The 54,927-nt window shown below is 58.7% G+C and carries 60 protein-coding genes; 40 read left to right on the plus strand and 20 right to left on the minus strand.

Annotation, left to right across the window (positions count from 1 at the left end):
- Window positions 1–524: 524 nt before the first annotated feature.
- Complete coding sequence (locus GFB49_RS09585) at window positions 525–713, plus strand: hypothetical protein (protein ID WP_194269304.1); 189 nt, start codon at window positions 525–527, stop codon at window positions 711–713.
- Window positions 714–988: 275 nt separating this feature from the next.
- Here the strand turns inward: GFB49_RS09585 and GFB49_RS09590 are convergent, their stop codons facing one another.
- From GFB49_RS09590 to GFB49_RS09600, 3 genes are all read right to left on the minus strand, one after another.
- A complete protein-coding gene (locus GFB49_RS09590; protein WP_153215652.1) occupies window positions 989–2,614 on the minus strand; it encodes a D-alanyl-D-alanine carboxypeptidase family protein in 1,626 nt (541 codons plus the stop codon).
- Between the two features lie 264 nt (window positions 2,615–2,878).
- A complete protein-coding gene (locus GFB49_RS09595; protein WP_153215653.1) occupies window positions 2,879–3,199 on the minus strand; it encodes a hypothetical protein in 321 nt (106 codons plus the stop codon).
- A 15-nt stretch (window positions 3,200–3,214) separates the two neighbouring features.
- A complete protein-coding gene (locus GFB49_RS09600; RefSeq protein WP_153215654.1) occupies window positions 3,215–3,925 on the minus strand; it encodes an HAD family hydrolase in 711 nt (236 codons plus the stop codon).
- Window positions 3,926–4,015: 90 nt separating this feature from the next.
- On the opposite strand from GFB49_RS09600, the gene clpS reads away from it, so the two are divergent.
- From clpS to GFB49_RS09625, 5 genes are all read left to right on the plus strand, one after another.
- Entirely contained in the window at window positions 4,016–4,357 is a 342-nt protein-coding gene (gene clpS / locus GFB49_RS09605; RefSeq protein WP_153215888.1) for an ATP-dependent Clp protease adapter ClpS, read from the plus strand.
- A 22-nt stretch (window positions 4,358–4,379) separates the two neighbouring features.
- Complete coding sequence (locus GFB49_RS09610; protein ID WP_153215655.1) at window positions 4,380–5,369, plus strand: class I SAM-dependent methyltransferase; 990 nt, start codon at window positions 4,380–4,382, stop codon at window positions 5,367–5,369.
- 78 nt (window positions 5,370–5,447) lie between these two features.
- A complete protein-coding gene (locus GFB49_RS09615; protein WP_153215656.1) occupies window positions 5,448–6,251 on the plus strand; it encodes an SDR family NAD(P)-dependent oxidoreductase in 804 nt (267 codons plus the stop codon).
- A gap of 37 nt (window positions 6,252–6,288) precedes the next feature.
- Window positions 6,289–7,182, plus strand: a complete 894-nt coding sequence (hemF, locus tag GFB49_RS09620) for an oxygen-dependent coproporphyrinogen oxidase (RefSeq protein WP_153215657.1) — start codon at window positions 6,289–6,291, stop codon at window positions 7,180–7,182.
- 101 nt (window positions 7,183–7,283) lie between these two features.
- Window positions 7,284–8,081, plus strand: coding sequence for a glycoside hydrolase family 25 protein (locus tag GFB49_RS09625; protein ID WP_153215658.1), 798 nt, complete (start codon window positions 7,284–7,286; stop codon window positions 8,079–8,081).
- Window positions 8,082–8,263: 182 nt separating this feature from the next.
- Here GFB49_RS09625 and hemC read toward each other — a convergent pair whose 3' ends face one another.
- Window positions 8,264–9,220 carry a hydroxymethylbilane synthase gene (gene hemC / locus GFB49_RS09630; protein WP_153215659.1) on the minus strand — a complete coding sequence of 319 codons (957 nt, stop codon included), beginning with the start codon at window positions 9,218–9,220 and terminating at the stop codon, window positions 8,264–8,266.
- Between the two features lie 112 nt (window positions 9,221–9,332).
- Here hemC and hemE point away from each other — a divergent pair, with 112 nt between their 5' ends.
- From hemE to GFB49_RS09685, 13 genes are all read left to right on the plus strand, one after another.
- Complete coding sequence (hemE, locus tag GFB49_RS09635) at window positions 9,333–10,382, plus strand: uroporphyrinogen decarboxylase (RefSeq protein ID WP_153215660.1); 1,050 nt, start codon at window positions 9,333–9,335, stop codon at window positions 10,380–10,382.
- 5 nt (window positions 10,383–10,387) lie between these two features.
- Window positions 10,388–10,561, plus strand: a complete 174-nt coding sequence (locus tag GFB49_RS21005; protein ID WP_194269305.1) for a hypothetical protein — start codon at window positions 10,388–10,390, stop codon at window positions 10,559–10,561.
- 160 nt (window positions 10,562–10,721) lie between these two features.
- Window positions 10,722–11,687: an ABC transporter ATP-binding protein gene (locus GFB49_RS09640; RefSeq protein WP_153215661.1), complete on the plus strand. Its 966-nt coding sequence runs from the start codon at window positions 10,722–10,724 to the stop codon at window positions 11,685–11,687.
- Window positions 11,684–12,445, plus strand: a complete 762-nt coding sequence (locus GFB49_RS09645) for an ABC transporter permease (RefSeq protein ID WP_153215662.1) — start codon at window positions 11,684–11,686, stop codon at window positions 12,443–12,445. The genes GFB49_RS09640 and GFB49_RS09645 overlap by 4 nt, the downstream gene beginning before the upstream one ends.
- 257 nt (window positions 12,446–12,702) lie before the next feature.
- Complete coding sequence (locus tag GFB49_RS09650) at window positions 12,703–13,500, plus strand: S49 family peptidase (protein WP_153215663.1); 798 nt, start codon at window positions 12,703–12,705, stop codon at window positions 13,498–13,500.
- A 172-nt stretch (window positions 13,501–13,672) separates the two neighbouring features.
- The gene (locus GFB49_RS09655) at window positions 13,673–14,617 is read left to right on the plus strand and encodes a calcium/sodium antiporter (RefSeq protein WP_153215664.1); all 945 of its coding nucleotides are present in this window, start codon (window positions 13,673–13,675) and stop codon (window positions 14,615–14,617) included.
- A gap of 431 nt (window positions 14,618–15,048) precedes the next feature.
- Entirely contained in the window at window positions 15,049–16,941 is a 1,893-nt protein-coding gene (uvrC, locus tag GFB49_RS09660) for an excinuclease ABC subunit UvrC (RefSeq protein ID WP_153215665.1), read from the plus strand.
- A gap of 72 nt (window positions 16,942–17,013) precedes the next feature.
- Window positions 17,014–17,625, plus strand: a complete 612-nt coding sequence (locus tag GFB49_RS09665; RefSeq protein WP_153215666.1) for a DUF922 domain-containing protein — start codon at window positions 17,014–17,016, stop codon at window positions 17,623–17,625.
- A gap of 167 nt (window positions 17,626–17,792) precedes the next feature.
- Complete coding sequence (locus GFB49_RS21380) at window positions 17,793–17,915, plus strand: hypothetical protein (protein ID WP_281347153.1); 123 nt, start codon at window positions 17,793–17,795, stop codon at window positions 17,913–17,915.
- 92 nt (window positions 17,916–18,007) lie between these two features.
- Window positions 18,008–18,679 carry a CDP-diacylglycerol--glycerol-3-phosphate 3-phosphatidyltransferase gene (gene pgsA, locus GFB49_RS09670; protein ID WP_153215667.1) on the plus strand — a complete coding sequence of 224 codons (672 nt, stop codon included), beginning with the start codon at window positions 18,008–18,010 and terminating at the stop codon, window positions 18,677–18,679.
- Window positions 18,679–18,924, plus strand: coding sequence for a molybdopterin converting factor subunit 1 (gene moaD / locus GFB49_RS09675; protein WP_153215668.1), 246 nt, complete (start codon window positions 18,679–18,681; stop codon window positions 18,922–18,924). The genes pgsA and moaD overlap by 1 nt, the downstream gene beginning before the upstream one ends.
- A gap of 3 nt (window positions 18,925–18,927) precedes the next feature.
- A complete protein-coding gene (locus GFB49_RS09680) occupies window positions 18,928–19,374 on the plus strand; it encodes a molybdenum cofactor biosynthesis protein MoaE (protein WP_153215669.1) in 447 nt (148 codons plus the stop codon).
- 129 nt (window positions 19,375–19,503) lie between these two features.
- On the plus strand, window positions 19,504–19,965 hold the full coding sequence (locus GFB49_RS09685; protein WP_153215670.1) for a GAF domain-containing protein: 462 nt from the start codon (window positions 19,504–19,506) through the stop codon (window positions 19,963–19,965).
- Between the two features lie 25 nt (window positions 19,966–19,990).
- On the opposite strand, the gene GFB49_RS09690 is transcribed toward GFB49_RS09685, so the two are convergent.
- From GFB49_RS09690 to ubiA, 3 genes are read right to left on the minus strand one after another with little or no spacing between them, the layout of a single operon-like run.
- Window positions 19,991–20,305 (minus strand): hypothetical protein, encoded by a 315-nt coding sequence (locus GFB49_RS09690; RefSeq protein ID WP_153215671.1) that lies wholly within the window; start codon window positions 20,303–20,305, stop codon window positions 19,991–19,993.
- The gene (locus tag GFB49_RS09695; RefSeq protein WP_153215672.1) at window positions 20,302–22,200 is read right to left on the minus strand and encodes an OmpA family protein; all 1,899 of its coding nucleotides are present in this window, start codon (window positions 22,198–22,200) and stop codon (window positions 20,302–20,304) included. Before GFB49_RS09695 ends, GFB49_RS09690 begins: the two co-directional genes overlap by 4 nt.
- A 60-nt stretch (window positions 22,201–22,260) precedes the next feature.
- On the minus strand, window positions 22,261–23,223 hold the full coding sequence (ubiA, locus tag GFB49_RS09700; RefSeq protein WP_153215673.1) for a 4-hydroxybenzoate octaprenyltransferase: 963 nt from the start codon (window positions 23,221–23,223) through the stop codon (window positions 22,261–22,263).
- Between the two features lie 12 nt (window positions 23,224–23,235).
- Here ubiA and GFB49_RS09705 point away from each other — a divergent pair, with 12 nt between their 5' ends.
- The 4 genes from GFB49_RS09705 to GFB49_RS09720 are packed head-to-tail and all read left to right on the plus strand — an operon-like array spanning window position 23,236 to window position 26,777.
- Window positions 23,236–23,961, plus strand: coding sequence for a 16S rRNA (uracil(1498)-N(3))-methyltransferase (locus GFB49_RS09705; protein WP_153215674.1), 726 nt, complete (start codon window positions 23,236–23,238; stop codon window positions 23,959–23,961).
- 1 nt (window position 23,962) lies between these two features.
- A complete protein-coding gene (locus GFB49_RS09710) occupies window positions 23,963–24,823 on the plus strand; it encodes a GNAT family N-acetyltransferase (RefSeq protein ID WP_153215675.1) in 861 nt (286 codons plus the stop codon).
- A complete protein-coding gene (locus tag GFB49_RS09715) occupies window positions 24,820–25,347 on the plus strand; it encodes a hypothetical protein (RefSeq protein WP_153215676.1) in 528 nt (175 codons plus the stop codon). Before GFB49_RS09710 ends, GFB49_RS09715 begins: the two co-directional genes overlap by 4 nt.
- Window positions 25,348–25,406: 59 nt before the next feature.
- A complete protein-coding gene (locus tag GFB49_RS09720; protein ID WP_153215677.1) occupies window positions 25,407–26,777 on the plus strand; it encodes a glutamate--cysteine ligase in 1,371 nt (456 codons plus the stop codon).
- Between the two features lie 321 nt (window positions 26,778–27,098).
- Here GFB49_RS09720 and GFB49_RS09725 read toward each other — a convergent pair whose 3' ends face one another.
- The 5 genes from GFB49_RS09725 to GFB49_RS09745 form a co-directional block, all read right to left on the minus strand.
- Complete coding sequence (locus tag GFB49_RS09725; RefSeq protein WP_153215678.1) at window positions 27,099–27,575, minus strand: YHS domain-containing (seleno)protein; 477 nt, start codon at window positions 27,573–27,575, stop codon at window positions 27,099–27,101.
- 292 nt (window positions 27,576–27,867) lie between these two features.
- A complete protein-coding gene (gene plsY, locus GFB49_RS09730) occupies window positions 27,868–28,473 on the minus strand; it encodes a glycerol-3-phosphate 1-O-acyltransferase PlsY (protein WP_153215679.1) in 606 nt (201 codons plus the stop codon).
- Window positions 28,474–28,476: 3 nt separating this feature from the next.
- Window positions 28,477–29,754 (minus strand): dihydroorotase, encoded by a 1,278-nt coding sequence (pyrC, locus tag GFB49_RS09735; RefSeq protein WP_153215680.1) that lies wholly within the window; start codon window positions 29,752–29,754, stop codon window positions 28,477–28,479.
- 26 nt (window positions 29,755–29,780) lie between these two features.
- On the minus strand, window positions 29,781–30,344 hold the full coding sequence (locus tag GFB49_RS09740; protein WP_153215681.1) for a hypothetical protein: 564 nt from the start codon (window positions 30,342–30,344) through the stop codon (window positions 29,781–29,783).
- 3 nt (window positions 30,345–30,347) lie between these two features.
- Entirely contained in the window at window positions 30,348–31,313 is a 966-nt protein-coding gene (locus tag GFB49_RS09745; protein ID WP_153215682.1) for an aspartate carbamoyltransferase catalytic subunit, read from the minus strand.
- 206 nt (window positions 31,314–31,519) lie between these two features.
- On the opposite strand from GFB49_RS09745, the gene GFB49_RS09750 reads away from it, so the two are divergent.
- The 5 genes from GFB49_RS09750 (at window position 31,520) to GFB49_RS09770 (ending at window position 38,407) form a co-directional block, all read left to right on the plus strand.
- Window positions 31,520–32,281, plus strand: coding sequence for a uracil-DNA glycosylase (locus tag GFB49_RS09750; protein WP_153215683.1), 762 nt, complete (start codon window positions 31,520–31,522; stop codon window positions 32,279–32,281).
- A 4-nt stretch (window positions 32,282–32,285) separates the two neighbouring features.
- The gene (locus GFB49_RS09755; protein WP_153215684.1) at window positions 32,286–32,915 is read left to right on the plus strand and encodes a LysE family translocator; all 630 of its coding nucleotides are present in this window, start codon (window positions 32,286–32,288) and stop codon (window positions 32,913–32,915) included.
- Window positions 32,916–32,920: 5 nt separating this feature from the next.
- On the plus strand, window positions 32,921–33,463 hold the full coding sequence (gene moaB, locus GFB49_RS09760; protein ID WP_153215685.1) for a molybdenum cofactor biosynthesis protein B: 543 nt from the start codon (window positions 32,921–32,923) through the stop codon (window positions 33,461–33,463).
- Between the two features lie 102 nt (window positions 33,464–33,565).
- The gene (locus GFB49_RS09765) at window positions 33,566–35,020 is read left to right on the plus strand and encodes an efflux RND transporter periplasmic adaptor subunit (protein WP_153215686.1); all 1,455 of its coding nucleotides are present in this window, start codon (window positions 33,566–33,568) and stop codon (window positions 35,018–35,020) included.
- Window positions 35,021–35,023: 3 nt separating this feature from the next.
- On the plus strand, window positions 35,024–38,407 hold the full coding sequence (locus GFB49_RS09770) for an efflux RND transporter permease subunit (protein WP_153215687.1): 3,384 nt from the start codon (window positions 35,024–35,026) through the stop codon (window positions 38,405–38,407).
- Here the strand turns inward: GFB49_RS09770 and GFB49_RS09775 are convergent.
- The gene (locus tag GFB49_RS09775; RefSeq protein ID WP_153215688.1) at window positions 38,380–38,829 is read right to left on the minus strand and encodes an NUDIX hydrolase; all 450 of its coding nucleotides are present in this window, start codon (window positions 38,827–38,829) and stop codon (window positions 38,380–38,382) included. The genes GFB49_RS09770 and GFB49_RS09775 overlap by 28 nt on opposite strands.
- Window positions 38,826–39,650, minus strand: coding sequence for a protein-disulfide reductase DsbD domain-containing protein (locus tag GFB49_RS09780; protein ID WP_153215689.1), 825 nt, complete (start codon window positions 39,648–39,650; stop codon window positions 38,826–38,828). The genes GFB49_RS09775 and GFB49_RS09780 overlap by 4 nt, the downstream gene beginning before the upstream one ends.
- A 77-nt stretch (window positions 39,651–39,727) precedes the next feature.
- Here GFB49_RS09780 and GFB49_RS09785 point away from each other — a divergent pair, with 77 nt between their 5' ends.
- Entirely contained in the window at window positions 39,728–40,366 is a 639-nt protein-coding gene (locus GFB49_RS09785) for a YqgE/AlgH family protein (protein ID WP_425505207.1), read from the plus strand.
- A gap of 5 nt (window positions 40,367–40,371) precedes the next feature.
- On the opposite strand, the gene GFB49_RS09790 is transcribed toward GFB49_RS09785, so the two are convergent.
- Window positions 40,372–41,322, minus strand: coding sequence for an L-threonylcarbamoyladenylate synthase (locus GFB49_RS09790; RefSeq protein ID WP_153215691.1), 951 nt, complete (start codon window positions 41,320–41,322; stop codon window positions 40,372–40,374).
- A gap of 189 nt (window positions 41,323–41,511) precedes the next feature.
- On the opposite strand from GFB49_RS09790, the gene GFB49_RS09795 reads away from it, so the two are divergent.
- The 5 genes from GFB49_RS09795 to GFB49_RS09815 all read left to right on the plus strand — a co-directional run bounded on the left by GFB49_RS09795 (window position 41,512) and on the right by GFB49_RS09815 (window position 45,645).
- Window positions 41,512–43,212: an acyl-CoA dehydrogenase family protein gene (locus tag GFB49_RS09795; protein WP_153215692.1), complete on the plus strand. Its 1,701-nt coding sequence runs from the start codon at window positions 41,512–41,514 to the stop codon at window positions 43,210–43,212.
- Window positions 43,213–43,217: 5 nt separating this feature from the next.
- Window positions 43,218–44,264, plus strand: a complete 1,047-nt coding sequence (locus tag GFB49_RS09800; protein ID WP_153215693.1) for an MBL fold metallo-hydrolase — start codon at window positions 43,218–43,220, stop codon at window positions 44,262–44,264.
- A gap of 29 nt (window positions 44,265–44,293) precedes the next feature.
- Window positions 44,294–44,752: a DUF6173 family protein gene (locus GFB49_RS09805; RefSeq protein ID WP_153215694.1), complete on the plus strand. Its 459-nt coding sequence runs from the start codon at window positions 44,294–44,296 to the stop codon at window positions 44,750–44,752.
- A 128-nt stretch (window positions 44,753–44,880) separates the two neighbouring features.
- Entirely contained in the window at window positions 44,881–45,015 is a 135-nt protein-coding gene (locus tag GFB49_RS09810) for an aa3-type cytochrome c oxidase subunit IV (RefSeq protein ID WP_153215695.1), read from the plus strand.
- 18 nt (window positions 45,016–45,033) lie between these two features.
- Window positions 45,034–45,645: a hypothetical protein gene (locus GFB49_RS09815; RefSeq protein WP_343032535.1), complete on the plus strand. Its 612-nt coding sequence runs from the start codon at window positions 45,034–45,036 to the stop codon at window positions 45,643–45,645.
- A 9-nt stretch (window positions 45,646–45,654) separates the two neighbouring features.
- On the opposite strand, the gene GFB49_RS09820 is transcribed toward GFB49_RS09815, so the two are convergent.
- Both GFB49_RS09820 and GFB49_RS09825 read right to left on the minus strand, forming a co-directional pair.
- The gene (locus tag GFB49_RS09820; RefSeq protein WP_153215696.1) at window positions 45,655–45,987 is read right to left on the minus strand and encodes an AzlD domain-containing protein; all 333 of its coding nucleotides are present in this window, start codon (window positions 45,985–45,987) and stop codon (window positions 45,655–45,657) included.
- Window positions 45,984–46,706, minus strand: a complete 723-nt coding sequence (locus tag GFB49_RS09825; RefSeq protein ID WP_153215697.1) for an AzlC family ABC transporter permease — start codon at window positions 46,704–46,706, stop codon at window positions 45,984–45,986. The genes GFB49_RS09820 and GFB49_RS09825 overlap by 4 nt, the downstream gene beginning before the upstream one ends.
- Window positions 46,707–46,794: 88 nt before the next feature.
- On the opposite strand from GFB49_RS09825, the gene fdhD reads away from it, so the two are divergent.
- The 4 genes from fdhD to GFB49_RS09845 all read left to right on the plus strand — a co-directional run bounded on the left by fdhD (window position 46,795) and on the right by GFB49_RS09845 (window position 50,168).
- A complete protein-coding gene (gene fdhD / locus GFB49_RS09830; RefSeq protein WP_425505208.1) occupies window positions 46,795–47,646 on the plus strand; it encodes a formate dehydrogenase accessory sulfurtransferase FdhD in 852 nt (283 codons plus the stop codon).
- A 92-nt stretch (window positions 47,647–47,738) separates the two neighbouring features.
- Window positions 47,739–48,377 (plus strand): molybdenum cofactor guanylyltransferase MobA, encoded by a 639-nt coding sequence (mobA, locus tag GFB49_RS09835; protein ID WP_153215699.1) that lies wholly within the window; start codon window positions 47,739–47,741, stop codon window positions 48,375–48,377.
- Window positions 48,374–48,868: a molybdopterin-guanine dinucleotide biosynthesis protein B gene (mobB, locus tag GFB49_RS09840; RefSeq protein ID WP_153215700.1), complete on the plus strand. Its 495-nt coding sequence runs from the start codon at window positions 48,374–48,376 to the stop codon at window positions 48,866–48,868. The genes mobA and mobB overlap by 4 nt, the downstream gene beginning before the upstream one ends.
- Window positions 48,869–48,911: 43 nt before the next feature.
- The gene (locus GFB49_RS09845; RefSeq protein WP_153215701.1) at window positions 48,912–50,168 is read left to right on the plus strand and encodes a molybdenum cofactor synthesis domain-containing protein; all 1,257 of its coding nucleotides are present in this window, start codon (window positions 48,912–48,914) and stop codon (window positions 50,166–50,168) included.
- Window positions 50,169–50,410: 242 nt separating this feature from the next.
- Here the strand turns inward: GFB49_RS09845 and GFB49_RS09850 are convergent, their stop codons facing one another.
- The 3 genes from GFB49_RS09850 to GFB49_RS09860 all read right to left on the minus strand — a co-directional run bounded on the left by GFB49_RS09850 (window position 50,411) and on the right by GFB49_RS09860 (window position 52,555).
- Entirely contained in the window at window positions 50,411–51,433 is a 1,023-nt protein-coding gene (locus GFB49_RS09850; protein WP_153215702.1) for a hypothetical protein, read from the minus strand.
- 24 nt (window positions 51,434–51,457) lie between these two features.
- The gene (gene greA / locus GFB49_RS09855) at window positions 51,458–51,928 is read right to left on the minus strand and encodes a transcription elongation factor GreA (protein WP_153215703.1); all 471 of its coding nucleotides are present in this window, start codon (window positions 51,926–51,928) and stop codon (window positions 51,458–51,460) included.
- Window positions 51,929–52,174: 246 nt separating this feature from the next.
- Complete coding sequence (locus GFB49_RS09860) at window positions 52,175–52,555, minus strand: VOC family protein (RefSeq protein WP_153215704.1); 381 nt, start codon at window positions 52,553–52,555, stop codon at window positions 52,175–52,177.
- A 90-nt stretch (window positions 52,556–52,645) separates the two neighbouring features.
- On the opposite strand from GFB49_RS09860, the gene soxR reads away from it, so the two are divergent.
- Together soxR and GFB49_RS09870 are read left to right on the plus strand one after the other, a co-directional pair.
- Window positions 52,646–53,113, plus strand: coding sequence for a redox-sensitive transcriptional activator SoxR (gene soxR, locus GFB49_RS09865; RefSeq protein WP_153215705.1), 468 nt, complete (start codon window positions 52,646–52,648; stop codon window positions 53,111–53,113).
- A 160-nt stretch (window positions 53,114–53,273) separates the two neighbouring features.
- Window positions 53,274–54,923: an electron transfer flavoprotein-ubiquinone oxidoreductase gene (locus tag GFB49_RS09870; protein WP_153215706.1), complete on the plus strand. Its 1,650-nt coding sequence runs from the start codon at window positions 53,274–53,276 to the stop codon at window positions 54,921–54,923.
- Window positions 54,924–54,927 lie beyond the last annotated feature (4 nt).

The raw sequence follows: 54,927 nt of genomic DNA on the forward strand, positions 1-54,927 counted from the left end.
GCGGGATGGAGCAGCCAGGTAGCTCGTCAGGCTCATAACCTGAAGGTCGTAGGTTCAAATCCTACTCCCGCAACCAAAGACTCTTCTGCAAAACAACACATCAAAGCACCTTCGGGGCTTGATTTGTGTGAGATACCCCACTGAAATTCGGACACTGACGTAAGCTACGATTTGCTGTCTGCTGATCTTCGACGAGAAGGAGATCACCCCGTATCTCGAACTCATGGCAGCGCGCGTCGGCGTCCCAGTGAACCGCGCCGATTTTGCCGGAGGCTCCAACTCCTGAGCAGGATGGAGCATTATAACAAAGACAACGAACAAGTTTTAACCAGAAGTGCGCGAGCGTGCTGTGCGGATGGTTTTGGATGGTGCAGGGCAGCATGAGATGTCGAAACGAAAGAACCAAAGCGTTGAATTTAAGGCGAAAATCGCGCTTGAAGCGTTGAGGGGCGAACGGACAGTTGCTGAGCTTGCCAGCCAGTTTTGCGTCCACCCTACCCATGATCCACAGTTAGAAGCGGGCGTTGCTTGAAGGCGCATCTGGCGTGTTTGAGCGTGGCGGCAAGAAAACTCTCGAGATTGGCGAAGAGCAGGTCAAAGAGCTGCACGCCAAGATTGGGGAATGTGCCATGTCGCGCCATTGGTCCGAGCGACAATGGCGAATGCGGTTGCCAACGATTTTTGGGCCAGAAAGCTCAAGCCCTGGGGCGTGAAGTGAGGCGCGGCAAGATCGAGCCGAACAATCCGAGCTTTCTATCGGCAAACAGTGCGAGCTGCTGTCGATCTCGCGGTCGTCGTTCTATTATCAGCCCAAGGGTGAGAGCCGGTGCGAAACTTGAGGACGCTTTGGCAGGATCTCATTGGTTAGTTTGAGCGCGCGCACTTCCAGGGAATATTTGTGCGTTGTCTTATTCGCGATGCTCTATTTAGCGCAAGAGTTGGAACATCCTACAAACCTAGAGCGTTTCAAGGTGACACAGGACTTGTGCTATGATCTTGGGCCGATTGTCTCGCAGGGTGTGTTGCGCGCCTGGAGACGACGACAGGCAAGCTCAGCATTCTCCTGGGTCATGCCCAGGAAGTTCGCATCAAACCCGCGTGGAGATTTCACAACCTTGCGGAGGGATCCGTTCAAAGTCGACATCTCGGTCAGGGCGGTTTTCAACAGCACTTTTTCGGCTTTGAACCGGTTGCCATAGCGGCCCACGTTGATCCCCCAATAGCGCCCGCCGGACGTCGACAGCCGGGTGACAACAATGGGTTCATCGCTTTGGCCATCAACGTCAATGAACCGGGCTGGGCGGGCTTGGGGCCGGACACCGCCGCGATAAGGCTGCACCAGAGATAAACGCTGCTGTTGGGCAGAAGCCACGGCGGCGATAACCTGCGCGTCTTCGGCTTCGCGACCCGTATCCGCTTGCGGAGGGGCGGATACCGAAGCCTCTGTCAGCGCTTCCTGAATGCTGGCTTGAAGCTCAGGGCTTTGGAGCGGCGCGGAAGAATTTGTCGCCAGTAAAGAGAAGGCGCTGCCGGTTGAGGCGGGCGCATTTGTCGCCACCAGAACCTGTTCCGGCTCGGTTGAGGAGGGCCGTGGTTTTGGGCGCAGGCTTGTATTGACCAATCCGGTCACGCGGATGGTTTTGCCGGCGGCACCTTTTTCTTCGCCTGAGGCGACCCGGATCCCCTGATTGCCGCGATAAGGGGGCAGGGTGGGCTTGCGCAATTTGGCGTGTTTTGAGGCGCGTCGAAAGCCCAGGTCCAACAGCTCAGCCACTTTGGCGTTACGTGATGTGGAAGATTTGCCGCCAAACACCGTTGCGATCACCCGTTTGTTGCCGCGTTTGGCTGATGCCACAAGGTTAAAGCCCGCGGCATTGGTGTAGCCCGTTTTGATCCCGTCTGCACCTTTGTAGGCGGCCAGCAAGCGGCGGTTGGTGTTGGCAACCGTGCGCACACCGGCATCTGCCGAGGTGCGGGAAAACAGGTTATAATATTCAGGGTAGTCATACAGAATGTGCCGCCCCAACGTTGTCATGTCCCGCGCCGTGGACAGATGCCCTTTGGCGGTCAGACCATGGGCGTTCTTGAAGGTCGTGCGCGTCATCCCCAAGGCTTTGGCTGTGCGGTTCATACGACGGGCAAATGCGGCTTCGGAGCCGGAAATGGCCTCGCCGATGGCCGTGGCCGCATCATTGCCGGATTTGATCGCAGCCGCCCGGATCAAGTAGCGCAGCGCAATTCGCTGGCCGCTTTTGAGACCCAATTTGGATGGCGGCTCAGCGGCAGCATTGCGGGAAATCTTCACCTTGGTATCCAGCGTGATCTCACCGTTTCGAACCGCTTCAAAGGCAATGTAAAGCGTCATCATCTTGGTCAGCGAGGCCGGGTGCAGGCGCGTGTCGGCATTGCGTGTATGCAGAACCTCGCCCGTGCGGCCATCCATCACCAAAGCTGCATAAGGCGCGGCCTGTGCTGATGACAGGGACCAAACCAACAACAGGAATAGAGACAAAACCCACAGGGTTAGGCCTCGACCTTTCTCGATTGCAATGCCCACGTTGTACCAACGCGAAACGGGATTCCGACCAAGGGGAACCTGCGCGATTTTTGCCATGTCTGCCTCATGTCGCCGATTTTCGGCTGACGTTTTTTGCTCGATTCGAGGGTAACATAGGGATGGTTAATAATAAACCGTCGTGGATTTTCGCAGGCGCGTTTTGACTGACGGGCACGAACGAAATCTGGTGGTTCTTTATCAGCTACCCACTAGATGCGCGGCTTGTTAAGGAAGGGTAAAGACATTTATTGCGACACAGCCGTGAAAAAATGGCCTAAAGACGTCAGCAAAATGATGACTGATGCCTCTATGCCACAATTCCTATGCTTGGTTTGACTGGTAAAAGGGCGACAAAAAGCACAGCTCGACGTTCAATGTGGTTGTCGGCGGAATCAGGGGCGATAACCCGTCCACCAAAGCCGTACACATCTGGTTCATCAACGCGTCATCGCGATGAGGTTTTTTCAACAGATGCACCTTTAACAGGATGTGAGAGTTGTGGGTGACCGCGATCGGGTGCGCCCTGCCTTTGCACGCGCCAGACGAAGGATCGGTCGAGTGGATTATGCCTTCGATCATGTCCAACGCATGGGCTGCGTCAAAATCCAGATCAGCAGAATAGGAAAGGTCAGCTTGGGGCATTACATGCTCCTGTAGTTACAGTTGAGAGATGAGGGTCGGCAGCGCGCCAAGATCGTCGATCTCGAAGTAGCGGGCGTGGTTTTCGGGAGGCTCGGCATGTTCATGGTCCCAGATCAGCCCATGCGGCACAAAGGTGGCCCAACCGCCAGCCTCCAGAACCGGCAAAATGTCAGAACGCATTGAATTCCCTACCATCATAGTCTGTTCCGGCGGATGACCGTGGCGTCGGAAGATATCGGAATAGACCTCTGGCGTCTTGTCGGAAACGATCTCTACCGCGTCGAAGAACTCTCCAAGGCCTGACTGTGCCAGTTTGCGTTCCTGGTCCAAAAGGTCGCCCTTGGTGATCAAAACCAAGTGATGATCAGTGGCCAGTTTTGTGACCGCGTCACGTGCATGTGGCAGCAATTCAATCGGGTAGCTCAGCATCATCTGACCTGCTTCCAGCAGTTCCTGGATGACCGAGGCGGGCACGCGCGCGTCAGTAACCTCGATGGCGGTTTCGATCATCGACAGCGTAAATCCTTTCACACCATAGCCATAACGGCCCAGATTGCGCATTTCAGCGTCCAAAAGCAGACGATCCAATTGCTCGGGGCCCATGTCCTGTGGCGTGTGGTCCATCAAAAGCTCGGCAAAACGTTCCTGGGTAACCCGAAAGAAACGTTCATTGTGCCAAAGGGTGTCATCGGCATCAAAAGCAATCGTCGTGAGTGTCTTTGGCATTCTTATTTCCCTTCGGTCTCTTTTCCTGCCGCCAAGAAAGGCTATATAAGCGCCCTAAGAATTTCCATGCTGGATCAACACGGCCTGCACATGACCTTTGAACCGATTATGATGACGGACAAGTCTGACGACGAAGGCGATCTGGACCTTCTCACGAAGACCAAGCCCAAAACGCAGCGCCCGCCGCGTTACAAAGTTCTGCTGCTGAACGATGACTACACCCCGATGGAGTTTGTGGTCATGGTGCTGGAGCGGTTCTTTGGCATGACCCACGCACAAGCGTTTGAGATCATGCTGGCCGTGCACAAGAAGGGCCTCGCCGTGGTTGGGGTCTTTAGCCATGAGATCGCCGAAACCAAGGTGGCGCAAGTGATGGATTTTGCGCGTCGTCATCAGCATCCGTTGCAATGCACCATGGAAAAAGAAGAGTAATCAAAGGGAAAGGGGCGCGTTGATGTCCGTTCGCCTGTCGCTGGCTCTGGAGGCAGGCGGTTTTGCCGTGCCCGAGACCGGCTCTGTTTTTGTGTTTCACCCCTCAGTGGATGCGGATCTGTCTGTTTTGCCCAAAGAGCGGGTGGTGATCATTCAACCACACCGCCCGGCCTATGCATTTTTTGAGGGGCAGGGGTATGAATGTGTACCGACCTGGGATGGCACACGCCGGGCCTGCGCTGCGGTTGTGTTTGCCACACGGGCCAAGGCACAGGCCCGCGATCTGATCGCCCAGGCCGCTGCGGCAACCGATGGCAGCGTGCTAATCGATGGAGCCAAGACAGACGGGATTGATTCGTTTCTGAAAGATCTGCGTAAGCTGGCCACGCCATCCGCGCCGATCTCCAAAGCCCATGGCAAAGTGTTTTGGATCGATGGTGGGGTGCAATTGCCCAATTGGCGGGCAGATGCGCCCACTGATGTGGATGGGTACAGGACCGCAGCCGGTGTGTTTTCCGCCGACGGGATTGATCCAGCGTCACACATGCTGGCAGAGGCGCTCCCGCAGAAATTGGGACGCCGGGGTTGCGATTTGGGGGCCGGTTGGGGGTATCTGTCGCGCCAGATCCTGAAACGCGACACCGTGGAGACCCTGCAATTGGTTGAGTCGGATTCTATCGCGTTGGACTGTGCACGCCACAATGTCTCGGACGATCGGGCATCCTTTCACTGGGCGGACGCCACCACTTGGAGCTCGTCGGAACCTTGCGATTTTGTCGTTATGAACCCCCCGTTTCACACCGGCCGTGCGGCAGAACCCGCGTTGGGACAGGCATTCATTCACACCGCTGCAAAGGTTCTGACCCCAGGCGGGCAGGTTTTTATGGTGGCTAACCGGCATCTTCCTTATGAGGTCACTTTGGCGGAACGCTTTGCCAAAGTTGAAGAAATTGCAGGCGACAATCGGTTCAAGATCCTATTTGCGCAGCGCCCCCGCCGGAGCAAGTCCTGAGGTTTGACTGACCGGTTTGCATGATGGCGCTTCCCGTATAAGGTCGGCCAAAACCACGTAACCACTCTGGGTCTCTCAATGTCCTTTTCTATTTCAGGTAAAACCGCGATTGTGACGGGCGCAGCCAGCGGGATTGGCCTGGCAATTGGCAGGCAATTCGCCGATGCCGGTGCCAATGTGATGTTCGTTGACTCCAATGAAGCTGCCCTGATTGCTGAATTGGGCGAGCCGAGCGAAGAGGGCAATATCCGTTACTTTGCGGGTGACCTACGTGAGAAGCTGACGATTGCCAATCTTCTGTCAGCCACCATTGATGCATTCGACGAGATCGACATTCTGGTGAACGGTGCACGTCAGGTGGAGCAAAGTGATGCGTTGGATCCGACGGATGAATCCTTGGATCGTTCGTTGAACCAAAACCTGATGCCAACCCTGCGCTTGTCGCAACAAGTGGCCCGGCGGATGATCAAACAGGGCGAAGGGCAGGAGGAAGACGCGCCGCGTGGATCGATCATCAACTTGTCCTCGATTGCGGCGCGGCGCACGCATCCGGAATTGCTGGCGTTTTCCATTGCCTCGGCCGCGCTGGACCAAATGACGCGGTCCTTGTCGGTGGCCTTTGCCCCGCATCACATCCGTGTCAACTCCATCGCCTTTGGTTCCGTCATGAGCGCGTCGTTGCAAGCCACGCTCAAGGAAAACCGCGCGTTTCGCGAAGACATCGAACAACACACGCCCCTGGGGCGCATTGCGGCCCCCGGCGAATTGACTGAGGCCGCGCAGTTTTTGGCATCTGATGCCTCGGCCTTTATGACCGGGCAGATCATGACCCTGGATGGCGGGCGGACCTTGTTGGATCCGGTTGCAGCGCCCGTTCACTAATCCGCCCTTTTAGCCTCCCAAAGAGAAGACCTAACCTATGTCCGTTGAAATGCAGTCCGAGAAAGAGCGCGCTTCTGCCTGGTTCAAATCCCTGCGGGACGAGATCGTCGCGGCGTTTGAGCGGCTGGAGGAGGATCACAGCGAAGGGCCGTTCGCTGACATGGACGCAGGTGAATTCGAGGTCAGCGAGACAACGCGCGCCTCACAGGATGGATCCGACGCGGGCGGCGGTTTGATGAGCGTCCTGCGCGAGGGGCGTGTATTTGAAAAGGTCGGTGTCAATATCTCAACCGTCTACGGCACCTTGGGAGAGCGGGCGCAAAACGCAATGGCCGCACGTAAGGGTATTCCGGGGATGAAAGATGATCCGCGGTTCTGGGCCTCGGGCATTTCCCTGGTGGCACATATGCGCAACCCGCATGTGCCGGCCGTGCATATGAACACACGGATGTTCTGGACGCCGCATGCGTGGTGGTTTGGCGGCGGCTCTGATCTGAACCCCTGTCTGGAATATGACGCGGACACCGCGCATTTTCACGACACCCAGAAAGCGCATCTGGATCCCCATGGGGCTGACCTTTATCCGAGCCTCAAGGCATGGGCGGATGAGTATTTCTTTATCCCCCATCGCGGCCGCGCCCGTGGGGTTGGCGGGATTTTTATGGATGACCGCAACAGCGGCAACTGGGAGGCGGATTTTGCCCTGACCCAGGATATCGGACGCGCCTTTTTGCCGGCCTTTGTACCCCTGGTCGAGAAGCGGCGGGTACAGGGCTGTGATGCAGCGGATCGGGAAGCGCAATTGGTCCATCGCGGGCTCTATGCGGAATACAATCTGGTCTATGATCGGGGCACCAAATTTGGCCTTGAGACCGGCCATGATGCCAATGCGGTTTTGATGAGCCTGCCGCCCCTGGCAAAGTGGGTGTAGGCTCACGGGCGGCCTGTGTCGGCGAATTCATGCTTTTTTGATGCACCTCTGATCGACCGCTAGCCTGCCTTCCCCTAGGGTCCAAAGGAGGAGGCGATCTCATGTGGCGAAGTTTGATCAGTCTTGTGGCGGTATTGGGTCTGATGGCTTGTGCACAGCCTGCCACGTCGACCTATGGTGTCGCACCTGTTGGTGCAGGGAGCACCGCGCAGCTGGTGAAATATCCGCGATTTGGTGACAGCGACCCCCATGAATGGGACCGCCGCAGCCCGCGCAGCTATCCCATACACGGGATTGATGTCTCGCGCTGGCAAGGGGAGATCGATTGGCCAAAGGCCCGGCGCAGCGGGGTGTCCTTTGCCTATCTAAAAGCGACCGAAGGCGGCGACGTTTTGGACCCGCGCTTCACAGAGAATTGGCGCCAGGCAAAACGCGCAGGCGTGCCGCGCGGGGCCTATCATTACTTCTATTTCTGCAGACCCGCCGCGGAGCAAGCGCGCTGGTTCATTCGCAATGTGCCACGGGATGGGCGGGCATTGCCGCATGTTCTGGATATGGAATGGAACCACAGATCCAAAACCTGCACCAAACGACCTTCTGGCGCAAAGGTCCGGGCCGAGGCACGCCGGTTCCTCTCCATCCTGGAACGCCACTACGGCAAGCGTCCGGTGGTCTATACCACCGTGGATTTTTATCGCGACACGGGGATTGGAAATTTGCCGGGCACGGAATTCTGGCTGCGGTCTGTCGCGGGTCACCCGGCGCAGGTCTACCCAAGGCAGGATTGGGTGTTTTGGCAATATACCGGCACCGGGCAGATCTCTGGCATTTCAGGGGATGTTGACATTAACGTCTTTCGCGGCAGCGCTCAGGCCTGGGTGCAATGGCTGGAAGGCTGACGACGACGCTGGCAACAAGCGCTCATGACATAAGAGGTTTTGCGCCCCGCCCAGCGGGTCGCCGGGGCGCAGGCCGCGCCTACGGCGCGGCCTGCCGGGCCCAAGGGCCCGTAGGCTGCCTATGGCAGCCTGAAGGGTGCGCGGGAGCATTTGGCCTTTGCGGCCTTCGTGTTCAGAGGTGGTCAGTGCCAATCAAAGAAGCCAGCGCCTGCGGTTTGAAGCAGCTCTTGGGCCATGTCACGTCCCAGTTCTGCCGCATCGCTCAGAGGTGCGGTGCGGCTGGCTTCGATCGCCTCAGACCCATCGGGCCGCAGAACCTGGCCGCGCAGTGACAGGGTTTGCCCCGTGACAGTTGCGAGCCCCGCAATTGGCGTCTCACAGGATCCATCCAACCCTGCCAGAAGCGCACGTTCCGCCGCCAGACGTTGGGAAGTCTCTTGGTGGTGAATGGCGGCCAGAAGATCGGCGGCACGGCTGTCGTTCTCACGCCGTTCGATTCCAATCGCGCCCTGTGCGATTGCAGGCAACATGTCATCCACCTCAACCGGCGTGGCGGGCACATCGGTCATCTGCAGGCGGTTCAATCCGGCCTGGGCAAGGAAGGTGCAGCTGGCCACACCATCTGCCAGCTTTTTGAGCCGGGTCTGCACATTGCCACGGAATTCCACCACCTGCAGGTCACTGCGCTTGTTCAACAACTGCGCGCGCCGTCGCAAGGAAGAGGTCCCGACCACCGCACCTTCGGGCAAGTCCGCGATGGCATTGAACTTGGGTGACACAAAGGCATCGCGCACATCTTCGCGCGGCAGGAACACATCCAGAACCAGCCCGGCGGGTTGCTCCACGGGCATATCCTTGGAGGAATGTACGGCGATGTCGATCACGCCCGCCAGCATCGCCTCCTCAATCTCTTTGGTGAACAGCCCCTTGTTGCCGATCTCTTTCAGCGGGCGATCTGCGTCAATCATCGCGCGATTGTCACCGGTGGTTTTGATCACCACAATCTCAAACGCGTCCTCGGGCAGATCAAACGCCGCCATCAACCGTGTGCGTGTCTCGTAAGCCTGGGCCAGCGCCAAAGGCGAGCCACGGGTGCCGATTTTCAGGGGTGAGGCGGGGGAGGGCAGGGTCAGTGTCATGTCCCAAACCATTAGTCGCGGCGATTTGCCATGGCAAGCACCGCACGGGCTCCCCTTGACAATTTGCCGCTGACAGCGGACCTCAGGGGGACGCGAAAGTGAGGGATATCCGATGGCCGAACAAAAGAAACTGCTGCGTGCGCTGGCTGGCGAAACCCAAGAGGTGCCGCCGATCTGGATGATGCGGCAAGCCGGGCGATATCTGCCTGAATACCGCGCCACCCGGGCGCAGGCCGGAGATTTCCTGTCGCTGTGCTACAATTCTGAATTGGCCGCTGAGGTGACCTTGCAGCCAATCCGCCGTTATGGGTTTGATGCGGCGATCCTGTTTGCTGACATTCTGCTGATCCCTCAGGCTTTGGGGGCAGACCTGTGGTTCGTGACTGGCGAAGGACCGCGCCTGTCGACGCTGACCAATCAGGCGGATTTTGACAAGCTGTCTGGCAAGGATGACATCCACGAAACGCTGAACCCGATCTATGAGACGGTCAGGATCCTGTCGCGCGAATTGCCGGCTGAGACCACGTTGATTGGTTTCGCTGGCGCGCCTTGGACGGTGGCCACCTATATGATTGCTGGGCGCGGCACGCCCGATCAGGCGCCTGCGCACAAGCTGATGGCCGAAAATCCAGCCGTGTTTGATGCGCTGATCGACCGGATCACTTTGGCCACGGTTGAATACCTGTCCAAACAGATCGAAGCTGGCGCAGAAGTGGTGAAGATCTTTGACAGCTGGGCGGGATCTCTTAAAGGGGAGGCGTTCCAGAAGTATGCTTTGGAGCCTTGCCGCCAGATCACAGCGGCATTGAAAGAACGCCACCCCAATGTCCCGATCATCGGTTTCCCGCGGGAAGCGGGGGACGCCTATGTTGGCTTTGCCAAGGCGACTGGCGTGGATTGCGTGGCCTTGGACAATTCGGTGGATCCGGAATGGGCCGCTGCGCATGTGCAGGTGGACGGCTGTGTGCAGGGCAATCTGGCCTCCCGCCATATGATCACAGGTGGTGCGGATCTGGTTGCCGACACGCGCCGGATTGTCAAAGCCTTTGGCAATGGGCCGCATATTTTCAACCTGGGCCATGGGATTACGCCGGACGCCGATCCGGATAATGTGCAATTGATGATCGATACGGTGCGCGACACCACTGCGCAGGCGGAGTAAGCCCGATGGACTACGGACGGATGGGCGCGCCCAAGATCAAGTCGAACAAGCCGCGCCATGCGGACCGGGATGGCAAAGGTGCTCCCAGAGATCAGGCGGGCCAGCAGGCCCAAAAAGAGGCCTTGTTGCAGCGGATGAAAGCTGCAGCAAAACGTCAGGACAGCGCCAATAAGTCTTGAAGCAACTCGCGCACTACGCCGTAAACAACGGAAAATGGGGGAGGTTTCCCCCATTGCAATCCTGCATCAATGCACATTCATCTGCGCGGGGCCGGCTGTGGTGCATGCGGTTTCATCGCGATAGGCTCACCGGGATCAAGCAATTGTGAACGGAGGCCCCATGTCGGCCATTCTGTCTGTGCAAAACCTGCGCAAAGCCTATGAAAACGGGTTTGAGGCGCTGAAACGCGTCAATCTTGAGATCAACGAGGGCGAGATCCTCGCTCTGTTGGGGCCCAATGGTGCGGGCAAGACCACGCTGATCTCGACCATCTGCGGCATCACCTTGCCCACCGAGGGGACAATCACCGTGGGTGGGTTTGACACCCAAAGCGATTTTCGCGCGGCCCGCAATCTGATTGGTCTGGTGCCACAAGAGATCAATCTGGAACCTTTTGAAAAAGTCATCAACACGGTGCGGTTTTCGCGCGGCTTGTTTGGCAAACCGCGCAATGACGCCTTGATCGAAGAGATTTTGAAAAAGCTGTCGTTGTGGGACAAACGCGATGCCCGGATCAATGAATTGTCCGGCGGTATGAAGCGGCGGGTGTTGATTGCCAAAGCGTTGAGCCACGAGCCCAAGGTCTTGTTCCTGGATGAACCTACGGCGGGTGTGGATGTCGAATTGCGGAAGGATATGTGGGATGTCGTAGCCGAACTGAAGGCCACAGGCGTCACCATTATCCTGACCACCCATTACATCGAAGAGGCCGAAGCGATTGCTGATCGGATCGGTGTGATCCGGCGGGGAGAAATCCTGTTGGTGGAAGACAAAGAACGTCTGATGGCGCAGATGGGCCAAAAAGAGCTGGAAGTACAGCTGAGCGCGCCGATCACTGAGATCCCGGCGTCGCTGGCGACGTTTGAACTGCGCCTGAACGATGCTGGCGATGCGGTGATCTATAGCTATGACACCCAAGGCGCGCGCACGGGTATCACCACTTTGCTCAATGCGATTTCAGAGGCCGGTCTGGTGCTGACGGATGTTCAGACCCGTCAAAGCAGCCTGGAGGAGATCTTTGTGGGGCTGGTTCATGAGGCAGAGACAGACAACAAGGAAACAGGCAATAAGGAGACTGCGGCATGAATTGGCATGGGGTATTGGCCATCTACCGGTTTGAGATGGCCCGGTTTTGGCGCACGTTGATGCAGAGCTTCCTGTCACCAGTGCTGTCGACCTCACTGTATTTTGTGGTGTTCGGATCGGCCATTGGCAGCCGCATCGAAGAGGTGGAAGGGATCCAATATGGCGCGTTTATTGTGCCGGGTTTGATCATGTTGAGCGTGATGACCCAAGGCATTTCAAATGCCTCCTTTGGCATCTATTTCCCCAAATTCCTTGGCACGATCTATGAGCTGCTGTCCGCACCCATTGACCACCGCGAGATTGTTTTGGGCTATGTCGGGGCGGCAGCGACAAAATCTTTGTTCATCGGGGTGGTGATCCTGGGCACTGCGGCGCTGTTTGTCGATCTGCCGGTGGCGCATCCCTGGGCGATGATCCTGTTTATGGTGCTCACCAGTTTGAGCTTCGCGCTGATGGGCTTCATCATCGGTATTTGGGCCCGCAGTTTTGAACAGCTGCAGCTGGTGCCGTTGTTGGTGGTGACGCCACTGGTGTTTCTGGGAGGAGCGTTTTACTCCATCTCGATGCTGCCACCGATCTGGCAAAGCATAACCCTATTCAATCCGGTGGTTTATTTGATTTCAGGCTTTCGCTGGTCTTTTTTTGATGCAGCCGATGTGCCGATTGCCATCAGCCTGGGCGCGATCGCTGGCTTTACCATTCTGTGCCTTGTCGTGATCGCCTGGATCTTCCGAACCGGCTGGCGCATCCGGTCCTAATGGTCGGTTTTTTCCCGCAATGGGGGAGGTCTCCCGCCCGTCTTGGAAGCTTTAAAAAAGCCACCGCGCCAGTTGGGGCAAGCGCCGCGCAGATGCGCGGCGCGGTTGCGTTTTGACGCAGGCGGGTCGCCTTTAGGCACGTTTTAGGAGAGGCGGGCCTCACATCTGCGGCAGGGATGTGACCTTTTTGCGAGTCTCGGGAGTTATGAGCCAAGCCCGCACTTGTTTCAGTGCGCCCGGCTCTCTACATGGGCGCCATGACATTGAAGCTTCCCTTTCGCAAAAAGCCCCCGTTGGTGGCCGTGGTGCGCCTTGCCGGTGTTATTGGCGGTGCCGGTCGTGGCACGTTAAATGACGCAAGCCTTGCAGCTGTTCTGGAAAAAGCCTTTCGCAAGGGAAAACCCAAGGCCGTGGCCTTGCAGATCAACTCTCCGGGCGGATCTCCGGTACAAAGTTCGCTGATTGGCGCGCGTATTCGACGCCTGTCCGAAGAGCTGGATGTGCCGGTCTATGCTTTTGTTGAGGATGTCGCGGCGTCGGGCGGATATTGGCTGGCGGCGGCTGCGGATGAGATCTGGGCGGATGACTCCTCGGTTGTGGGGTCCATCGGCGTGATCTCAGCCGGGTTTGGCGCCCATGTGTTTCTGGCCCGTCAGGGGATTGAACGCCGCGTGCACACGGCGGGGACCAGCAAATCCATGTTGGACCCGTTTCGCCCCGAACAAGAAGAGGATGTTGCGCGGCTGAAAGTGCTGCTTGAGGACATCCACACGAATTTCAAAGACCATGTGACCGCGCGCCGGGGCGACAAGCTGATGAAGGATGCGGATCTGTTCACCGGTGAGGTCTGGTTGGCCAAACGGGCGAAATCCTTGGGGTTGATTGATGGTATTGGCCATCTGAAGCCCGAGATGCAGGCGCGATTTGGCAAGAAAACCCGGTTCCGCCTTTATGGCGCGCGGCGTCCGCTGCTGAGCCGTTTGGGCATGCGCATGATGGAAGATGCAATGACCCAGATTGAGGAACGCGCATCGTTTGCGCGGTTTGGTCTTTAAGAATGCTGTCCAAGATTGTCGCCCTTTTTCTGGTGGGGATGGCTGTCTTGGCCATGTTTGGAAAATTGCGCGTACCGGGGAAAAAGCGGCTGTCGTCCGCGCGTTGCTCCCGGTGTGGTCGCTTTAAAATAGGCAAGGGCCCCTGCGCCTGCGAAGATGGAGGACGTGGCACATGATGCCATGGCTTTTTTCAGCCTTTGGGCTGATTATCCTGCTGCTGGCGGGGGATGCGCTGGTGCGCGGAGCGGTCAATTTGAGCCTGCGCGTGGGAATACCGGCCTTGATCGTCAGCCTGACGATTGTGGCCTTTGGTACGTCAGCACCTGAGCTGTTGATTGCCATTTCAGCGGTGGACGACAATGCGCCAGGGATTGCGCTGGGCAATGTCGTGGGGTCCAATACGGCCAATGTCCTTTTGGTGCTGGGCCTGCCTGCGGTGTTTGCCGGGCTTCACACCAGTGAATGTGATACGCGCAAGAATTACATGATGATGCTTGGAGCCTCGGTTCTGTTTATCGCTTTGGCTTTTGGCGGATCCTTCACAGCCGTCTCGGGTCTGATCCTGTTGTCGGTGCTTGCGGTGATCCTGTTCCTTGCTGCGCGTGAAGCACATAGCCATCGCAAAAACGGCCAAGCGGACCCGATGGAGGAATTGGAAGAGGCAGATCCCGATATGCCTTATTGGCGGATCGGGGTTTACCTGGCTCTGGGTCTGATTGGTCTGCCGCTTGGGGCCGATCTTCTGGTAGACAACGCGACGCTCATTGCGCGCACCTATGGAATTAGTGAAACCGTGATCGGGCTGACTTTGGTCGCGGTGGGCACGTCGCTTCCGGAATTGGCAACCACGACGATGGCGGCGATCCGGCGTCAGGCGGATGTGGCATTGGGCAATGTCATCGGCTCAAACATGTTCAACCTGCTCGCAATTATTGGCATCACCACTTTTGTGGGGCAAATCCCGGTTGATCCGGAATTCCTGCGGTTTGATCTGTGGGTGATGTTGGGGGCCTCTGTCATCCTGGTGCCGTTTGTGTTTTTCAAACAGGACATCACCCGGATTTGGGGCATCGTGCTGAGCGGCCTTTATGCGCTCTATATGTTTGTGCTGCTGTAACCGTCAGCGCTGTTGAGATGCAAGAAAGGACCGAGGTGCAAGCCTGGGTCCTTTTTTCATCGTGCGTGTGCCTGGCGCCGGTTAGAACCCTAATCAAACGGTTAATAACCACCTTAAAAGACCGGAATGAGTTAATAAAAGCTTAACCTGCAAGGGAAGTGTACACATTTCACCCTCCCGTAACGTAGCCGTTACAAAAAGGCCATTCTTCCCAATGGTTTGTCCATTAAACAAAAAAATTCGTTTGGAAATAAACGGTTGCAGTTTTGATTAAAAATTGGGCAAATCTCCAAAATCCCTCTGAAATAAGGGAAAATGGCGGATAGCCAGAAGATATCATCAGACTTATCCCCAAGATCCGTGGACTTGTTCCGGCTTGCCTTTTGGTTTGGATCATTGCAGCGCGCTCGCGGGGATTCTAAGACAGACCTATGAATGACACTCCGCTCCCACCCGTTGACCCAAGCCCAGAGGCCGCTGCGCCCCGGACTGGGTATGCGGTGATTCAGGACTACGTAAAAACACTGGATGGCTCGCCGGGCGTCTACAGGATGCTCGATGCGGAAAGCCGGGTGCTGTATGTGGGCAAGGCACGTAACCTCAAGGCGCGTGTCAGCAATTACACCCGGCCCGGTAACAGTCCGCGGATCGAAAAGATGATTTCGCTCACCGCGTCGATGATGTTCCTGACCACACGGACGGAAACCGAAGCGTTGCTGCTGGAGCAGAACCTGATCAAGCAGTTGAAGCCCAAATACAATGTGCTTCTGCGGGACGACAAAAGCTTTCCCAATATTCTGGTGGGTAAGGAGCACGGATTTCCACAAATCAAAAAACACCGGGGCGCACGCAAAGAGAAGGGCAGTTACTTTGGCCCCTTCGCCAGCGCGGGCGCGGTGAACCGGACGCTGAACCAATTGCAAAAGGCGTTTTTGCTGCGCAACTGCTCGGACAGCATGTTTGACACGCGTACACGTCCTTGTCTGCAGTATCAGATCAAACGCTGTTCCGGACCCTGTGTGGGGCTGATCTCCGAAGCGGATTATGGCCAGAGCGTGCGTGATGCGGAACGGTTCCTGTCGGGGCGGTCAACAAAAGTGCAGGAAGAACTGGCCGAGCAGATGATGGCGGCCTCTGAGGCGATGGAGTTCGAACGGGCTGCCGCATTGCGCGACCGGATCAAGGCATTGACACAGGTGCAGTCCAGCCAGGGGATCAACCCGCGCGGCGTGACCGAAGCGGATGTGATCGGTCTGCATATCGACAAAGGGCAGGCCTGTGTGCAGGTGTTTTTCATCCGGGCCAATCAGAACTGGGGCAACCAGGATTTCTACCCGCGTATTGATGCGGATAACTCCCCGGCTGAGGTGATGGAAGCCTTTGTAGGTCAGTTCTATTCCACCAAAGAGCCGCCGCGGCAGCTGATCCTGTCTGACGATATCGAGAATGCGGATCTTATGACCGAGGCGCTGACCGAGAAAGCGGGCCGCAAGGTTGACATCATGGTGCCACTGCGCGGGGAAAAGACAGAGCTGGTCGCCGGGGCAGTGCGCAACGCCCGGGAAAGCCTTGCGCGCAAGATGGCAGAAAGCGCCACACAGGCGAAGCTTTTGCGCGGCATTGCCGAGGCCTTTGAATTGGAACAGCCCCCAGCCCGGATCGAGGTCTATGATAACTCTCACATCCAAGGCAGCAATGCGGTGGGCGGGATGATCGTGGCAGGCCCCGAAGGGTTCATGAAAAACGCCTATCGCAAGTTCAATATCAAAGGGGATGATCTGGTCCCCGGCGATGACTTTGGCATGATGAAAGAGGTGTTGAACCGCCGCTTCTCTCGGTTGCTGAAAGAAGACCCGGATCGCGACAAAGGCATGTGGCCGGATCTGTTGCTGATCGACGGCGGCGCGGGACAGGTCAGCGCCGTGGCAGAGATCATGGCCGAACACGGCGTGCAGGACATACCGATGGTTGGCGTGGCCAAAGGCGTCGACCGCGACCATGGCAAAGAAGAGTTCCACCGTCTGGGCCAGCGACCCTTTGCGCTGCAACGCAATGACCCGGTTCTTTATTTTATCCAGCGGATGCGGGACGAAGCACACCGGTTTGCGATTGGCACCCATCGGGCCAAACGGGCAAAATCCATGGCCGCCAACCCGCTGGATGATGTGCCGGGCGTTGGGGCTGCGCGCAAACGTGCGCTGTTGAAACACTTTGGCAGCGCCAAGGCGGTCACCCGCGCGAATCTTTTGGATCTCAAAGCGGTTGATGGAATTTCCGAGGCCTTGGCCGAACGGATCTATGACCACTTTCACGGTGCAGACTGAACGAACGATTTTGGAGATCTCCTGACCCATGTTAGGCTGGGACCTTGTGTGTTCCCAGTTCTGGTGTGTGTGATGCCTGTGTCCTTGACGACAAAGACCGTGACCTATGAAACCTATTCGGTGAAGGGCAAGACCCTGGCCGACATAGCCAAGAGCATTAAGAAATCGGGCCCCAAAGATCCCAATGACAACAAGAAAGTGGCGTTTCTGACCACAACCGCCCTGGATGCAGAAATCACCAAGGGCAAATATGCCGCAGATGGGAAGCCCAAGGTCGACAAGAAAACCGGTTGGTATGAGGTCACGTTCAAGATCAAGTCGTTAAAGCTGATTCTGACCCCTTCGGTAAAATGTCCCAAACGCAGTGTCAGCGGGTTGTCTCCACGGGCCACAATCGAATGGTATCGGTTTTATGCCTCCGCTTTGGTGCATGAAGGCAAACATGTGGAGAAGGCTAAAAAGGAAAGCGAGAAGATCGCCAAGGAGATCGACAAGCTGCGTGGCAAGGGATTGGCCGAGACAGAGCGCGATGCCGCGACCATGGCCGAAGAAGATCTGAAGCACGTGATCCACAACTATTTCTTTATTGAACGCGAACGTCTCAACGAAATTCACCGCAAATTTGACCATTCGACACATCACGGTGAAAAGCAGGGCGCGCTGTTGGACACTTCGATCACCTGACGCAGAGTCGCGTTGCAATATGACATTTTGGAACCCTTCATAATTTCACTTGCTTTATGGTTAACTGATCTGTACACCTCCGATCACAAGGTTTACTAATCAGTTCACGTTCGCGCCGCTCCCTCTATGTCACAACTCAGCGCGGACAGGTGTATATGGAGATCGAAATGACACAGGAAGTTCTTTGCGCGATCCTTGCAGCTTTGGTCGCTGGAGTTTTGGTGACCCCTCTGACCATGCCCACAACCCACGTAGATCAGGGGCACAACCAATTGGTTGTTTTGGGCTAAGCTTTTGGAATTGGTTCCGGCCAGCCGGGCATTTTGTCCATGCTGCGTCAATGGCTCTTTTCGCTTTGGGATCCAGCCTGTAGGAAGGGGACATGAAATGGAACCTGCCCAATATCCTGACCACTCTGCGGCTGCTTGCGGCGCCGGGCGTGGCGATCATGTTTCTCTATTTTGCGCGCCCATTGGCGGATTGGCTGGCGCTTTTGCTGTTTATGGGAGCGGCCATCACCGATTGGTTTGACGGCTATCTCGCCCGCGCCTGGAAACAAGAGACCAAGATCGGTGCCATGTTGGATCCCATTGCGGACAAAGCTATGGTGGTGGTCGCGCTGATGGTCATCGTGGGCTATTCAGATGCCAATTGGATCCCGTGGCTGGTGTTGCCTGCCACTGTAATCCTCTTCCGCGAGGTGTTTGTCTCGGGCCTGCGTGAATATCTGGGCGACACCGCTGGAACGCTCAAGGTCACAAAACTGGCGAAATGGAAAACCACCGTTCAGATGGTAGCGATTGCGGTTCTGTTCAGCCGTGGCATTTTTGAACATTACCTTGGCATGTCGGTCTGGGGCATGGACCAGGCCATGGTGGATCAGATCATGGCCGGAGAGGTGGAAGACACGCTCAACATTCGTTTGATGTTCGATGGTCTGATCTGGAGCGGCCGCTTGGGGCTGTGGTTGTTGTGGCTTGCGGCAATCCTTACATTTGTGACCGGCGCGGATTATCTGCGCAAGGCGATGCCCCATCTTAAGGAGCCTGCATAATGGATGTTCTGTATTTTGCCTGGGTGCGTGAACGCATTGGTCTGCCACGTGAAAAGGTTGAAACCACAGCCGCAACGGTGATGGATCTGGTCCAAGAGTTAAAGGCCCGCGAAGAACGGTATGAGGCCGCCTTTGCGGATATCTCAGCGCTGCGGGTGGCTTTGGATCAAGAACTGAGCGAGTTTGATGCCCCTTTGGCGGGCGTGCGCGAAGTTGCGTTTTTCCCGCCAATGACCGGGGGGTAACAGATGCAGGTCACAGTTCAAGACGTGCCCTTTGATGTCGGTGCGGTCACATCCGAATTCACCCAAGGGGCCAAAGGGGCAGGGGCAATTGTGACCTTTACCGGCGTGGTGCGTGATGCGGATTTGGGCGCGATGACCGTGATGGAGATCGAGCATTACCCCGGCATGACGCAAAAAGCGCTCGAAAAGATCGCGGCAGAGGCAATGGACCGCTGGTCTTTGACGGATGCCTTGGTCATTCACCGGTATGGCAGACTTGTACCCGGCGATCAGATCATGATGGTTGCGACAGCGGCACGTCACCGAAAAGATGCGTTTGAGGCGGCTGAGTTTTTGATGGATTACCTCAAATCCCGCGCGCCGTTCTGGAAGAAAGAAATCCTGGATGATGGCCGCGCGGATTGGGTCAAGGCCAAAAAAGATGATGAAGACGCGCTTAAGAGGTGGTGAAACTATCGTAAGCATATCACAGTCACCTTTTACGTTCACATAAACCCTCTTTGCTGAAGGCTAGTGGACGTCTACAATTAAATCACTCTGCCGGATTGTCGTGTGTTTTTTGAATTGTAGGTGGCTGAGATGCAAAAGATCCATTGGTTGTTGTGTGCGGCCTCGGACAAATTGAACGTGCCTTACACCATGTTTGCTGTTCCGGACCTGTCAGCGGGCGCTCCTGTGGGTGCGCTGCAACTTGGTGTTTATTCCAAAGGTCACAGCGGGCTTCAATGGATAACCGTTCCAGGAGCTGGAACATATTGCAGTCAGGTGATGCGTGAAAGGCGCCAGATCACGGTGGTCAGCAGCCCTCTTGGTACGTTTTCGGCTTTCAGTGATGCGCTGAAAACAGAGCCGCTGACAGCTTATCTCGGGACACCTATCCCGGCGATGACCGGTGGTGCAATTGGGGCGCTGTCGGTCTTGCATTCAGGGCCCAGGATCTGGTCCGAAGAGAACCGGATGGATGCCACGTCAATCGCCCAATGGCTTGGCCGCGAGCTTGCTCCACCAGGCATGCAGGAGCAACAAGCCACGGCTTGGTAAAACCTTTACGAATTAATGACCCGATCTACCGCCCAAGGTGACTGCGCAGCTCTTCTGCTTCGCGTCGCGCATCGCGCAGACCATCCATAGCCGCGCGCAGTTCCGCATCGGTCTGTGTGAGCTGGTTCACCAGCTCCGACTCGCGTTGTTGCAAGTAGTTGATGGCCTGATCCCGCGTCTCCTCGGCGGCATGTAGCTCTTGGCTCATCCGGTCCAGGTCTGCCACATCGCTTTGCTTGACCCGGGTAAAGCGGTGGACCAGCCAATTGGCAAACCAGCCCAGGGAAAAGGCCACGAACAAAATGATCGCGGTGACAATAATAAACTCGGTCCGGTTCATGGGTTGGATCCTTCGCTGTCGCCCTCGGATTGGGTCGGCTCAAGGGTTTCATCGTTGCTGGCAGCAGGCTCTTCGGTTTCGGGCTCTTCGGCATTCAACACTTGAAAGACGATCCGGCGGTTGGCTTCGCGCCCTTCTTCAGTGTCATTGTCGGCGATCGGTTGTGTTTCGCCATACCCACGCGCCACAAAGGTCAGCGTTGGGATGCGGCGCGAGCGCAGTTCGTTCAGGATCGATTGAGCCCGCGATTGGCTCAGCCGTTCGTTCATGCTCTCCCGTCCCTGGCTGTCGGTGTGCCCCTGAATTTCCAGCTGCACCGGACCGCAGTGTTCCAGCACCAAAGCCACCTGATCCAAAGTCGCGCTGCTGCCAGACGCCACGGTGGCAGAGCCCGGCTCAAACGCGATCTTGCCGCTGTCTTGCACAAGGTTCAGCTGGCTCTGGCAGGCCTCGGACGTCAACGGCTGGTCTTTGGGCTGCGGCGGTTCTTCGTAGGTGATCGCCAACGCATAGGTCGCATTTTGGCCCAGCCGCGTCGAGAAGAGCTTTGCAACCTCAGCCGAAGCATCCGGATCAAAGCTGACACCACGGACGGTAATGGTCTTGGGTGACACGGTAACCAGACCACGGTTCAGATGCGACAGCGCCTCGATTGCGGCCAGAACCTGGATGTTCCAATCCATCGGCAGCTGTTGCCTGATCCGCGCAGCGCTGTGGACCTGATCTACGCCAAAACGCGCCTGGGCAAAACTGGTGGTCAATTCGTGCTGGATCTCATCCGCGATTTGGCCGCGCAACAAAACCTGCCCCTCGGGGCTGAGGGTTGCGGTGAAATCGGGCTGTGTGCTCTGCTCCGCGTCCTCGGGTTCCGGCAACACGGCGTGCAGGGCAAAAACCGAGGGCAGCTCACTTTTCAGACGGCCGACCACCCGGTCAAAGGCTGCTTGGTCAGTGCCCTGAACTGCAGCTAGGGTGATATCGGCATTGGCCAGGGTCACGGTGCCAGCGCCCAATTCTGCGAGGCTGGCCAGACTGTCCTCGACGGCCTCAGCCCAATAGGGGGAGGGCACGCCCATTCCGATGGTGCATTGCGCCTTGGCGCGCAAACCGGCCTGGGTCGCGGCTTTTAGGATCCGGGTCCGGCTTTCGACGCTGTCTGCAGAACAAGCATCAAAGCGACCGCCGCTTTCATCCAAGGTGAACCGTAACGTAAACGGTGTGATCACCGGGCGCGGCGCCTTGAGGTCCAGCGCCAAGCGCAGGCCGCCTTTGGCCATGCGGGTCAAACGGTTTTCCAGCCGGGCTTTTTCTTCGGGACTGTTTGTATTGGCCGTAATCGCCACCGCACCGGGTTTGACCGAGATCTTGGAACTTGGCAGAATTTCCAGCGCTTCCAGACCAAACCGAAGCGCGGCTGCCCAACCCTGTGGCGCGGCATAGGTCGTGGGTTCCAGAAAATCCGCAACCTGCCCGGTGCCAGCAAGATCCTGCATCTGCTCTATGATTTCTGCCCGGTCAGACCCAGCTGGGATCAAGCCGATGATCGACACCCCGGCTTCGTTCCTCAGGATTTCAGCCGAGAACTGCGGCGGCGCAATGCCGCGCGATGGCAGGATCTGCATCCGGTCGATGATCCTTGACCCATCCACCACCGTCGCCACCTGGGATTTTGCGGCAAATCGGTCAGCCTCATCCGGCGCGGTGCCTTCAAGGATGACGGCCAGACCATCTGCGGTGACTTCGGCCCAACCAAACCCGCTATCGTCCAGAACTTGGCGCACAGCGCTTTCGCTGCCACGTTCCATTCCGGTCGCGGCGAACCCTGCCACCACAAGGCTGAGCGCAGCCGCCGTGGCAAAGGTCGCCCCGGTCATCAGCACAGATGGTAGCCGCATGTTTCGCTCTATCCCTTAATCGTTCGCAAATGTCATACCGTTGTCATCGCCAGTTTTCAATCAGGCGAACAGGGCCAAACAGAGGAAGATCAGCGGAATCAAGCCTGTATCACGGTTGAGCTGAAACAGCTTCAAAAGCCTGTGGTTGTTTTCCATGTCAAAACCGCGCAATTGCCAGGTCAGGTGCCAGCCCATCGCCCATGGGGCAGCCAGAGCCAGGGCCAGCGCAACCGGTGAGCGATCAGTGCCAAGCGCTGCCAATACCGCCAGTGCCATCAGCGTCACGGTGGCTACAATAAACCGGCGCAGCCATTTGGGCGTATTGTCACCAAACAGGCGTGCGGTGGATTTGACCCCAATCAACGCGTCGTCTTCTGCGTCCTGGTGGGCATAGATCGTGTCATAGAAAAGGGTCCAAGAGATCCCCGCCAGATACAGCAGAACCGGTGCCCAGTGCAGACTGCCGGTATGCGCCACCCATGCCCAAAGCGCGCCCCAGTTAAAGGCGATGCCCAGGAAAACCTGCGGCCACCACGTAAACCGCTTGGCAAAGGGGTAGATCGCGACAGGCAGCAGGGCCAGAACACCCATGCCAATGGCGGCCCAGTTGTACGTCAGCAATATGGCGGCGCTGATCGCCGTTTGCAGCACCATCCACACGACTGCGCCTTTGACGGTCACTTGCCCCGATGGCAAGGGGCGTGAACGGGTGCGCTCCACCTCTGCGTCAAACTTGCGGTCAGAGATATCATTCCATGTACAGCCTGCGCCGCGCATCAACCAGGCCCCAGCCGCAGCCCCAATGGCGATCCACACATCCTCCCACCGGGGGCTTTGATCCCAAAGCATCGCAAGCACCAAGGACCACCAGGCAGGCAACAGCAACAGCCAGGTGCCGATGGGACGATCCGCCCGGCTGAGCCGCAGATAAGGACGGCTCCACTCGGGGGCATATGTGTCGACCCAGTTCCCTTTGACCGCATCTGCGACCTGACCATCTGGTGTTGGGGCGTTGCCTTGCATATGTAAGCTCTCATGAGTGCAAAAGTCAGACTGTATGTAGAGCACCCTTTGGGGGCAGGGCAATCGGTTCCTTTGGACCGGGATCAGGCGCATTACCTCTTTGGGGTGATGCGGCTGACTGTGGGCGCGCAGGTGGCGCTGTTTAACGGGCAGGACGGGGAATGGACCTGCGACGTGGCCGAGGCGGGGAAACGCGCCGGCCTGCTGACCTGTGTCGAACAGGCCAAACCGCTGCAAACCCCGCCGGATCTGTGGTTGATGTTTGCCCCGATCAAAAAGGCGCGCACCGATTTTATTGTCGAAAAGGCCACCGAAATGGGGGCTGCGAAGATTCTGCCGGTGCAGACGGAGTTCACCAATTCAGAACGGATCCGCCAGGACCGATTGCAAGCCCACGCGGTGGAAGCGGCGGAACAATGCGGTGGCACCTATGTGCCTGAGGTGCAAGAGCTGCAGAAACTGGCGCGCGTGCTGGACCATTGGCCCCAGGACCGCCAGCTGATGTTCTGCGACGAGGCCGAGGTGGGCAACGCGCTCGCGCTGGCGGCAGACACCCATCGCAGCGCGCCTTGGGCAATTTTGATCGGTCCCGAAGGTGGCTTTTCCGATGGGGAACGGAAACGCTTGCATGGGTTTGCGCAATCGCATGTTGTGAGCCTTGGCCCCCGCATTTTGCGGGCCGATACCGCGGCGGTGGCAGCGTTGACCTTGTGGCAGACAGCTTTGGGAGATTGGTGAGATGTGGCGCCCGGCGGTGGAACAGGATTTGGAATGGGTCTTCCCCTTCCTCATGGAGCATGTCCAAAGCTCGATGTTCCTGCTGGGCAACCTGCGCGACTTTGGCCTTGGATCTGACGCGCCCTATGGTCTGCGGCTTTGGGTGTTGGAGCAGGGGCGTGGTGTCTTTGGGATATCCAATTCGGGCACTGTTTTGTTGCAGGCACCAGAGTTTGATCGCTGGGACACGGCTGCTGCGCTGATTTGTGATCGCAAGATCGTTGGGGTTCTGGGAGATGCCCAACAGGCGCGTGCCTTTGTCGTCGCTGCTGGCTTGACCGGGCACGCGATGGAGCTGGACCGGGATGATCAAGGGTTTCGTCTTAACCTGGCGGATCTGCGTCTGAACGCCCGCCCTGATGATGTTTTGCTGCCCATGACGCAGGTGGATCGACCGCTTCTGGAAGCTTGGCGCGCGGCCTACAATATGGAAACGCTGGGCCAACCTGCCGAGAAGGCCACGCAAACGGCAGCCGGGGATATTGCAAAGTTTATAACGCAGGACAGTCACCGGGTGTTGGTATCCCACGGGGAGCCGGTCGCAATGACGGGTTTTAACACCCGGTTCGAGGATGTGGTCCAAATCGGTGGCGTCTTTACGCCGTCCGAAAAGCGTGGGCAAGGCCATGCGCGTCAAGCTCTGGCCATGCATCTGGCAGAAGCCCGGTCCCAAGGTGCCACACAAGCGGTCCTGTTTTCCGCCAATGCCGCAGCATCCCGCGCCTATGAGGCGGTTGGCTTTGAACCAGCCCGCGCCTTTGCCTTGATGCTGTTTTCTGAGGCGCAAAAAATTAGCACATCTGATGTGGAACCATGCACATGAGCTTTATTCGTCCCGAAGCCCGCGCCGCCTTGTGGCACTGGCGGGAGTTGATCGCAGCCGCCGCACTGGCTTTGTTTGGTCTGCGTCTTATCCTTTGGTCTTTTGGTTTCTGGCAGGTCTCGGGCTGGGCCTTGCTGTTGGTGTCGGTCATTGTTGCCATCATCGGCGGGCAGCGTCTGCGGTTTCGTCTCAGCGGTCGCGGCCCCGGTGTGGTGAAGGTGGATGAAGGGCAAATCGCCTATTTTGGCCCGCTCACAGGGGGGGCGGTGGCCGCATCCGAGCTGGAGCGGCTGCGGCTGGATCACACGGCCAAACCGGCCCATTGGCTTTTGGAACAACCGGGGCAGCCCCCCGTGGCGATCCCCGTGAATGCAACAGGTGCCGAAGGGTTGTTTGATGTCTTTGCCAGCCTGCCGGGGCTCAAGACCGAGCGGATGCTTGAAGAATTACATCGTCGCGGTCCTCACCAGGTCGTGATCTGGGAGCGCGCGCCAAGCCGCGATGCGCATCACAGGCTCCATTGACACTCTGGGCGTTTCCGCCCACTTCTGCAAAACGAGACAGACAACGGACGGAGTTCCCCATGTCCATCCCTCAATCCGGCGGCGGGCCGATCGAACGCCACGAACAGCTGGCAGAATATTTGGAATCGGGCTGCAAACCGAGCGCGGATTGGCGCATCGGGACCGAACATGAAAAGTTCGGCTATTGCAAAGACACGCTGAAGCCGCTGCCCTATGAAGGACGGCGGTCTATTGTGGCGGTGTTGGAGGGGTTACGGGACAGCTATGGCTGGGATCCGGTGACCGAAGGCGACAAACTGATTGGCCTGACCAAAGATGGTGCCAATGTCAGCCTCGAGCCGGGTGGCGCGGTCGAGTTGTCCGGCGCACCGCTGGAGACCATCCACGAGACCTGTGATGAGGTGAACACCCACCTGCACGAGGTGAAAGACATCGCCGATAAAATCGGCGTCGGCTTCATCGGTCTGGGAGCGGCTCCGATCTGGTCTCACGAGGAAATGCCGCTGATGCCCAAAGGGCGTTACAAGCTCATGAATGACTACATGGAGCGCGTGGGCACCACCGGACGCTGGATGATGCGGCGCACCTGTACGGTTCAGGTGAACCTCGATTTCGGGTCCGAGGCCGATATGGTCCAGAAACTGCGCGTGGCCTTGGCGCTGCAACCGGTTGCCACCGCTTTGTTTGCCAACTCGCCCTTCTTTGATGGCAAACCCAACGACCATAAATCCTGGCGCAGCTATATCTGGCGTCACATGGATGCAGCGCGCACCGGCATGTTACCCTTTGTCTTTGAAGACGGTATGGGGTTTGAGCGATATGTAGACTATGCGTTGGATGTGCCGATGTATTTCGTCTATCGCGATGGCGAATACATTAATGCGCTGGGGATGTCTTTCCGGGACTTCTTGCAAGGCAAACTGCCTGCGCTGCCGGGAGAGACACCAACCCTGTCGGATTGGGCGGATCACCTGACCACGGCCTTCCCCGAGGCGCGCATCAAGAAATACATGGAAATGCGGGGCGCAGATGGCGGCCCCTGGAGCCGCCTCTGTGCGCTGCCCGCTTTCTGGGTTGGTCTGATGTACAATCAATCCAGCTTGGATGCGGCTTGGGACCTGGTGAAGACCTGGGATGCAGAGACGCGCGAAGCGCTGCGTGTCGAGGCCTCGGTCGCAGGTCTGCAAGCTGAGGTTGGCGGCATCAAGATGCAAGAGCTGGCAGGGCAGGTTCTGGAGATTGCGACCTCCGGGCTGCAGGCGCGTGGCTATCAAAGTGCCGGCGGTTTTGTCCCGGATGAGACCCATTTCCTGAATACGCTGAAAGAAAGCGTCGAAACAGGCCAGGTCCCCGCCGATGAGTTGCTGGAGCGGTATCACGGCGACTGGAATGGGGATCTGAGCCGGATCTACGCTGAATACAGCTACTGATCCGTATTAAGTGACAGGACAGAAAGAGGGCGCCGCTGAGACGCCCTTTTTTCTTGCGCGCGTTGGTCCTGCGGCGCTGGTGACGGCTGCGAATGTGGCGATGGTCTCTGTGTGGCAGCGGGCGGTCTCGGAGACCCACAGTCGCACCAGTTGTCCGCTTAGCGGGGAGCTGGCCTCTGGCGCGGCATTCTGTCCGGCACTCAGCGCCATGCGCAGATCACATGACCCAGCCAGCCCTCAGGCTTGGCAGAGAAAAACCGCCAGCAGGGATCCTGCCGGCGGCTCTTGTCGCGTGAGTGGTCTTGGCCTGCTGTTTGGCGCTTATTGCGCTTGCAGCTCTTCTGGGGTCTTGTCTTCGATGTCTTCCCAGTTGACGTCCGCACGTTCAACAAAGCCCGGGATGTCGCCTTCCCAGCGTTCTTGAATGTCTTTGGACAGGTTCAGGTACAGAACGTCGTCAACGATTTTCCAATAGGTTGGGTCGCCGTCAAATTTGAAGCCCATAGCTGCACCAAATGCGCAGTAGCCGCCGTAGGCCGGGATGTAGGCTTCAGGGTTCTTTTCAAATGCAATTTTGTTTTCTTCGGACGCAAAGCGGTAAGTTGCATCGTCATAGGAAGTGGTGATTTTCCAGTTGCCTTTGGTTGGTTCGCCATCGGTGAAGTAAGCAACCGGGTCATAGCCCTGCAGCGCCAGACCGGTGGAGGTTGCGTTGTACTCAACACCGGCGGCCAAAGAAGAAGTTGCAACCGCAACGGACAATGCGATGCCGCCCAGGATGGATTTTGCGTTGATCATAATCTGATCCTTTCGTGGTGCATGCGGGACGGATCTGCCCACGCATGCTCAGGGTTTGGAGTGGTTGGACAACGCTGTTGCGCCGTCGCACTCTAGAAATTGGGGGGTGCCTAAATCTTGTTCAAATCAACTGAATTTGATTGTGCAGGAATGCACATGGACCACCAGATTTTCGCACCTTAACCGATCGGTGTACCCAAGGGCGGGTGCGGTATTATAGTTAATAATCAGATACTTATTATGTCAACGCGCAATCGCGCGACCAGTTTGGAAAGCTGCAAACAGCCGGGAATTATTTTTGCCCGATTTTTGGCTCAGTCCCTGACATCAGCCGTTTTATGTTGGCAGAGTGCCGCCAAATCACAAATACCGTGAGTAAAATCGTGAGAAGGATCACGCTTCCGTGACCAAAAGCGACCGCCCAAAGCGTCGACGAGAGGGCAGAGACCAGCGCCCCCATTGAGGAAATCCGGCTAAGGGCTGCAGCGGACAGCCATGTGAGGCAACATGCAATGCCAACGGGCCAGGCAAGTGCCAGCATCAAGCCCAGGAAGGTTGCAACTCCTTTGCCACCTTTGAACCCCAGCCAGACCGGGAAGCAATGGCCGACAAAGGCCATAAGCCCTGCAAGCTGCGCCGCATCCTCGCCTGCCAGAAAACGCGCCGCGAGAACCGCCGCCGCGCCCTTGCCGCCGTCCAGAAAGAGCGTCAGTGCCGCGGCAGCCTTGCTGCCGGTGCGCAGAACATTTGTGGTGCCAATATTGCCGGACCCGATCTCACGCAGGTTTCCCAACCCCATGGCTCGTGTCAGGAGCAGACCAAAAGGGATCGACCCCAAGAGATACCCAATCACACCCCACAGCAGCAGGGCCGTCACAGCGGTTTCAATCGGGGGCATGGCTTACCTTTCAAACACGCAGCGACCGGCGACAAACGTAGCCTGCACTCGGCCTTGCATTTTCTGAGTATCAAATGGGGTGTTTTGGGACTTGGACCGCAGTTTGAACCGATCAAGCACAAAGGGCGTGTCAGGGTCAAACAGCACCAGGTCGGCAGGTGCGCCCACAGACAGCCGCCCGCTGTCCAGCCCCAGCCGTTTGGCCGGGTTGAGCGACATCGCGCGGAACAGGGTCGGCAGATCCAACAGGTCCGCATGATACAGACGCAGTGCGGCAGGCAGAAGCGTCTCGAGCCCGACGGCGCCGGATGCGGCTTCTTCAAAGGGCAGTCGTTTGCTCTCTTCGTCCTGCGGCGTGTGCATCGACGAAATCACGTCAATCACCCCGGAGCGCACGGCCTCGACCACAGCCAGCCGGTCCTCTTCACTGCGCAGCGGCGGCTTCACCTTAAAGAAGGTGCGATAGTCCGCCACATCCAGCTCATTCAGCGTCAGGTGATGGATCGAGGTGCCCGCGGTGATATTAAGCCCGTTGTCTTTGGCGCGTTTGAGCGCAGGCAGGGCGCGGGCTGTTGTGATCTGATCCGCGTGATAGGCCGCGCCGGTCATCTCAAGCAGGGCAATATCGCGATCCAGCCCCATGCGTTCTGCCATGGGGGAGACGGCGGGCAGGCCGCGTAGGGTGGAGAACTTGCCAGAGGTTGCGGCTGCGCCAACGCTCAGGATTGGCTCCTGCGGGTGGGCCATGACCAGCGCGCCACAGGATTTGGCATAGGTTAGCGCGCGGCTGAACACTTTGGTGTTTTGGATGACGCGGTCACAGTCGGAAAAAGCCACCGCGCCTGCGTCCATCAAAAAGCCGATTTCCACCATCTCGCGCCCCTCACGGCCCTTGGTCAGGGCTGCCATAGGCAGGACGTTGACCGGCGCGTCTGCCTGCGCGCGCCGGGTCACAAATTCCAGCGTTTCCGGCGTGTCAATGGCAGGCAGCGTGTCGGGGCGGGTCACAACTGTGGTCACGCCGCCAGCTGCCGCCGCAAGCCCTGCGGTCTTGTAACTTTCCTTGTGACGCTCGCCGGGCTCGCAGATCTTGACTCCGATGTCGACAATCCCCGGCGCCAAGCATTTGCCGGCGCAATCCACGTGCTGTGCGGCCTTGGGCAGCGGGTCATCGGCGGCCAGAACGGCTGTGATGCGCCCGTTTTCAACCAGCAGATGCCCGGTGGTGTCGGTGCCTGCATCCGGGTCGATCAGGCGGGCATTGGTGAACAAAAGCGTCATGTCACGGGGCTCTTTCAAAATCGGTGTCACAGGATCAGCAGGGCGAGGACCAGCAGGAACAGGCTCATCACCACCACAAAGAAAATAAACCCAAGGCGGCGCGCCTCGGCGCGGGCCTGGCGGGGCGGCACCTTGGGCGTGTGCGGCTGCGGCTTTGCGCTGTTGGATGTCACTTGGCGTGCACTCCATTTGGCGGCTGGCTCGGTAAAGGTCGCGATCAATGAGATCTGGTCGGCGGGGGTCAACCGCACGGCCTCGCCCCCAAACGCACGGGATCTGAGAACCAGCATCGGCCCTGTCAGCGCCATTAGCATGTCGTGATCCGCGGTCAGATCTTCGGACGCCAAACCGCATCCCTCGGTCAGATAGCCCACAAGGCCCAGCTCTTCGAGGTCGGCCACGTCAAACAGATCCGCATGGGCCCTGTCCAACGAGGGCACGCCCAGAATTTGCGCCAAGGCGCCGGGCTCGTCCCGCAGGAACGCCAGTTGTTCGGGGCGCATATTCAGGCGAAACAGGCGCAGTTTGCCATGTTCCCCGGCGGGGATCTCGATCACCGGGACCTGAGGGGCAGGGTCAGGGGCGCTCATGGATCAGGCCGCCTCTGCCTGGCGGCGGGCGCGCAGGTTGCAGGCCAGAAGGTCCATGGCGGCCATGCGCACGGCAACGCCCATTTCCACCTGTTCCTGAATGACAGAACGGTTGATGTCATCGGCGATCGTGCCATCAATCTCAACACCGCGGTTCATTGGGCCGGGATGCATGACAATGGCGTCGGGCTTGGCCAGTGCCAGCTTGTCCGCATCCAGCCCGTAGCGATGGTAATACTCACGCTCAGACGGGATGAAACCGCCGTCCATACGTTCCTTTTGCAGGCGCAGCATCATGACAACATCCACGTCCTGCAGACCTTCGCGCATATCATCATAGATCTCAGCGCCAAATTCGGCAAAATGGCCGGGCACCAAAGTGGGCGGGCCGATCAGGCGGATGCGGTTTTCCATCTTGCCAAGCAGGATCAGATTGGATCGTGCCACCCGGCTGTGGGCGATGTCGCCGCAGATTGCAATGTTCAGCCGGTGCAACCGGCCCTTGGCGCGGCGAATGGTCAAAGCATCCAGCAGCGCCTGGGTGGGGTGTTCATGTTTGCCGTCGCCTGCGTTCAAAACGGCGCAGTTGACCTTTTGTGACAAAAGATCCACCGCGCCGGAATGCGGGTGGCGCACCACCAGAAGATCCGGGTGCATGGCGTTGAGCGTCATGGCCGTGTCGATCAGGGTCTCGCCCTTTTTGATCGACGAGGCCTGCATGGCCATATTCATCACATCCGCGCCCAGACGTTTGCCTGCCAGTTCAAAACTCGCCTGCGTGCGGGTGGAGTTCTCAAAGAACATATTGACCTGCGTCAGCCCGGCCAGCGCATCTGCGTGTTTCTGGGCTTGGCGGTTCAGATCGGCGTAGCGGTCTGCGAGGTCCAGGATTTCGGTGATTTCCAACGGATGCAGCGGCTCAATTCCCAAAAGATGGTTCTGACGGAAATACTTGGGCGCATCGGACATCGGCAGTCTCCCAGAAACAAGCGCCGAACAGGGTCAGGAACGGCGGATTTGGCGGCACTTATAGGAGGGCGCAAGAGGTGGGGCAAGATGTTCCATCCGGGCGCTGTGCGTTTGCCGCAGGCCGGAGATGCCTCCGGCGGAAGTATTTGGGAAAAGATGAAAGGCAGGGTGGTTTTGTTCACCGGCGCAGCGCGTTAGCTTGGGGTATGGAATCGGCATTGGATTATTGGAGCGCCAAAGCGCTGTTGGAGTGGCAGGTAGAGCTGGGCGCGACGGATGCGGTCTGCGACGCGCCGGTGGATCGCTATGGTTTACAGCAGGCAGCCCCCAAGCCAGCAAAGGCCAATGCTGCACCGCAGATCATCAAGCCCAAGGAAGTTGATCCGGTTGCTGAGGCAAAGACAGCTGCAGCCGGGGCCGCAAGCCTGGCTGCGCTGCGAGAGATTATGGCCGGATTTGAGCATTGCGCATTGAAACGCGGCGCGCGCAACCTTGTGTTTTCTGACGGGCAGGCCGGGGCGCGGGTGATGATTATCGGCGAAGCGCCGGGTCGGGAAGAGGATCTGCAGGGCAAACCCTTTGTAGGCCGCGCGGGTCAATTGCTGGACAAAATGCTGGCAGCGATCGATCTGAACCGGGCTGAAAATGTCTATATCACCAATGTTCTGCCCTGGCGCCCGCCGCAGAACCGGGATCCCGAAGCAGCTGAGATGGCGATGATGTTGCCGTTTCTGGAACGTCACGTGGCTTTGGCCAAGCCGGATGTGCTGGTCCTGATGGGCAATATCAGCTGTCAGGCTGTCCTGGGGCGGCGGGGCATTACCCGGTTGCGGGGGACATGGGATCAAGCCTGGGGGAAACCGGTGATGCCCATGTTCCACCCGGCGTTTCTGTTGCGGCAGCCGCAGCAGAAACGGCAGGCTTGGGCGGATCTGTTGGAATTGAAACAGCGGCTAAAGGCGCAGTGAACCGATGATTGAATGGATGACCTTGCTGGCCTTTGTGCCCGCGGCTTTGGCGCTGAATGTCACACCCGGTGCGGATATGCTGTTTTGCATTGGGCAAGGTATGCGCGCCGGACCGCGCGCCGCTTGGCTCGCGAGCGCGGGTGTCGCGGTTGGCGGCATGATCCACGTCACACTGGCGGGGCTTGGGCTTGGCGCTTTGGTCGCGCGCGTACCGGTGGTGTTTGAGGTGATCCGCTGGCTGGGCGTGGCGTATCTTCTGTATCTTGCGTGGGGCGCACTGCGCGCGCAGCCCAAGGCGCAGACGGATCTGCCAACGGGCGCTGCCCTGCAGGGGGCGGCTTTTCGCAGCGGGCTTATGGTGAACCTCACCAATCCAAAGGTGATTTTGTTCGTTCTGGCGTTTTTGCCGCAGTTCATCTCGGTCGAGGCCGGGTCCATATTGGGGCAGTTCCTGCTGTTGGGGGCGATCATCTCATGTGGGGGGCTGTTGGTGAACGGCAGCGTTGGGATGATGGCCGGACGGCTGGGGCGTGCATTTGCGACGGGCTCTGGCGCGTCGGTCTGGCTGGAACGGATGACTGGGGGCATTTTTGCAGCCCTTGCCGTGCGCCTGGCCATTATGGAAAGGATTTAAATCCCATGTCCCGCATAGACGAGACCAAAGAATTTATTCCGGTGCGGATCGCCATTTTGACGGTCTCTGACAGCCGCAGCCTTGAGGATGACCGTTCGGGTCAGGTTCTGGTGGATCGGCTGGTCAGCGCTGGCCATATTCTTGCAGAGCGTAAGATCCTGCGGGATGAACGCGGCGAGATTGCCGAACAGCTGCGGGCTTGGGTTGCCGATGAGGGCATCGATGTGGTGATTTCCACCGGCGGCACGGGCCTCACCGGGCGGGATGTCACCGTTGAAGCGCACCGCGATGTCTATGAAAAAGAGATCGAGGCCTTTGGCACCGTCTTCACCATGGTGTCGATGCAGAAAATCGGTACCTCTGCGGTGCAATCACGTGCCACAGGTGGCGTTGCGGGTACGACATATCTTTTTGCGCTGCCAGGCAGCCCGGGTGCCTGCAAAGATGGTTGGGATGAAATCCTGTCAAAACAGCTTGATTACAGACATTTGCCCTGTAACTTCGTTGAGATTATGCCCAGATTGGACGAACATTTGCGACGGAAGTGATCCACTTCTGCGTGAAAGCTCGTAACAGACCGGTAGAGTTGATAAACTTTGCTGAGCGATTTCGGTGATATTCCTGCATCGAATGCCAAAAAGGATCTTGGGATGCGCTTTCTGCGGCAAAGCCTGGCGGGCCTCTTTTTCACTGCTCTGGCAGTGGGATTGCTGGCCTATGCCGGGCAGATGGTCTTCCTCGCGGTCGAGGCCTATTTGAACGAAGATCCCCGCCAGCGCCCGGCGCGCGAGCGGGAGTTCTCGGTTCATGTGGTGACCGCAAGCCTAAGTGAGGAACATCCGGAACTTGTGGCCTATGGACGGGTGCAAAGCCGCCGCCGCCTGGAGCTACGGGTGCCTGTGGGCGGGCGGGTTGTGTCCCTGTCAGAGGCTTTTGTTGAAGGCGGCAGTGTGGCCGCGGACGAGGTTTTGGTTGAGCTTGATCCCGCTGATGCGCGTGCAACCCTGTCCAGCGCCATTGCCGATCAGATGGATGCTGTAGCCGAAGCGCGGGATGCCAACCGGGCGCTGTCTTTGGCGCGGGACGAGCTGGCAGCGGCCATGGAACAGGCGGAGCTGCGCACGCGGGCGTTTCAACGACAATCAGATCTGCAATCACGCGGCGTAGGCACCGCAGCCGCGGTGGAAGAGGCCGAGCTGATTGCAGCCCAGGCGCGGCAATCTGTGATCACCCGCCGCCAGGCGCTGAGCCAGGCCGAAGCGCGGGTGGATCAGGCGGCCACCCGGCAGTCGCGCGCTGAGATCGACGTGGATATTGCACGGCGTGATCTGGCGGATATGACGGTGGTGGCTGAGTTTGCGGGCACGTTGGAACAGGTCTCTTTGGTCAAAGGGCGACTGGTGTCGGCCAATGAAAAGCTCGCCGACCTTGTTGACCCCAGCCAGTTGGAAGTGGCTTTCCGCGTCTCAACCGTGCAATATGCGCGGCTGTTGGATGAAAACGGACGTCTGCAGCCCTTGCCGGTGACCGCGCGTCTGGATGCAACCGGCGCGGATTTGGAAGCACAGGGTGTGATCTCGCGCGACAGCGGTGCGGCAGGGGGCGGCCAAAGTGGGCGATTGATCTATGCCCGTTTGGATCGCGCCACCGGGATAAAGCCAAATGATTTTGTGACGGTAACCGTACAGGAACCTGCGATTAACGGGGTCGTCCGGGTGGCGGCTTCGGCCTATGGGTCGGATGGCGCTGTCTTGGTTCTGGGGGAGGACAGTCGGCTTGAAGTTCTGAAGGTTGAGCTGCTGCGTCGTCAGGGCGATGATGTGCTGATCCGGGGAGCAGGTCTTGTGGGGCGCGAGATTGTGACAGGTCGCACGCCATTATTGGGGGCGGGCATCCGGGTCACACCGTTGCGGCCCGAGGCTGCGGCGCCCGCTGCGCCTGAACTGATCGAACTCAGCGCTGATCGACGGGCGCGTTTGGTGTCTTTTGTCGAAGGCAACAGCCGCATGCCGGACGCCGCCAAGAAACAGATGTTAGGCCAGTTGGAACAGACCCAGGTGCCAGCGGCGCTGGTCGACCGGATTGAATCCCGGATGGGAGGGTAACCCATGGCCCGCGATCTGCCGGAACGCGCCCAAGGCATTCTGTCCTATTTCACCCGTCACAAGACGGCGGCCAACCTATTGCTGGTTGTGCTGCTGGTTCTGGGGGCGGCGGCGATTCCAAACATGCGGGCGCAGTTTTTTCCCGATGTCATCCTCGAAAGCGTCAGCGTTTCGGTCACCTGGGATGATGCGGGCCCCGAAGATGTGGATGCCGCCATTGTTCAGGCGTTGGAACCTGCTTTGCTGGCCGTGGAAGGTGTTGAAAGCACAGAGTCCACCTCACGCGAGGGCAGCGCAACCATCCGGATGGAGTTTGAGCCGGGCCGCGACATGGCACAGGCCACGGATGAGGTGCAAAGCACCGTGGATGCCATCACCACCTTGCCCGAAGAGGCTGACGAGCCCACCGTGCGGCGCGGCGCTTGGCGGGATCGGGTCACGGATGTTGTGATCGAGGGGCCGGTAGATCCGGAACAGCTGGCGCTTTTTGCCGATGAACTGGTGGTACGTCTTTTTGACGTGGGGGTCACGCGGACCACAATTCGCGGTCTGGCCGCACCACGGACCATTGTCGAGGTGCCTTCGGCCCAGCTGATCGCCAATGATGTCACCATGGCCCAGATCGCCAATGCAGTGGCTGCCGAAGCGGATGCCAACCCAGCGGGCGAGGTTGAAAGCGCCAACGCGCGTGTTCGCGCGGGCAACGCTCGCCGTAGCCCCGAAGAGCTGATGGAGGTCGCCATTCGCGTCAACCCGGATGGCTCCGTCCTGCGGGTGGGAGATGTGGCCACGGTGGTTGTCGAAGGTGTTGCGCGTGAGCGGGCCTATTTTGTCGGCGACCACCGCGCCATGTCGATCCGCGTTGACCGCTCCAATCAGGGTGACGCGATCCGGGTGCAGAAAACCGTACAGGAAACGGTCGACGCCTTTCAGGAAACCTTGCCCCAAGGTGTGACGGCCCAGTTGATCCGCACCCGGGCCGAGGCGATCTCGGGCCGATTGAACATCCTCTTGGACAACGGTCTGATGGGACTTGGCCTAGTCGTGCTGCTGCTGTTTTTGTTCCTGAACGCGCGTATCGCCTTTTGGGTGGCAGCGGGGATTCCCGCGGCCATGTTTGCGGCGGTTGCCGTGATGTATGCAGCGGGGTTGACGATCAATATGGTCAGCCTCTTTGGTCTGATCATCACCCTGGGCATTGTGGTGGACGACGCCATCGTTGTGGGTGAACACGCAGATTTCCGCGTGCGTCGGCTGGGAGAAAGCCCCAAACAAGCCGCGGAAAATGCTGCCCGTCGCATGGCCCTGCCTGTGATTGCCGCGGCCATAACCACAATTATTGCCTTCTTTGGCCTCACCAATATCAGCGGCCGCTTTGGCGAGTTGATCCGTGACATCCCCCTGACCGTGATTGCCGTCCTGGCGGCGTCTTTGGTGGAGTGTTTCCTGATCCTGCCCAACCACATGGCCCACGCGCTGGCCCATGCAAATCAGGGCAATTGGTATGAATACCCCAACCGCATGGTCAACAAGGGCTTTGTCTGGTGCCGCAAAAACCTGTTCCGCCCGCTGATGGGGCTGGTGGTACAGGCGCGCTATGTGGTTCTGGCTGGCGCGGTTCTTTTGCTGGCCACCCAGATGGTGCTGTTTATCAACGGTGATGTGCGCTGGCGCTTCTTTAACGCGCCCGAACGGGGCTCGGTCACGGGCAACTTTGCCATGGTCGAAGGGGCAAGCCGCGCAGATTCCTTTGAGATGATGCAGGAAATGCAACGCGCGACCGAGGCTTTGGGCAAAGAGTACGAAGAACGTTACGGCACCAACCCGCTGGTCTTTGTCATGGCTGAGGTCGGCGGCAATGCGGGCCGGGGCCTTGGCGGAGTGGACAGCAAAGACGCCGATCTGTTGGGCGGTATCTCGATTGAATTGATTGACGCGGATCAGCGGCCCTATTCCTCCTTTGCCTTTGTCGGAGAGCTGCAGGACAAGGTGCAGCGCCACCCGATGGCCGAGATTGTCTCCTTTCGCGGTTGGCGGTCCGGCCCCGGTGGGGATGCGCTGGATGTGCAGTTCTACGGCAGTGATCTGGATGTGTTGAAAGCCGCAGCCGAAGATCTGAAAACGGCGGTGTCTGTCTTTGGTGAAGTGTCAGCCGTAGAAGACACGCTGGCCTATGACAAAGAAGAGCTGGTGTTGGAGCTGACCCCCCAAGGGGAGGCGCTGGAATTTTCGATTGACGCTTTGGGCCGTGTGTTGCGCGCGCGGCTGGGCGGGATCGAGGCCGCGACCTATCCGGATGGTCCACGAAATGCGGAAATCCGGGTGGAGCTGCCGGAGGGAGAGCTGTCGGCGGATTTCCTTGAAACCATGCAATTGCGCACACCGGGCGGTGCCTATGTGCCCTTGGCTGATATCGTCTCTGTCACCCAGCGCAGCGGCTTTTCCACAGTGCAGCGTGAAAATGGTCTGCGCGTGCTCAGCGTCACCGGTGACATCTCAGAGGACGACCCCACCCGCGCCGCCGAAATCATCGAACAGCTGGAACAAGAGATCCTGCCGCAAATCGCCAGCACCCGGCAGGTGGCCTGGCAGCTGGCGGGCCTCAGCGAGCAGGAAGACACCTTCCTGACCGATGCGCGCAACGCGTTGATCCTGGTTCTGACCGGTATTTACCTTGTGCTTGCCTGGATTTTTGGCAGCTGGACGCGCCCATTTGTGGTGATGGCGATCATCCCCTTTGGCCTCGTCGGGACGATCTGGGGGCATTACATCTGGGAAGTGCCGCTGTCGATGTTCACCGTTGTGGGGCTGTTGGGAATGACGGGGATTATTATCAATGATTCCATTGTCTTGGTCTCAACCATCGATGAATACGCCGAAGCGCGGGGGCTTCGACCTTCGATCATCGACGGGGCGGCGGATCGTCTGCGCCCGGTTTTGCTGACCACATTGACCACTGTCTTGGGGCTGGCTCCCTTGCTGTATGAGGGCTCACAGCAGGCGCAGTTCTTGAAACCGACAGTGATCACGCTGGTTTACGGGCTTGGCTTTGGCATGGTGCTGGTGTTGTTGGTGGTGCCTGCGTTGATTGCCATTCAGGAAGATGTCCAACGTATTCGCACAGCCATGCGCCGGGGATTTTCGACGTCACGCCTGCGTCCGCTGATGGTCGGCGTGCTGGCCGCCCAAATGGCGTTGTTTGCCGTGACACTGGGATGGGTCATGGTGTCGGGCGCACTTTGGCCCCCCTTCGCCGCGCTTCCCGGGGCCGAAACAGCCCCCATGGTCCTTGCACTGGGCGTGTTTGTGACCGGTGCCGCAGGTGTCAGCGCGATTGGCTACGCCGTGGGAAGCTTAACTTACGCGTTCAAAAGAATTCGCGCCTGAGCTTTACGGGCGACCTCGGCCACTTGGTGTAAAAGGTCCAAACCCAAAGTCTCGATATCATCAACCGGTACCCAACGCACATCCGCTGCATCATCCAGCGCGGTTGGAGTGCCGGTTTCATAAGCACAGAGAACCGCGCCCAGCACATAGTGCAAGGTGACATCGCCCTGCGCGTTCCGCTCAATCACATCCAGCGGCGGCAGGGTTTCCAAGGGCTTGGCGGTGATGCTGGTTTCCTCGTGCAGCTCCCGTAATGCCGCTGCCACAATCACTTCACCACGTTCCACATGGCCGCCGGGAAATCCCCAGGCTCCGCGATTGGGTTCTTTGCCGCGCTGCACCAGCAAGACATGCGCGCGCCCGTCGATCACATGGCAAACCGCCGCGATGGCCCCCAAAACAGGTCGTTGTGCCGGGCTCATCCGGTTGTGCAGCCCTGGATGTCCACCGCGTGGCTGTTGCCAAGCACGGTGATCCGCACCGCCGACCGATCGATTGAAATCAGCCCGTCATCCACGCTGAAGAATTCGGTTTCAGCCACCAGATCACGCCCCTCGCGACGGGCTTCGGTGTCGCCAGCCTGCAAATAGGGCGAGCCGGGTTCAATCACCGCAATCTCACTCCCACCGGCAGAGGGCATGGTGATACGGGCGGTGACCTTCATCCCATATTGCGTGGGTGCCAGGCTACATGTGGCGGCGGTCACCCCCCCTTCGCGCGCCGAAAACGGGCGGCTGGCCAGGGCTGCAACAATGGCAGGGTTGCGCTTGGCTGAGCTATCCAGCGTGTGATCAAAACTCAGCTCAGACGGCACGCAGACTTCGCGGCAGATGCCGATACCCATACGCCCTTGCAGACGGACCGGCTTGCCCTGCGATTTGGGCGTAATTTCAACCGGTAGGACCATTTGGTCATGATACCCAAGCGTCCGGTAGCCTGAGGTCAAGAACACCTCCGGCGCGGGCCAGGTGATTTTGACATCGGCCACATTTTGCGACCCCTTCCAGGAGAACTGCGGCGGGATGCCTGCGTCGCCGGGCGTGCGCCAATAGGTCTTCCACCCGTCAGACAGGGTTACCCGCAGTGCCCCCATGACAGTCCCATTGCGCGTTGTGCCGCCATCCAGCACATCCAATTGCACCAGATCATCTGGCAGGTTTTGGGCGGCGGTCATGGATCCCGCCACTGACAGGGTCAGCGCGGCGGCAAGGGCAAAACAGGCGGAGGCGTTAAATTTCATCATGTCTTACTACATGCGCCCAATTGGTTAAGATTCCAAGCTGGCTTTTCTTCAAGCAAATATACTATCGCGTGAATTTGATTGCAGCATCAGCCCTTGCACGATGCGAGGGCCGGAGGCATGGTGGAGATGCAGCAGTCAACAAAAGCGAGCGACAGCCTATGGATCTGACCGGTAAACTCCTGATAGCGATGCCAGATATTGGAGATCCCCGGTTCGACCAGACGCTTGTCTATCTGTGTTCGCACACAGACGATGGGGCAATGGGGCTGATCGTGAACAAGGCGGCAACAGGTGTCTCCTTGCGCGACATTCTTGATCAATTGGAAATCGTGATCAAAGATGCGCCAAACGGTGACATCCCCGTGCGGTTCGGCGGCCCGGTTGAAACACAGCGCGGATTTGTCCTGCATTCCTCGGAATATGAATCCAGCGTCAGCTCGTTGGCAGTGGCCGAGGGTTTTTCCATGACCGCAACATTGGACGTGCTCGAAGATGTTGCCGCCGGGACTGGCCCAGAACAGTTTCTGATTATGCTCGGTTATGCCGGTTGGGGGCCGGGGCAGCTTGAGGCGGAAATCGGCGAAAACGGCTGGCTGACGGCGGATGCCACCCATGAATTAATCTTCGACACCATCGACGGGGACAAATGGGTCGCCGCGCTCAAGACGTTGGGGGTTGATCCCATCGTGCTATCCGCCAGCGCAGGACATGCCTGATCGGATTACTGGCGGGGCGCTGCTGCGCGCCGCAGCCGATCGTTGATCGCAGCTCCCAACCCATGATCCGGGATCGAGGCAACAGCAATCGGCGCGCCTTTGGCATCCAACCGGTGTAAATATTCAAACAGATTGGCCGCGGCTTCGGCCAGATTGCCGGTGGGGGAGAGGTTCAGATCCCCATCAACTGCCCCAAATCCTAACAGCAGTTCGCCCGGTTGAACCGTCTCAGCCTCCAACCGTACCGCGGCGTTGGGGGCGTAATGGGACAACAGCTGCCCCGGTGCCGTCAGCGGATCCGCTTGATCACGTCCTTTGAGGGGGCGGCCCAGAACCGCCTCGATCTCTTCGGCTGCCAATCCGCCGGGCCGCAACAACACGGGGCTTGGACCAGACAGGCCGATGATCGTGGATTCAAGGCCAACGCCACAGGGGCCGTCATCCACAACGGCTGCAATCTTGCCACCAAGTCCTGCGTGAACATGTGCGGCGGTGGTGGGGCTGATGCGGCCAGACGGATTGGCCGAGGGGGCCGCCACAGGCCCGCCCAACAGCGACAACAGACGCCGCGCAGTGGGATGGGCAGGCACCCGCACAGCCAGCGTTGAAAGCCCCGCAGTCACAAGCGAAGAGACCCCGTGACCCGCCCGCAACGGCAAAACCAACGTCAACGGTCCGGGCCAGAAGGCATCGGCCAATCGCTGGGCAAATTCCGACCATTGGACCAGTTCCTTGGCCGCGGCTTCATCCGCTACATGTGCAATCAGCGGGTTGAAACTGGGCCGCCCTTTGGCCGCATAAATCCCGGCCACGGCCTCTCCGACACGGGCATCACCGCCCAGGCCATAAACGGTCTCGGTCGGGAAGGCGACAAGCTCGCCCCAGCGCAAAAGATCGGCGGCCCGCGACAGGTCCGCCTCGCTTGGGCCAAGGGAAAGGGTGGTCTTTGATGTCATGCTGTGACGCGGCGTTTGGGTTGATCGACGGGATGAGAGGGGTAGGAATGAGGTCCAGGGTGGCCTTATGTACCGCCAAGCCCGCGCAAAGCCAAGTGCTCGCACAAAGACCAACGCCCGTATCGCACGGCGCCTGTGCAGCTGCAGCATGGGCGATCATCCGACGCAGTCACCACAGGAAGGGACGCCATGAGTTATCGCGCCGCCACATCTGAGTATGAATTCATCCTGAACGCGATCATCGGCATCGAAGAAGCCAGCCAGACCGAGAAGTTTTCCGAAACAACACCGGATCTGGTCACCGCGATTCTGGGTGAGGCGGGGCGCCTGAGCGATAATGTGATGGCGCCTTTGCAGCGCGGCAGTGACCTGGAAGGCGCGCGGTTGGAAAATGGCGTTGTACGCACCTCGCCGGGGTTTGCCGAAGGGTGGCAGGCGATTTCTGACGGCGGCTGGGTTGGCATGAGCGCCGATCCAGAATACGGCGGCATGGGGCTGCCGTTCTCGGTTGCGACGGCGGTGAATGAGATGATGGCAGGCGCATGCCTGTCGCTGCAATTGGCACCGCTGATGAGCCAGGGTCAGATCGAAGCCTTGGAGGCGCATGCTTCAGACGCGATCAAGGACCTTTATCTGCCCAAGCTGATTTCCGGCGAATGGACCGGGACCATGAACCTGACCGAACCACAGGCCGGATCGGATGTGGGCGCGCTGACCTCCAAGGCCGAGCCCAATGGCGATGGCACCTATGCGGTCACCGGGCAGAAGATTTTTATCTCTTGGGGGGATAATGATTTCACCGAAAACGTGGTGCATCTGGTGCTGGCGCGCCTGCCAGATGGGGTGCCGGGGACCAAGGGGATCTCACTCTTTGTGGTGCCAAAATTCATTCCGAATGAAAACGGCAAGCCGGGCCGCGCAAATGATCTGAAGGTGGTGAGCCTGGAACATAAAATGGGCCTTCATGGCTCTCCGACCTGTGTGATGCAATATGATGGGGCCACCGGCTGGCTTGTGGGGCAGGAACACGGTGGCATGGCAGCCATGTTCACCATGATGAACAACGCGCGTCTTGGCGTGGGCGGGCAGGGGGTCGGCACCGCAGAAGGCGCGTATCAGCATGCGCTGGAATATGCGCTGGAGCGCAAGCAGGGGCGCACCCCTTCGGGCACCATTGCCGACCACGCCGATGTACGCCGGATGTTGATGGAGATGAAGGCCGATATCTTTGCCTCCCGCGCCATTATGCTGGCCAATGCTCATGCGATCGATATGTCCCATGCGACAGACGCGGGGGACTGGACCAGCCGCGCGGCTTTTCTGACCCCGATCACCAAGGTTTTTGGCACCGAGGTGGGCATGCGCGTGGCTGAGACAGGCGTGCAGGTTTACGGTGGTATGGGCTTTATCGAAGAAAGCGGCGCGGCGCAGTACAGCCGCGATGTGCGGGTGACCGCGATTTATGAAGGCACCAACGGGATCCAATCCATGGATCTGGTGGGGCGCAAGATGATGGACGGCGGCGAAATGGCGGGCCGTCTGCTGGACGAGATTGAGGATCTCGCCGAAACCGGTCGCGGGGCCAACCCCAAAATGACGGACGCTTTGTGGAACGCCTGCGAGGCTTTGCGTGACGCAACCGATTGGATGGTGGCCCACGATATGCAGGACCGTTTCTCTGGCAGCCTGCATTATCTGCGCGCCTTTGCTCGGATCCTGGGCGGCTATTACCACCTCAAGGCGGCGCAGGCCGATCCCGGTGGTCCGCGTGAAAAGCTGGCACGTTTTTACATGTCACGTATGTTGCCGGAATATACCGCGCATCTGGCCGCCGCCACCGCTGGCAGTGACGGGGTGTTTGCGCTCAGCCTTGAAGACCTTGCAGGATAGATCCGATGACCAGCGTCCCCGACGTCTCGCTCAAGTTTCCGTTTGAAACCCCGCCCGAAGAAGGCGCCGCAATCGAGGTGGCCGAGGGCGTTTTATGGCTGCGCCTGCCGCTGCCGATGAAGCTTGATCACGTCAATATCTATGCCCTGGATGATGGCGACAGCTGGACGATTATCGACACTGGTATCAATTCCCGGCGGGGCCGCGCCCTGTGGGAACGGCTGATGGCGGGCCCATTGGGCGGCAAGCCGGTGGGCCGTGTGGTGGTCACCCATCACCATCCCGATCACGTGGGACTGGCGGGCTGGTTCCAATCGGAACATGGGGCCGAACTGGTCACCACACGTACTGCTTGGCTATTTTCTCGCATGTTGACCCTGGATGAACAGGACGTCTGGCCAGCGGAAACCCTGTCTTATTACCGCAGCTCTGGCATGGACGGCGAGATCTATGCTGCCCGTGCGGCGGATCGCCCGTTCAACTTTGCCGATACGGTCTATCCAATGCCGCTGGGGTTCACCCGGATCCAACAGGGCGATCAGATCCAGATGGGCGGACGCACTTGGGACGTACATATCGGCAATGGCCATGCGCCGGAACATGCAACCTTTTGGAGCAGGGATGACAATCTGGTGCTCTGCGGTGATCAGATCCTGTCGTCGATCAGCCCCAACATCGGCGTCTATGCCACCGAACCGATGGCCGATCCGTTGGCCGACTGGCTTGAGGCCTGCGAGCGGCTCTCGACCCTGGCGCGCGCGGACCACCTGGCGCTGGGCGGCCACAAGCTGCCGTTTCAACGTTTGCCCTTGCGCATGCGGCAGCTGATTGACAACCACCACGCCGCATTGGAGCGACTTGCAGAAGCCCTCAATGAACCCCATACCGCAGCCGATTGCTTTCCCTATCTGTTTAAACGCAAAATCGGCGGCGGCGAATATGGGCTGGCCCTGGTTGAAGCGGTGGCCCATGTGAACCATTTGTTCCATAAAGGAGAGGTGGAGCGCTGGGCGCGCGAGGATGGCGCTTGGCTGTATCGCCGCAAAGGGTAACGAGGGCCTCGGCCAATAAGGGGAAGACTATGGACAATAAGATCGAAACCAGCGCCGAGGTGGCGGAATCAGCCGTGCTGCCTTGTGTGCATGAAGTCCACACAGACCCGGACGCCTGCGCGGGTCTCACCGACGTGCCAGAAGAGCTGCAAAAGCCCGTTGAAACCAAGAGCCAAGCGCGCTGGGCCTATGAGCGGCTGGTGCTGTACATCCAGAACTTTGAACAGCAGCTGGACAGCGAACATGAGGTTGCCATGGGCATGACTGGCGGCGACGCGGGGGTGCTGCGGATCGAAGGGATCGGGTATTTCGACCCTGATATCGTTACCTTTTATGGCAGTGATGGCAGCGGTGCGCGCACCCAACTGGTGCAGCATGTCACCCAGTTGAATGTGATGCTGCGCGCCACGCAAAAGCCCGTCAAAGAAGCCCCCGCCAACCGCATTGGCTTCCGATTGGCCAAGGATCTGGAAACCCCAACTGCATGATCGCGGTGCACTTGGGTCACAACTGATGGCTCTGTTGCAGGGCGCATTGCATTTGACCAATTGCCACGGTGACAGGACGATGCGAATTCAGTATTTAAAGGTCAGCTTTAGGGACGAGGACTATACCAATGGCAGATCATGAGCACGGAACAATGGACATCACAGTTCAGGAGCAGACCTATACCGGGTTCATCACCTTTGTGACCCGCTTTTGCATGGCGCTGGTGGTGTTTGTGATCTTCTTGGCCATCTTTGCCATCTGATCAACGGAGCCGTTCCACGTGAAAAAATTGTTGTGCCTGGGCGCGTGCCTGGTTCTTTTGGCTGGCTGCGCAGCGCCGCAACAGCCCAATGCCGATTTGGCAACACTGCAACGTGTGGCCTATGTCGACCCAGGCGCACCGGCGCTGACGCTGATCACTGTGATCAACAATCGCACGGGGCAGGGTGGCCATACCGCATTGATGGTCAGCGGTTCGGAACGGGTGATCTTTGATCCCGCAGGGTCGTTTCACGCGGATATTGTGCCCGAATACAATGACGTGTTGTATGGCATCCGCCCGGCTGTGTTTCAGGCCTATCGCAGCGCCCATGCGCGCACGACATTTCATGTAAAAACCCAACGCCTTGAGGTCACGCCCGCACAGGCCGAGACCGCGTTGGAACTGGTGAAAACCAACGGCCGCGTGCCGGGGGTCTACTGCGCCAATGCGACCTCACGTATCCTGCAGCAGGTGCCGGGGCTGGAACAGATCAGTACCACATTTTACCCGGTGAAACTGTCGGAGCAGTTTGACGCTCTGGGTGCGGTTCAAAGCGAGCTGTATTACGAAGGCGACGATGAGGACCTGAAAAAGGGTATCGCCGCCAGCAATGCGGCCCTAAACGGGTAGGCCACGCGCTCAGCCAAAGAGGCTGATATAGCCCACTAATAAGAGCGCCCCGCTGCCCATGGCGGCAAAGACGTTTTTGGTGAAATATCCAACCGCAAGGGTTGTGCAAGCCGCAATCAGATGGATCAGGCTCGGCTCGCCCCCGGTTGGGGCTGGCCAGACGACCAGCGGTGCCACCAATGCCGGGATGATTGACACCGCCGTATACCTCAGGTGCCGCATCAGCCATTCGGGCATCTTCCGGCTGCCAACAATCCCGATAAAGGCAAAGCGCAGGGCAAAACTGCCAAGGCCCAGACCAATGATCACGGTCCACAGGGTGGCTGTGTCAATTCCGCTCATGGCTGCGCTCCTGCAAGTTTCCGGTTGAGCCAGACCTCAGTCTGAGCACCCGCCATCATGCCGATGACCCCGGCGACAAACAGGCCAAGGTTAAACGGCAAGACAGAGGCAGGGAGAGACACAGCGATGGCCGTGAAACACGCCGCCAGATGGGCAGGGGTGCGCAGCATCGGTCCGATCATCGCCAGGAAGGCAAGCGGCAGAACAAAGTCCAAACCCCAACTCTCGGGCACCTGATCGCCGATCAGCGCGCCACAGATGGTGGCAGCCATCCATCCCGGCATCACCAGCGCATTGGTGGCAAAGAAATACGCCAGCCGTTGTTGCACGGTCATATCGGGCTCATCCTCGAACTGGACAATCGACAGGGCATAGGCCTGATCAACAGTCACATAGGCCGCCAGCGCCCGCTGCCAGAGGGGTGCAGAACCCAGATAGGGGGTCAAGGATGCGGAATACATCGCCACCCGCAGGTTCACGGCCAGAGCCGAGGCCAAAACGATAAAAATCGGCGCGCCTTCCTGCATCAGCTGCAGGGCGGTGAACTGGGCAGAGCCTGCGTAAATCGCCATGGAGAAGGCAAAGGCTTCGATCACATCCAGCCCGGCCTCTCCTGCCAGGACGCCAAACAACAGGCCAAAGGGCCCGGTCACCAAGACAAAAGGCGCGCCGTCGCGAAGCCCTTTCCAAAATGCCGCACTGGTGGTGGAGATTGCCATGAGATACCTTTAAGAGAATGTCACTCTACCTATGCCGGATCAGGGAGCAATTCAATTGGCGAAGCTGGAATATAGCGGTCAGGACTATATGGTTGCCCCGAACCCTCAGGACGGGCGCTTGACGCGCGCCGTCACCGGCACCGATCAAGATGGCGCAGCGGTTGATCTTGCGGTTGTCGAAGAGCGCCCGTTGACGATTTACCTGAATTCTCAAGAGATTGTGACCGCCATGACCATTGGCGATTATCCCGAATACCTCGCGCTTGGGTTCCTGAAAAACCAAGGCATGCTGGGGACGGATGATGAGGTCACCCGGGTGGAGTTTGACGAGGATCTGGAGGTTGTGGTGGTACGCACCGCAATTGAGACCTCACATGAAGAAAAGCTGAAGAAGAAGACCCGCACGTCGGGCTGTGCGGTGGGCACGGTTTTCGGCGATATGATGGAAGGGCTAGAGGGCGTGAGCCTGCCAAAGGCGGAGCTGCGCACCAGCTGGCTTTACAAGCTGGCGCATCAGATCAACCGCACGCCGTCCCTGTATCTGGAAGCGGGCGCGATCCATGGCACGGTCCTGTGTCAACAGGACCGCCCCTTGGTCTATATGGAAGACGTGGGTCGTCACAATGCGGTGGACAAGATCGCAGGCTGGATGCTGTCCGAAGGGGCAAGCGCGGATGATAAGATCCTTTATACCACGGGGCGTTTGACGTCGGAGATGGTGATCAAAACCGCCATGATGGGCATCCCGGTGCTGGCGTCCCGGTCCGGGTTCACTGCTTGGGGGGTTGAGATTGCACGTGAAATCGGCCTCACCCTGATTGGTCGCATGCGGGGGCAGCGGTTTGTGTGTTTGAGTGGCGAGGAACGTCTGGTGCGGGACATGGATCCGGCGGATGCGCCGGTTGAAGAGAAGAAACATCGCCGCAAGAGCGCGGGTTGAGGCGCGGGGGCGCCCCTTGGGCCCATTGAGGGCCCGGCGGGGCGCGACCCGGCTGGCGCCGTGTCAAGCGCCTGTTGCGCAGGAGAGAATACATGGCTGAAAAAGTGCTTGGGGTGATTTTGGCCGGTGGGCTTGCAACCCGCATGGGCGGCGGTGACAAGGGCCTTCTGGAGGTCGGTGGGCAAAGCCTGTTGTCCCATGTGATCGAGCGCTTGTCCCCGCAAGTCGCCGGGCTTGCGCTCAATGCCAATGGGGATGCCGCACGGTTTGCGGAGTTGGATCTGCCGGTGATTGCCGACAGTATCGAAGGATTTGCCGGGCCGCTCGCAGGGGTTCTGGCCGGGCTGGACTGGGCAGCCGCGCAGGGGGCAGATGCGATTGTTACCGCCGCCGCCGACACGCCGTTTTTCCCAACGGATTTGGTGGCGCGACTGATCGAGGCTTCGGACGGGCAAACTTATCCTCTGGTTTTGGCGACCACGCCGCGCACCGGCGAAGAGCTGAAATCCGGTGGGCGTAGCAAGGTCAACCGACACCCAACGTTTGGCCTGTGGCCGGTTGCCTTGCGCGATGATCTGCGCGCGGCGCTCACGGATGGCCTGCGCAAAGTTGTCCTGTGGACGGACCAGCATGGCGGGCGCGAAGCTTTGTTTGAGGCAGAGCCCTTTGATCCCTTTTTCAACGTCAACACACCCGAGGATCTGCACCGCGCCGAAGGATTGTTGCCATGAAAGTCTATGGCGTCACAGGGTGGAAGAACAATGGCAAGACCGGATTGATGGAGCGCCTGGTGGCGGAGTTCACTGACCGTGGCTTGACCGTTTCGACCCTGAAACATGCCCATCACAGCACGGATGTGGACCAGCCGGGCACTGACAGCCACCGTCACCGGACCGCGGGCGCGCAAGAGGTGGTTCTGGCCTCACCTAATCGGGTGGCGATCATGCAGGAGCTGCGGGGCGCGGCGGAACCTTCGCTGACCGAGCTCTTGGCACGGATGCGCCCGGTCGATCTGATCTTGATTGAAGGGTATAAACGCGAAGCGCATCCCAAGGTGGAAGTGCACCGAAAGGCAGCGGGCCAGCCGCTGATCGCGCCACAGGATCCAAGCATTCGCGCGGTTGCGACGGATACGCCGTTGGATTTGGACCTGCCTCAGTTTGATCTGAACGATACGGTCGAGATCGCCGATTTTATCGCCAATGACTTGAACCTGACGTGAACCGAACCCGAAACGCGCGCTGGAGTTAAGGAAGGAAAGACCCATGACCCTGAAACCGCCGCCTTTGCGCAACGATTGTTTTGCCTTGCCTGCTGGGGTGAACTGGACACCGGTGGACGCGGCGTTGGCGTTGCTGCGCGACCGTCTTCATGCGGTGACCGAGGTGGAACAGGTGGCCCTTGGCGCGGCGTTAGGGCGTGTTTTGGCAGAGGATGTGGTGGCCCAACGGTCGAACCCGCCATTGCCGAATTCCGCCGTGGATGGCTATGGGTTTGCAGGTGGTCTGCCTGAGGGAGAACATGTGATCCCCCTTGCGCAAGGCAGGGCTGCTGCAGGTCTCGCCTTTGAAGGAGTGGTGCCTGCAGGGGAGGCCATCCGCATTCTGACAGGCGCCAGCCTGCCCAAAGGGGTGGATACGGTGATCCTGGAAGAGGATGTCACGACAGACGGGCAGTCCATTGCCTGTCGTGGCCCGTTGCGGCAGGGCGCGAATGCGCGCAAGGCGGGAGAAGATGTTGCCGCAGGAGAGGTGATCCTCGCCGCTGGGCGGCGTTTGACCCCGGCGGATTTGGCGCTCATTTCCGCCACGGGCGGAGCGGAGTTGCCTGTCCGAAAGCCTTTGCGGGTTGGTGTCTTGTCGACGGGGGATGAGTTGGTCGAGGCAGGTCAGACAGCGCGGCCCGGGCAGATTTTTGATGCCAATCGCCCGATGCTTCTGGGTCTGGTTGAGCGGATGGGGCATCACGCTCTGGATCTGGGACGTGTGATCGATGATCGGGCGACGTTAAGGGGACGATTGGACGAGGCCAGCCAGAAGGTGGATGTGATCGTGACCAGTGGCGGGGCCTCTGCTGGGGACGAAGACCATATGTCTGCGTTGTTGCGCGAAGCTGGTGCGATGCAGGAATGGCGGATTGCGATCAAGCCCGGTCGCCCTCTGGCGCTTGGGGTGTGGTCCGGCGTTCCGGTGTTTGGACTGCCAGGCAACCCAGTGGCGGCTTTGGTGTGTACCTTGATCTTTGCGCGGCCCGCGATGGAGCAACTGGCCGGTGCAGGATGGCGCGCGCCCCAAGGGTTTCTTGTTCCGGCGGGATTTGAAAAGCGTAAGAAGCCGGGCCGACGCGAATATTTGCGGGCCCGGGTGCGTGATGGGCGGGTCGAAGTGTTCAAATCAGAAGGCTCAGGCCGGATCAGCGGTCTCAGCTGGGCCGAAGGGCTGGTCGAGTTGGGCGACGGGGCGGCCGAAATCGCACCGGGTGATCCGGTGATGTTCTACCCTTACGCGAGTTTTGGTTTCTGAAACCAGAACGCGGTGCAAACAAACACTCCCGCCCGCTTCGCCGCATTCCAAAGGAATGCGCGTCGCGGTTGGGCGTGGCACCGTGCTGTTGCACGGTGCGGTCGGCGCCTGGAAACAACCGCAGCGCACCGCAGGTGCGCTGCCATGCCCAACGGGAGGAGGGGCCCTGAAAGGGGCCGAACGACGGGCGGGAGTTTCGGCTTAGTTGGGACATTTAGGCCCGCGCAACGAGCCCACCGGCATTAGTCGAACGTACCGGCCACCCGTCCCAACAGCATAAATGCGCGGGCAGTGCGGGTCTCGCTCAAAGCTGAGATCTCGGAGTCCGATGCAGAGCTCTCAAATTCCGCGAACATCTGGTCAAAGCGGCGTAGAAAGTGGTGGGCCGCATCGCGGAAGATCGGGTCTTGTTTCATCCGCGCTGACGCCAGCGCCAGGGCCGCACGGTCGCGCACACCGCCAAGGGCCGCGATTTCCTTGCCACGCGCCCCTTGGGCAAATTGCCGCCAGATCTCAGGCCGTGACATATCCGGGCGCAGATCATCCATATAGATCCCGTCCTGGCTCAGCAGCGTCAGGACATCCTGCGCGGCCTGGATCACTTGGCTTGCCTTGCGGTCTTGCAACGCCAGGCGCAGCGCGACAAACCCATCCTGATCCTCTGCCGTTTCCGGGAAATTCAGCGCCCGGATAAACTGATGGACCGGCAACGGTGGTTTGCTGTCTTCCGCAGGTGTTCCCAAGGCCAGCGCCCCTTGGTCATCCCCAGTTGGTGCGGACAGCGGCACAGGCTGCCCCTCCCGATGCGGTTCGCTGCGGCTGCTTTGAAAGGTTGCCAACGCGGTTTCCGTATTGCGGGCCGCTTCGATGATCTCTTCCAGCTTCTTGGTCATCGACGGTTCTGCCACGGCGGCCTGTTGTTGCGCCTGTGTCAGATAGGTGGTGCGCAGATTGTCGATCACAGCATGCAACCGGTCTCCTTCGGCCTGCACCAGACGGGTGGATCTGATCGACAGTGCGGCCACCCAGATCAACAGAACCGGCAGGGTCAAGGCCAGCAGGGATAACACCGGGTCAGACCAGCTGGAGACACCGGTTTCTGTCCCGCTCAATGCGCCATTCAGAAGAAAGAACAGAACCCACACCAGGCTCAGGCCTGCTGCAATCCATTCCGCCAAACCCAAGGGGCTGGCTTCAGTGCGCTCAAACACCGGCAGCGAATGTGCGCCGGATGTTTTGGACTCGGATGATGTGGGGCCTGACATGGCTCTGTTCTGGTTCAAAACGACTTAAGCATAGACAATTTCAAGAATCTCATAAGATCGCACACCGCCAGGTGTCCGCACGTCCACACTGTCGCCTTCGTCCTTACCAATCAAGGCGCGGGCGATGGGAGATTTGATATTTAACAACCCTGCTTCAATATTGGCTTCATGTTCGCCAACAATTTGCCAGGTCTTCTCCTCATCGGTGTCTTCATCAACGACGGTGACTTTTGCGCCAAATTTGATGGTGCCGCTCAGCTTGGCGGGATCGATCACGTCCGACAGCGACAGAATGCCTTCCAGCTCTTTGATGCGACCCTCAATAAAGGACTGCTTTTCACGGGCGGAATGGTATTCAGCGTTTTCCGACAAATCGCCCAATTCGCGGGCCTCGGCAATGGCCTGAATAATGGCGGGGCGTTCGACGGATTTCAGGTTTTTCAGCTCTGCCTCAAGCGCGGCAAAGCCAGCGGGCGTCATCGGGATTTTTTCCATAAGAAGTGTCCGGTGTCTTATTCGCTGTAAACAGCGGTTGTTGCTTGGTGTCGAACAGTTGAACCCCGCCGCATGGGCTGCGAGCGGGGCGACAGATCGAGTTGACAGATACCTGACCCAATCCTGACACGGATTGCAAGGGGGATGGCAGGGATTCCCACCCGGGAATTGCCGCCTTCCCTTGGCTATCAGCAGCAAATAGCCGAAACTTAACCGAATTTTTATGACGCTTTTGCTGCCTTTGCTTCAATCATATTGCACCACTTCATATTCCACGCCTTGATCGTCCAAGAAGTAAAACCGCCGTCCCGGTGCATAATCGGCATGGTTTATGGGCTCAAACCCCTGATCTCGAACCGCGGTTTCCGTGGCATCCAGATCTTCAACTACAACGGCCAGGTGGTTCAGCGCGCCTTTATGCGCATAGCGGGTCTGTGGCTCCCCCAGTTCATTGGCCGGGCTGTACAGCGCCAAATAGCTGTCTTTGCCGCCAACATGGACTGTGTATCCGCCGTTCAAGGCAGGCCCCTGCCAGCGAATGTGCCAGCCAAAGACATGTTCCATCCAGGCAGCCGTTTGGTTTGGATCGGCCACGGCCAGGTTTGCGTGTTCCAAAATCGCGCTCATTTGCGCCTCCTTTCATTCTGTTTGACGGTTGAGTCGCCTCACGCTAATTTCTAAACCTAACTTTAGGTCAAGATATTTTGTGAGGCACAGATGAGCGACGCAGCAGGAATTTCGATCGGCTATCTGGCAGAGCGCACAGGGCTCGCGGTTTCGGCGATCCGCTATTATGAGGCACAGGGGTTGATCAGCCCCTGGCGAAACGCCGGCGGGCAGCGCAGATTCATGCGTGCGGATATTCGCCGCCTCAGCTTTGTGATGATCGCCCAACAGTTCGGGTTCACCCTTCCCGAAATTCGCGAGCATCTGGCCGCGCTTCCCGGCAATCGCACACCGACCCCCGAAGACTGGGCCGAGATTTCGCTGAGCTTTCGTCAACACCTCGACCAGCGAATCGAAACATTGCAGAAATTGCGAGACAATCTGGACGGATGTATTGGCTGTGGGTGCCTGTCTCTGCCCAAGTGCAAGCTTTATAATCCCGAAGACCGCGCCCACAGCAAAGGGTCGGGCCCCAGATACCTGATGGGGGACCGCCCTGCGCCGCAAAGCAGCATCTAAATGGCGGAAATGAAAGACCAGGGAATTCCCTTTTCTGCGACGCAGTGTTGCAAACGCAGGGTTTGGATTGACGGGTTACGCTGTCAAACGCTAAGCAAGCGCGAAAGAATATTGCGCCCAGACGGGGCCGTAGCGAAATGTAGCCAGGGAGCGCCGAAGGATGGCCGAAATTGAACGGGAAATGATGGAATATGATGTCGTGATCGTGGGCGCAGGTCCCGCAGGTCTTTCGGCAGCAATCCGTTTGAAACAGCTGGACGCAGATCTTGACGTTGTCGTCCTTGAAAAAGGGTCCGAGGTCGGCGCACATATTCTGTCCGGTGCTGTGCTGGACCCCTGTGGCCTGGACGCGCTTATTCCCGACTGGAAAGAAAAAGGCGCACCGCTGAACACGCCGGTCACCGAAGACAACTTCTTTATGCTGGGTGAGGCGGGCAAGGTCCGCATCCCAAACTTTCCGATGCCGCCGTTGATGAACAACCACGGCAACTACATCGTGTCGATGGGCAACGTCTGCCGCTGGATGGCGGAACAAGCCGAAGAGCTGGGCGTTGAAATCTTCCCCGGCATGGCCTGTTCCGAACTGGTGTATGGCGACAAGGGCGAAGTCAAAGGCGTGGTCGCCGGTGTCTTTGGTCTTGAGGCAGACGGCTCGCTTGGTCCGAATTCGGAACCCGGTATGGAGCTGCACGGCAAATACGTCTTCCTGTCCGAAGGTGTGCGCGGGTCGCTCTCCAAAGAGGTGATCGAACGCTACGATCTGCAGTCCGGCAAAGAGCCGCAGAAATACGGCGTCGGCATGAAAGAGATCTGGGAAATTGACCCGGCCAAGCACAAAGAGGGCACTGTCACCCACACGATGGGCTGGCCGCTGGGCTCGAATGCGGGCGGTGGTTCCTTTATCTATCATCTGGAAAACAATCAGGTCTATGTCGGCTTTGTGGTGCACCTGAACTACAAGAACCCGCATCTGTTCCCCTATATGGAATTCCAGCGCTTCAAGCATCACCCGATTGTGGCGGACCTCTTGAAGGGCGGCAAACGCGTGGCCTATGGCGCGCGCGCAATCACCGAAGGCGGCTGGCAGTCGATGCCGAAATTGGTCGCCTCTGGCGTGGCGCTGCTGGGCTGTTCCGCAGGTATGGTCAACGTGCCGCGCATCAAAGGCAACCACAACGCCATGCTCTCAGGCAAGGCCGCAGCCGAAGCCGCCTATGCCGCGATCCAGGACGGCCGCTCCGGTGATGAGCTGCACGCATACGAAGAAGACGTGCGCAAAGGCCCGATTGGCAAAGACCTGAAAATGGTGCGCAACGTCAAACCGATGTGGTCCAAATGGGGGCTTGCAGCTTCGCTCACCCTGGGTGGGTTCGATATGTGGACCAACAACATCTTTGGTCTCTCGCTGTTCGGCACCATTGGCCATGGCAAAAACGACGCCCAGTCCACGGAACCGGCGGCGTCGCATAAGCCGATCGACTATCCCAAACCCGATGGTGTTCTCTCCTTTGACCGGCTGACCAACGTCTCCTTCTCGTTCACCAACCACGAAGAGAGCCAGCCCGCGCACTTGCGCCTGGCGGATGCGAACAAGCCGATCTATGACAACTTGCCCATGTATGACGAGCCTGCGCAGCGCTATTGCCCGGCTGGCGTTTACGAGGTGCTGGAAAAAGACGGTGAAAAACAGTTTGTGGTGAACTTCCAGAACTGCGTGCACTGCAAGACCTGTGACATCAAGGATCCGGCGCAGAACATCACCTGGACCACGCCACAAGGCGGCGACGGGCCCAACTATCCGAACATGTAAGATC

Source organism: Tritonibacter litoralis (assembly GCF_009496005.1).
GTDB lineage: Bacteria > Pseudomonadota > Alphaproteobacteria > Rhodobacterales > Rhodobacteraceae > Epibacterium > Epibacterium litoralis.

Excerpts from the sequence above, each read along its gene's own strand:
- GFB49_RS09590 (WP_153215652.1), bottom strand. The coding sequence starts at position 2,614 with ATGGCAAAAATCGCGCAGGTTCCCCTTGGTCGGAATCCCGTTTCGCGT.
- GFB49_RS09595 (WP_153215653.1), bottom strand. The coding sequence starts at position 3,199 with ATGCCCCAAGCTGACCTTTCCTATTCTGCTGATCTGGATTTTGACGCA.
- GFB49_RS09600 (WP_153215654.1), bottom strand. The coding sequence starts at position 3,925 with ATGCCAAAGACACTCACGACGATTGCTTTTGATGCCGATGACACCCTT.
- clpS (WP_153215888.1), top strand. The coding sequence starts at position 4,016 with ATGACCTTTGAACCGATTATGATGACGGACAAGTCTGACGACGAAGGC.
- GFB49_RS09610 (WP_153215655.1), top strand. The coding sequence starts at position 4,380 with ATGTCCGTTCGCCTGTCGCTGGCTCTGGAGGCAGGCGGTTTTGCCGTG.
- GFB49_RS09615 (WP_153215656.1), top strand. The coding sequence starts at position 5,448 with ATGTCCTTTTCTATTTCAGGTAAAACCGCGATTGTGACGGGCGCAGCC.
- hemF (WP_153215657.1), top strand. The coding sequence starts at position 6,289 with ATGTCCGTTGAAATGCAGTCCGAGAAAGAGCGCGCTTCTGCCTGGTTC.
- GFB49_RS09625 (WP_153215658.1), top strand. The coding sequence starts at position 7,284 with ATGTGGCGAAGTTTGATCAGTCTTGTGGCGGTATTGGGTCTGATGGCT.
- hemC (WP_153215659.1), bottom strand. The coding sequence starts at position 9,220 with ATGACACTGACCCTGCCCTCCCCCGCCTCACCCCTGAAAATCGGCACC.
- hemE (WP_153215660.1), top strand. The coding sequence starts at position 9,333 with ATGGCCGAACAAAAGAAACTGCTGCGTGCGCTGGCTGGCGAAACCCAA.
- GFB49_RS21005 (WP_194269305.1), top strand. The coding sequence starts at position 10,388 with ATGGACTACGGACGGATGGGCGCGCCCAAGATCAAGTCGAACAAGCCG.
- GFB49_RS09640 (WP_153215661.1), top strand. The coding sequence starts at position 10,722 with ATGTCGGCCATTCTGTCTGTGCAAAACCTGCGCAAAGCCTATGAAAAC.
- GFB49_RS09645 (WP_153215662.1), top strand. The coding sequence starts at position 11,684 with ATGAATTGGCATGGGGTATTGGCCATCTACCGGTTTGAGATGGCCCGG.
- GFB49_RS09650 (WP_153215663.1), top strand. The coding sequence starts at position 12,703 with ATGACATTGAAGCTTCCCTTTCGCAAAAAGCCCCCGTTGGTGGCCGTG.
- GFB49_RS09655 (WP_153215664.1), top strand. The coding sequence starts at position 13,673 with ATGATGCCATGGCTTTTTTCAGCCTTTGGGCTGATTATCCTGCTGCTG.
- uvrC (WP_153215665.1), top strand. The coding sequence starts at position 15,049 with ATGAATGACACTCCGCTCCCACCCGTTGACCCAAGCCCAGAGGCCGCT.
- GFB49_RS09665 (WP_153215666.1), top strand. The coding sequence starts at position 17,014 with ATGCCTGTGTCCTTGACGACAAAGACCGTGACCTATGAAACCTATTCG.
- GFB49_RS21380 (WP_281347153.1), top strand. The coding sequence starts at position 17,793 with ATGACACAGGAAGTTCTTTGCGCGATCCTTGCAGCTTTGGTCGCTGGA.
- pgsA (WP_153215667.1), top strand. The coding sequence starts at position 18,008 with ATGAAATGGAACCTGCCCAATATCCTGACCACTCTGCGGCTGCTTGCG.
- moaD (WP_153215668.1), top strand. The coding sequence starts at position 18,679 with ATGGATGTTCTGTATTTTGCCTGGGTGCGTGAACGCATTGGTCTGCCA.
- GFB49_RS09680 (WP_153215669.1), top strand. The coding sequence starts at position 18,928 with ATGCAGGTCACAGTTCAAGACGTGCCCTTTGATGTCGGTGCGGTCACA.
- GFB49_RS09685 (WP_153215670.1), top strand. The coding sequence starts at position 19,504 with ATGCAAAAGATCCATTGGTTGTTGTGTGCGGCCTCGGACAAATTGAAC.
- GFB49_RS09690 (WP_153215671.1), bottom strand. The coding sequence starts at position 20,305 with ATGAACCGGACCGAGTTTATTATTGTCACCGCGATCATTTTGTTCGTG.
- GFB49_RS09695 (WP_153215672.1), bottom strand. The coding sequence starts at position 22,200 with ATGCGGCTACCATCTGTGCTGATGACCGGGGCGACCTTTGCCACGGCG.
- ubiA (WP_153215673.1), bottom strand. The coding sequence starts at position 23,223 with ATGCAAGGCAACGCCCCAACACCAGATGGTCAGGTCGCAGATGCGGTC.
- GFB49_RS09705 (WP_153215674.1), top strand. The coding sequence starts at position 23,236 with ATGAGTGCAAAAGTCAGACTGTATGTAGAGCACCCTTTGGGGGCAGGG.
- GFB49_RS09710 (WP_153215675.1), top strand. The coding sequence starts at position 23,963 with ATGTGGCGCCCGGCGGTGGAACAGGATTTGGAATGGGTCTTCCCCTTC.
- GFB49_RS09715 (WP_153215676.1), top strand. The coding sequence starts at position 24,820 with ATGAGCTTTATTCGTCCCGAAGCCCGCGCCGCCTTGTGGCACTGGCGG.
- GFB49_RS09720 (WP_153215677.1), top strand. The coding sequence starts at position 25,407 with ATGTCCATCCCTCAATCCGGCGGCGGGCCGATCGAACGCCACGAACAG.
- GFB49_RS09725 (WP_153215678.1), bottom strand. The coding sequence starts at position 27,575 with ATGATCAACGCAAAATCCATCCTGGGCGGCATCGCATTGTCCGTTGCG.
- plsY (WP_153215679.1), bottom strand. The coding sequence starts at position 28,473 with ATGCCCCCGATTGAAACCGCTGTGACGGCCCTGCTGCTGTGGGGTGTG.
- pyrC (WP_153215680.1), bottom strand. The coding sequence starts at position 29,754 with ATGACGCTTTTGTTCACCAATGCCCGCCTGATCGACCCGGATGCAGGC.
- GFB49_RS09740 (WP_153215681.1), bottom strand. The coding sequence starts at position 30,344 with ATGAGCGCCCCTGACCCTGCCCCTCAGGTCCCGGTGATCGAGATCCCC.
- GFB49_RS09745 (WP_153215682.1), bottom strand. The coding sequence starts at position 31,313 with ATGTCCGATGCGCCCAAGTATTTCCGTCAGAACCATCTTTTGGGAATT.
- GFB49_RS09750 (WP_153215683.1), top strand. The coding sequence starts at position 31,520 with ATGGAATCGGCATTGGATTATTGGAGCGCCAAAGCGCTGTTGGAGTGG.
- GFB49_RS09755 (WP_153215684.1), top strand. The coding sequence starts at position 32,286 with ATGATTGAATGGATGACCTTGCTGGCCTTTGTGCCCGCGGCTTTGGCG.
- moaB (WP_153215685.1), top strand. The coding sequence starts at position 32,921 with ATGTCCCGCATAGACGAGACCAAAGAATTTATTCCGGTGCGGATCGCC.
- GFB49_RS09765 (WP_153215686.1), top strand. The coding sequence starts at position 33,566 with ATGCGCTTTCTGCGGCAAAGCCTGGCGGGCCTCTTTTTCACTGCTCTG.
- GFB49_RS09770 (WP_153215687.1), top strand. The coding sequence starts at position 35,024 with ATGGCCCGCGATCTGCCGGAACGCGCCCAAGGCATTCTGTCCTATTTC.
- GFB49_RS09775 (WP_153215688.1), bottom strand. The coding sequence starts at position 38,829 with ATGAGCCCGGCACAACGACCTGTTTTGGGGGCCATCGCGGCGGTTTGC.
- GFB49_RS09780 (WP_153215689.1), bottom strand. The coding sequence starts at position 39,650 with ATGATGAAATTTAACGCCTCCGCCTGTTTTGCCCTTGCCGCCGCGCTG.
- GFB49_RS09790 (WP_153215691.1), bottom strand. The coding sequence starts at position 41,322 with ATGACATCAAAGACCACCCTTTCCCTTGGCCCAAGCGAGGCGGACCTG.
- GFB49_RS09795 (WP_153215692.1), top strand. The coding sequence starts at position 41,512 with ATGAGTTATCGCGCCGCCACATCTGAGTATGAATTCATCCTGAACGCG.
- GFB49_RS09800 (WP_153215693.1), top strand. The coding sequence starts at position 43,218 with ATGACCAGCGTCCCCGACGTCTCGCTCAAGTTTCCGTTTGAAACCCCG.
- GFB49_RS09805 (WP_153215694.1), top strand. The coding sequence starts at position 44,294 with ATGGACAATAAGATCGAAACCAGCGCCGAGGTGGCGGAATCAGCCGTG.
- GFB49_RS09810 (WP_153215695.1), top strand. The coding sequence starts at position 44,881 with ATGGCAGATCATGAGCACGGAACAATGGACATCACAGTTCAGGAGCAG.
- GFB49_RS09820 (WP_153215696.1), bottom strand. The coding sequence starts at position 45,987 with ATGAGCGGAATTGACACAGCCACCCTGTGGACCGTGATCATTGGTCTG.
- GFB49_RS09825 (WP_153215697.1), bottom strand. The coding sequence starts at position 46,706 with ATGGCAATCTCCACCACCAGTGCGGCATTTTGGAAAGGGCTTCGCGAC.
- fdhD (WP_425505208.1), top strand. The coding sequence starts at position 46,795 with ATGGTTGCCCCGAACCCTCAGGACGGGCGCTTGACGCGCGCCGTCACC.
- mobA (WP_153215699.1), top strand. The coding sequence starts at position 47,739 with ATGGCTGAAAAAGTGCTTGGGGTGATTTTGGCCGGTGGGCTTGCAACC.
- mobB (WP_153215700.1), top strand. The coding sequence starts at position 48,374 with ATGAAAGTCTATGGCGTCACAGGGTGGAAGAACAATGGCAAGACCGGA.
- GFB49_RS09845 (WP_153215701.1), top strand. The coding sequence starts at position 48,912 with ATGACCCTGAAACCGCCGCCTTTGCGCAACGATTGTTTTGCCTTGCCT.
- GFB49_RS09850 (WP_153215702.1), bottom strand. The coding sequence starts at position 51,433 with ATGTCAGGCCCCACATCATCCGAGTCCAAAACATCCGGCGCACATTCG.
- greA (WP_153215703.1), bottom strand. The coding sequence starts at position 51,928 with ATGGAAAAAATCCCGATGACGCCCGCTGGCTTTGCCGCGCTTGAGGCA.
- GFB49_RS09860 (WP_153215704.1), bottom strand. The coding sequence starts at position 52,555 with ATGAGCGCGATTTTGGAACACGCAAACCTGGCCGTGGCCGATCCAAAC.
- soxR (WP_153215705.1), top strand. The coding sequence starts at position 52,646 with ATGAGCGACGCAGCAGGAATTTCGATCGGCTATCTGGCAGAGCGCACA.
- GFB49_RS09870 (WP_153215706.1), top strand. The coding sequence starts at position 53,274 with ATGGCCGAAATTGAACGGGAAATGATGGAATATGATGTCGTGATCGTG.